The organism is Arthrobacter oryzae (genome assembly GCF_030718995.1).
Taxonomy (GTDB): domain Bacteria; phylum Actinomycetota; class Actinomycetes; order Actinomycetales; family Micrococcaceae; genus Arthrobacter; species Arthrobacter oryzae_C.
The window spans coordinates 1,927,508-1,983,535 of the sequence record NZ_CP132204.1; the positions used below are offsets into that span (position 1 = coordinate 1,927,508).

Annotated in this window: 52 protein-coding genes and 1 tRNA gene (2 of these 53 only partly in view); 32 read left to right on the top strand and 21 right to left on the bottom strand. The window is 66.6% G+C overall.

Going from position 1 to position 56,028, the window contains the following annotated elements; genetic code table 11:
* From Q8Z05_RS08930 to dhaM, 6 genes are all read left to right on the top strand, one after another.
* Positions 1 to 1,079, top strand: partial view of an ATP-dependent Clp protease ATP-binding subunit gene (locus Q8Z05_RS08930; protein ID WP_305943109.1) — the 3' end only. It extends 1,414 nt beyond the left edge of the window; only the last 1,079 of its 2,493 coding nucleotides appear in the window; the start codon falls outside the window, past its left edge; the stop codon is at positions 1,077 to 1,079.
* A 176-nt stretch (positions 1,080 to 1,255) separates the two neighbouring features.
* Positions 1,256 to 3,391, top strand: a complete 2,136-nt coding sequence (locus Q8Z05_RS08935; RefSeq protein ID WP_305943110.1) for an alpha/beta fold hydrolase — start codon at positions 1,256 to 1,258, stop codon at positions 3,389 to 3,391.
* 24 nt (positions 3,392 to 3,415) lie between these two features.
* On the top strand, positions 3,416 to 3,934 hold the full coding sequence (locus tag Q8Z05_RS08940; RefSeq protein WP_371745950.1) for an amino-acid N-acetyltransferase: 519 nt from the start codon (positions 3,416 to 3,418) through the stop codon (positions 3,932 to 3,934).
* A 489-nt stretch (positions 3,935 to 4,423) separates the two neighbouring features.
* Positions 4,424 to 5,425: a dihydroxyacetone kinase subunit DhaK gene (gene dhaK / locus Q8Z05_RS08945; protein ID WP_305943112.1), complete on the top strand. Its 1,002-nt coding sequence runs from the start codon at positions 4,424 to 4,426 to the stop codon at positions 5,423 to 5,425.
* Between the two features lie 2 nt (positions 5,426 to 5,427).
* A complete protein-coding gene (dhaL, locus tag Q8Z05_RS08950) occupies positions 5,428 to 6,060 on the top strand; it encodes a dihydroxyacetone kinase subunit DhaL (protein ID WP_305943515.1) in 633 nt (210 codons plus the stop codon).
* Positions 6,057 to 6,731, top strand: coding sequence for a dihydroxyacetone kinase phosphoryl donor subunit DhaM (gene dhaM, locus Q8Z05_RS08955; RefSeq protein ID WP_305943113.1), 675 nt, complete (start codon positions 6,057 to 6,059; stop codon positions 6,729 to 6,731). Before dhaL ends, dhaM begins: the two co-directional genes overlap by 4 nt.
* Here dhaM and Q8Z05_RS08960 read toward each other — a convergent pair.
* Complete coding sequence (locus Q8Z05_RS08960) at positions 6,728 to 7,225, bottom strand: hypothetical protein (RefSeq protein WP_305943114.1); 498 nt, start codon at positions 7,223 to 7,225, stop codon at positions 6,728 to 6,730. The two genes, dhaM and Q8Z05_RS08960, sit on opposite strands and share 4 nt — an antisense overlap.
* A gap of 77 nt (positions 7,226 to 7,302) precedes the next feature.
* The gene (locus Q8Z05_RS08965) at positions 7,303 to 8,121 is read right to left on the bottom strand and encodes an A/G-specific adenine glycosylase (RefSeq protein ID WP_305943516.1); all 819 of its coding nucleotides are present in this window, start codon (positions 8,119 to 8,121) and stop codon (positions 7,303 to 7,305) included.
* Positions 8,122 to 8,376: 255 nt separating this feature from the next.
* On the opposite strand from Q8Z05_RS08965, the gene Q8Z05_RS08970 reads away from it, so the two are divergent.
* Positions 8,377 to 9,057 (top strand): hypothetical protein, encoded by a 681-nt coding sequence (locus tag Q8Z05_RS08970; protein ID WP_305943115.1) that lies wholly within the window; start codon positions 8,377 to 8,379, stop codon positions 9,055 to 9,057.
* A gap of 8 nt (positions 9,058 to 9,065) precedes the next feature.
* Here Q8Z05_RS08970 and disA read toward each other — a convergent pair whose 3' ends face one another.
* Complete coding sequence (gene disA, locus Q8Z05_RS08975; RefSeq protein ID WP_305943116.1) at positions 9,066 to 10,142, bottom strand: DNA integrity scanning diadenylate cyclase DisA; 1,077 nt, start codon at positions 10,140 to 10,142, stop codon at positions 9,066 to 9,068.
* Between the two features lie 337 nt (positions 10,143 to 10,479).
* Between disA and Q8Z05_RS08980 the strand changes: the two genes are divergently transcribed.
* Positions 10,480 to 12,093 carry a peptide chain release factor 3 gene (locus Q8Z05_RS08980; RefSeq protein ID WP_305943117.1) on the top strand — a complete coding sequence of 538 codons (1,614 nt, stop codon included), beginning with the start codon at positions 10,480 to 10,482 and terminating at the stop codon, positions 12,091 to 12,093.
* Here the strand turns inward: Q8Z05_RS08980 and Q8Z05_RS08985 are convergent, their stop codons facing one another.
* The gene (locus Q8Z05_RS08985; RefSeq protein ID WP_305943118.1) at positions 12,094 to 13,296 is read right to left on the bottom strand and encodes a PucR family transcriptional regulator; all 1,203 of its coding nucleotides are present in this window, start codon (positions 13,294 to 13,296) and stop codon (positions 12,094 to 12,096) included.
* A 99-nt stretch (positions 13,297 to 13,395) separates the two neighbouring features.
* Between Q8Z05_RS08985 and Q8Z05_RS08990 the strand changes: the two genes are divergently transcribed.
* Entirely contained in the window at positions 13,396 to 14,535 is a 1,140-nt protein-coding gene (locus Q8Z05_RS08990) for a ferredoxin reductase (RefSeq protein WP_305943119.1), read from the top strand.
* A gap of 13 nt (positions 14,536 to 14,548) precedes the next feature.
* Positions 14,549 to 15,727 (top strand): fatty acid desaturase family protein, encoded by a 1,179-nt coding sequence (locus tag Q8Z05_RS08995; protein WP_305943120.1) that lies wholly within the window; start codon positions 14,549 to 14,551, stop codon positions 15,725 to 15,727.
* A gap of 78 nt (positions 15,728 to 15,805) precedes the next feature.
* Here the strand turns inward: Q8Z05_RS08995 and Q8Z05_RS09000 are convergent, their stop codons facing one another.
* Positions 15,806 to 16,447: a class I SAM-dependent methyltransferase gene (locus Q8Z05_RS09000; protein ID WP_305943121.1), complete on the bottom strand. Its 642-nt coding sequence runs from the start codon at positions 16,445 to 16,447 to the stop codon at positions 15,806 to 15,808.
* A gap of 180 nt (positions 16,448 to 16,627) precedes the next feature.
* Between Q8Z05_RS09000 and Q8Z05_RS09005 the strand changes: the two genes are divergently transcribed.
* Together Q8Z05_RS09005 and Q8Z05_RS09010 are read left to right on the top strand one after the other, a co-directional pair.
* Positions 16,628 to 17,077, top strand: a complete 450-nt coding sequence (locus tag Q8Z05_RS09005) for a universal stress protein (protein ID WP_305943122.1) — start codon at positions 16,628 to 16,630, stop codon at positions 17,075 to 17,077.
* 48 nt (positions 17,078 to 17,125) lie between these two features.
* Positions 17,126 to 17,557: a hypothetical protein gene (locus Q8Z05_RS09010; RefSeq protein WP_305943123.1), complete on the top strand. Its 432-nt coding sequence runs from the start codon at positions 17,126 to 17,128 to the stop codon at positions 17,555 to 17,557.
* An 81-nt stretch (positions 17,558 to 17,638) separates the two neighbouring features.
* On the opposite strand, the gene Q8Z05_RS09015 is transcribed toward Q8Z05_RS09010, so the two are convergent.
* Together Q8Z05_RS09015 and Q8Z05_RS09020 are read right to left on the bottom strand one after the other, a co-directional pair.
* Positions 17,639 to 17,980: a heavy-metal-associated domain-containing protein gene (locus Q8Z05_RS09015; RefSeq protein ID WP_305943124.1), complete on the bottom strand. Its 342-nt coding sequence runs from the start codon at positions 17,978 to 17,980 to the stop codon at positions 17,639 to 17,641.
* 193 nt (positions 17,981 to 18,173) lie between these two features.
* Positions 18,174 to 18,344 (bottom strand): hypothetical protein, encoded by a 171-nt coding sequence (locus tag Q8Z05_RS09020; RefSeq protein ID WP_305943125.1) that lies wholly within the window; start codon positions 18,342 to 18,344, stop codon positions 18,174 to 18,176.
* Between Q8Z05_RS09020 and Q8Z05_RS21465 the strand changes: the two genes are divergently transcribed.
* The 7 genes from Q8Z05_RS21465 to Q8Z05_RS09050 all read left to right on the top strand — a co-directional run bounded on the left by Q8Z05_RS21465 (position 18,277) and on the right by Q8Z05_RS09050 (position 25,810).
* Positions 18,277 to 18,450, top strand: coding sequence for a DUF2933 domain-containing protein (locus Q8Z05_RS21465; protein WP_371745973.1), 174 nt, complete (start codon positions 18,277 to 18,279; stop codon positions 18,448 to 18,450). The two genes, Q8Z05_RS09020 and Q8Z05_RS21465, sit on opposite strands and share 68 nt — an antisense overlap.
* Complete coding sequence (locus tag Q8Z05_RS09025) at positions 18,368 to 19,111, top strand: methyltransferase family protein (RefSeq protein ID WP_305943126.1); 744 nt, start codon at positions 18,368 to 18,370, stop codon at positions 19,109 to 19,111. The genes Q8Z05_RS21465 and Q8Z05_RS09025 overlap by 83 nt, the downstream gene beginning before the upstream one ends.
* Before the next feature lie 19 nt (positions 19,112 to 19,130).
* Complete coding sequence (locus Q8Z05_RS09030) at positions 19,131 to 20,237, top strand: ABC transporter permease (RefSeq protein ID WP_305943127.1); 1,107 nt, start codon at positions 19,131 to 19,133, stop codon at positions 20,235 to 20,237.
* Entirely contained in the window at positions 20,234 to 20,962 is a 729-nt protein-coding gene (locus Q8Z05_RS09035) for an ABC transporter ATP-binding protein (RefSeq protein ID WP_305943128.1), read from the top strand. The genes Q8Z05_RS09030 and Q8Z05_RS09035 overlap by 4 nt, the downstream gene beginning before the upstream one ends.
* The gene (locus Q8Z05_RS09040) at positions 20,959 to 21,636 is read left to right on the top strand and encodes a TIGR00730 family Rossman fold protein (RefSeq protein WP_305943129.1); all 678 of its coding nucleotides are present in this window, start codon (positions 20,959 to 20,961) and stop codon (positions 21,634 to 21,636) included. Before Q8Z05_RS09035 ends, Q8Z05_RS09040 begins: the two co-directional genes overlap by 4 nt.
* Positions 21,637 to 22,014: 378 nt before the next feature.
* Complete coding sequence (locus tag Q8Z05_RS09045; RefSeq protein ID WP_305943130.1) at positions 22,015 to 24,438, top strand: heavy metal translocating P-type ATPase; 2,424 nt, start codon at positions 22,015 to 22,017, stop codon at positions 24,436 to 24,438.
* 10 nt (positions 24,439 to 24,448) lie between these two features.
* On the top strand, positions 24,449 to 25,810 hold the full coding sequence (locus Q8Z05_RS09050) for a phenylacetate--CoA ligase family protein (RefSeq protein WP_305943131.1): 1,362 nt from the start codon (positions 24,449 to 24,451) through the stop codon (positions 25,808 to 25,810).
* Positions 25,811 to 25,819: 9 nt separating this feature from the next.
* Here the strand turns inward: Q8Z05_RS09050 and Q8Z05_RS09055 are convergent, their stop codons facing one another.
* Together Q8Z05_RS09055 and Q8Z05_RS09060 are read right to left on the bottom strand one after the other, a co-directional pair.
* Positions 25,820 to 27,313: a multicopper oxidase family protein gene (locus Q8Z05_RS09055; protein WP_305943517.1), complete on the bottom strand. Its 1,494-nt coding sequence runs from the start codon at positions 27,311 to 27,313 to the stop codon at positions 25,820 to 25,822.
* Positions 27,314 to 27,429: 116 nt separating this feature from the next.
* Positions 27,430 to 27,708 (bottom strand): SHOCT domain-containing protein, encoded by a 279-nt coding sequence (locus Q8Z05_RS09060; RefSeq protein WP_305943132.1) that lies wholly within the window; start codon positions 27,706 to 27,708, stop codon positions 27,430 to 27,432.
* A 195-nt stretch (positions 27,709 to 27,903) separates the two neighbouring features.
* Here Q8Z05_RS09060 and Q8Z05_RS09065 point away from each other — a divergent pair, with 195 nt between their 5' ends.
* Positions 27,904 to 28,665 carry an SDR family NAD(P)-dependent oxidoreductase gene (locus tag Q8Z05_RS09065; protein WP_305943133.1) on the top strand — a complete coding sequence of 254 codons (762 nt, stop codon included), beginning with the start codon at positions 27,904 to 27,906 and terminating at the stop codon, positions 28,663 to 28,665.
* 20 nt (positions 28,666 to 28,685) lie between these two features.
* Here Q8Z05_RS09065 and radA read toward each other — a convergent pair whose 3' ends face one another.
* A complete protein-coding gene (gene radA, locus Q8Z05_RS09070) occupies positions 28,686 to 30,059 on the bottom strand; it encodes a DNA repair protein RadA (protein WP_305943134.1) in 1,374 nt (457 codons plus the stop codon).
* 102 nt (positions 30,060 to 30,161) lie between these two features.
* The gene (locus Q8Z05_RS09075; protein ID WP_305943135.1) at positions 30,162 to 31,289 is read right to left on the bottom strand and encodes an FUSC family protein; all 1,128 of its coding nucleotides are present in this window, start codon (positions 31,287 to 31,289) and stop codon (positions 30,162 to 30,164) included.
* 237 nt (positions 31,290 to 31,526) lie between these two features.
* On the opposite strand from Q8Z05_RS09075, the gene pstS reads away from it, so the two are divergent.
* From pstS to pstB, 4 genes are all read left to right on the top strand, one after another.
* Positions 31,527 to 32,648 carry a phosphate ABC transporter substrate-binding protein PstS gene (pstS, locus tag Q8Z05_RS09080; protein ID WP_305943136.1) on the top strand — a complete coding sequence of 374 codons (1,122 nt, stop codon included), beginning with the start codon at positions 31,527 to 31,529 and terminating at the stop codon, positions 32,646 to 32,648.
* A 196-nt stretch (positions 32,649 to 32,844) separates the two neighbouring features.
* Positions 32,845 to 33,777: a phosphate ABC transporter permease subunit PstC gene (gene pstC / locus Q8Z05_RS09085; RefSeq protein WP_305943137.1), complete on the top strand. Its 933-nt coding sequence runs from the start codon at positions 32,845 to 32,847 to the stop codon at positions 33,775 to 33,777.
* Positions 33,778 to 34,887, top strand: coding sequence for a phosphate ABC transporter permease PstA (gene pstA, locus Q8Z05_RS09090; RefSeq protein WP_305943138.1), 1,110 nt, complete (start codon positions 33,778 to 33,780; stop codon positions 34,885 to 34,887).
* A gap of 45 nt (positions 34,888 to 34,932) precedes the next feature.
* Positions 34,933 to 35,712: a phosphate ABC transporter ATP-binding protein PstB gene (gene pstB / locus Q8Z05_RS09095; RefSeq protein ID WP_011690076.1), complete on the top strand. Its 780-nt coding sequence runs from the start codon at positions 34,933 to 34,935 to the stop codon at positions 35,710 to 35,712.
* Between the two features lie 81 nt (positions 35,713 to 35,793).
* Here pstB and Q8Z05_RS09100 read toward each other — a convergent pair whose 3' ends face one another.
* The 3 genes from Q8Z05_RS09100 to Q8Z05_RS09110 form a co-directional block, all read right to left on the bottom strand.
* The gene (locus Q8Z05_RS09100; protein WP_305943139.1) at positions 35,794 to 36,810 is read right to left on the bottom strand and encodes an inorganic phosphate transporter; all 1,017 of its coding nucleotides are present in this window, start codon (positions 36,808 to 36,810) and stop codon (positions 35,794 to 35,796) included.
* 1 nt (position 36,811) lies between these two features.
* The gene (locus tag Q8Z05_RS09105; RefSeq protein WP_305943140.1) at positions 36,812 to 37,429 is read right to left on the bottom strand and encodes a DUF47 domain-containing protein; all 618 of its coding nucleotides are present in this window, start codon (positions 37,427 to 37,429) and stop codon (positions 36,812 to 36,814) included.
* A 292-nt stretch (positions 37,430 to 37,721) separates the two neighbouring features.
* Positions 37,722 to 38,381, bottom strand: a complete 660-nt coding sequence (locus Q8Z05_RS09110) for a hypothetical protein (protein ID WP_305943141.1) — start codon at positions 38,379 to 38,381, stop codon at positions 37,722 to 37,724.
* A gap of 240 nt (positions 38,382 to 38,621) precedes the next feature.
* On the opposite strand from Q8Z05_RS09110, the gene Q8Z05_RS09115 reads away from it, so the two are divergent.
* A tRNA-Lys gene (locus Q8Z05_RS09115) sits at positions 38,622 to 38,694 on the top strand.
* Positions 38,695 to 38,790: 96 nt separating this feature from the next.
* On the opposite strand, the gene Q8Z05_RS09120 is transcribed toward Q8Z05_RS09115, so the two are convergent.
* Positions 38,791 to 39,594, bottom strand: a complete 804-nt coding sequence (locus Q8Z05_RS09120) for a dioxygenase family protein (protein ID WP_305943142.1) — start codon at positions 39,592 to 39,594, stop codon at positions 38,791 to 38,793.
* Between the two features lie 217 nt (positions 39,595 to 39,811).
* On the opposite strand from Q8Z05_RS09120, the gene Q8Z05_RS09125 reads away from it, so the two are divergent.
* Both Q8Z05_RS09125 and Q8Z05_RS09130 read left to right on the top strand, forming a co-directional pair.
* Positions 39,812 to 41,470, top strand: a complete 1,659-nt coding sequence (locus tag Q8Z05_RS09125) for a substrate-binding domain-containing protein (protein ID WP_305943143.1) — start codon at positions 39,812 to 39,814, stop codon at positions 41,468 to 41,470.
* 4 nt (positions 41,471 to 41,474) lie between these two features.
* Positions 41,475 to 42,503, top strand: a complete 1,029-nt coding sequence (locus tag Q8Z05_RS09130; RefSeq protein WP_305943144.1) for a LacI family DNA-binding transcriptional regulator — start codon at positions 41,475 to 41,477, stop codon at positions 42,501 to 42,503.
* A gap of 40 nt (positions 42,504 to 42,543) precedes the next feature.
* Here the strand turns inward: Q8Z05_RS09130 and mmsB are convergent, their stop codons facing one another.
* The 3 genes from mmsB to chvE form a co-directional block, all read right to left on the bottom strand.
* A complete protein-coding gene (gene mmsB / locus Q8Z05_RS09135) occupies positions 42,544 to 43,836 on the bottom strand; it encodes a multiple monosaccharide ABC transporter permease (RefSeq protein WP_305943145.1) in 1,293 nt (430 codons plus the stop codon).
* A gap of 6 nt (positions 43,837 to 43,842) precedes the next feature.
* Positions 43,843 to 45,372 (bottom strand): multiple monosaccharide ABC transporter ATP-binding protein, encoded by a 1,530-nt coding sequence (gene mmsA, locus Q8Z05_RS09140; protein ID WP_305943146.1) that lies wholly within the window; start codon positions 45,370 to 45,372, stop codon positions 43,843 to 43,845.
* 99 nt (positions 45,373 to 45,471) lie between these two features.
* Entirely contained in the window at positions 45,472 to 46,596 is a 1,125-nt protein-coding gene (gene chvE, locus Q8Z05_RS09145; protein WP_305943147.1) for a multiple monosaccharide ABC transporter substrate-binding protein, read from the bottom strand.
* A 349-nt stretch (positions 46,597 to 46,945) separates the two neighbouring features.
* On the opposite strand from chvE, the gene araB reads away from it, so the two are divergent.
* The 3 genes from araB to araA are packed head-to-tail and all read left to right on the top strand — an operon-like array spanning position 46,946 to position 50,902.
* Positions 46,946 to 48,655: a ribulokinase gene (gene araB, locus Q8Z05_RS09150; RefSeq protein ID WP_305943148.1), complete on the top strand. Its 1,710-nt coding sequence runs from the start codon at positions 46,946 to 46,948 to the stop codon at positions 48,653 to 48,655.
* The gene (locus Q8Z05_RS09155; protein WP_305943149.1) at positions 48,652 to 49,332 is read left to right on the top strand and encodes an L-ribulose-5-phosphate 4-epimerase; all 681 of its coding nucleotides are present in this window, start codon (positions 48,652 to 48,654) and stop codon (positions 49,330 to 49,332) included. Before araB ends, Q8Z05_RS09155 begins: the two co-directional genes overlap by 4 nt.
* A 34-nt stretch (positions 49,333 to 49,366) precedes the next feature.
* Positions 49,367 to 50,902: an L-arabinose isomerase gene (gene araA, locus Q8Z05_RS09160; RefSeq protein ID WP_305943150.1), complete on the top strand. Its 1,536-nt coding sequence runs from the start codon at positions 49,367 to 49,369 to the stop codon at positions 50,900 to 50,902.
* Between the two features lie 21 nt (positions 50,903 to 50,923).
* Here araA and Q8Z05_RS09165 read toward each other — a convergent pair whose 3' ends face one another.
* Positions 50,924 to 52,021, bottom strand: a complete 1,098-nt coding sequence (locus Q8Z05_RS09165; RefSeq protein WP_305943151.1) for a S1C family serine protease — start codon at positions 52,019 to 52,021, stop codon at positions 50,924 to 50,926.
* 127 nt (positions 52,022 to 52,148) lie between these two features.
* Between Q8Z05_RS09165 and arfA the strand changes: the two genes are divergently transcribed.
* Positions 52,149 to 53,696 carry an arabinosylfuranosidase ArfA gene (gene arfA, locus Q8Z05_RS09170; RefSeq protein ID WP_305943152.1) on the top strand — a complete coding sequence of 516 codons (1,548 nt, stop codon included), beginning with the start codon at positions 52,149 to 52,151 and terminating at the stop codon, positions 53,694 to 53,696.
* Positions 53,697 to 53,744: 48 nt separating this feature from the next.
* Here the strand turns inward: arfA and Q8Z05_RS09175 are convergent, their stop codons facing one another.
* Positions 53,745 to 54,737: a family 43 glycosylhydrolase gene (locus Q8Z05_RS09175; protein WP_305943153.1), complete on the bottom strand. Its 993-nt coding sequence runs from the start codon at positions 54,735 to 54,737 to the stop codon at positions 53,745 to 53,747.
* Positions 54,738 to 54,887: 150 nt separating this feature from the next.
* On the opposite strand from Q8Z05_RS09175, the gene Q8Z05_RS09180 reads away from it, so the two are divergent.
* Positions 54,888 to 55,892, top strand: a complete 1,005-nt coding sequence (locus Q8Z05_RS09180) for a LacI family DNA-binding transcriptional regulator (RefSeq protein WP_305943154.1) — start codon at positions 54,888 to 54,890, stop codon at positions 55,890 to 55,892.
* Here Q8Z05_RS09180 and Q8Z05_RS09185 read toward each other — a convergent pair.
* Positions 55,866 to 56,028, bottom strand: partial view of a fumarylacetoacetate hydrolase family protein gene (locus Q8Z05_RS09185; RefSeq protein ID WP_305943518.1) — the end only. Its footprint extends 1,022 nt past the window's final position; 163 of the gene's 1,185 nt are visible here — the last part of the coding sequence; the start codon falls outside the window, past its right edge; the stop codon is at positions 55,866 to 55,868. The two genes, Q8Z05_RS09180 and Q8Z05_RS09185, sit on opposite strands and share 27 nt — an antisense overlap.

Here is a 56,028-nt window from a genome sequence, read left to right on the forward strand (position 1 = left end):
TGGATGACATCTCCGAGGTTGATGAGGATCTCATCGCCGAGGTGCTGGCAAACTCCACCGGCATTCCGGTCTTCAAGCTGACCGAGGAGGAGTCCTCGCGCCTGCTGAAGATGGAAGACGAACTGCACAAGCGCGTCGTTGGCCAGAACGAGGCCATCAAGGCCCTGTCCCAGGCCATCCGGCGCACCCGTGCAGGCCTGAAGGACCCGAAGCGTCCGGGCGGCTCGTTCATCTTCGCCGGCCCCACCGGCGTCGGCAAGACCGAGCTCGCCAAGGCCCTCGCGGAGTTCCTGTTCGGTGAAGAGGACGCCCTCATCACCCTGGACATGTCCGAATACTCCGAGAAGCACACGGTGTCGCGCCTCTTCGGTGCGCCTCCGGGCTACGTCGGCTACGAAGAAGGCGGGCAGCTGACTGAGAAGGTTCGCCGCCGTCCGTTCTCCGTGGTGCTGTTCGATGAAGTGGAGAAGGCCCACGCGGACCTCTTCAACTCACTGCTGCAGATCCTGGAAGACGGCCGCCTGACCGACTCCCAGGGCCGCGTGGTGGACTTCAAGAACACCGTGATCATCATGACCACCAACCTTGGTACGCGGGACATTTCCAAGAGCGTTGCCACGGGCTTCCAGTCCGGCACGGACACGCAGACCGGGTACAACCGGATGCGCGCCCGGGTCACTGAAGAGCTCAAGCAGCACTTCCGCCCCGAGTTCCTGAACCGTGTTGACGACGTTGTGGTGTTCCCGCAGCTGACCCAGGACGAGATCATCGAGATCGTGGACCTGTTCGTGAGCCGCCTGGAGAAGCGCCTCAAGGACAAGGACATGGGCATCGAGCTCACCAAGGCCGCCAAGGTGCTCCTGGCCACCCGCGGCTACGATCCCGCCATGGGTGCGCGGCCGCTGCGCCGCACCATCCAGCGCGAGATCGAGGACCAGTTGTCCGAAAAGATCCTCTTCGGTGAGATCCACGCGGGCGACATCGTGGTGGTGGATGTGGACGGCGAAGGTGACGACGCCAAGTTCACCTTCGCAGGAAACGCCAAGCCGCGCATCCCGGAAATCGCTCCGAGCGTCTAAGCATTACCGCCAAGGCCCCGCCCACTCTGCAAAGAGCGGGCGGGGCCTTGGCGTTCCCGCTCGTAGCCCCCCAAGTGCGCCCGCCCGTCGCCGGAGGTTGGGCGGATTCTGAAAGTACTGTTCCACTAGTAGTGAACGTGCTGTGATCCGGACCACAGCCGGTGTTGAATCTGTTCATGGCTTCTGAGGACTCAGCGATCCTGAGTGAACAACCCGCGACCCCTTTCCACGAGATTGACCATTACCTGGCCATCCCCCGGGTGGGTGGGCTGGCTTTGAGCCCGGACGGAAAACGGCTGGTGACCACTGTCGCCACGCTGAACGCCAAGGGCACCGAGTATGTGACGGCGCTCTGGGAACTTGATCCGGCGGGGGAGAAGCATGCCCGCCGGATCACCCGCAGCGCCAAGGGCGAGGCCGGAGCGGCCTTTTCCTCAACGGGGGATCTCTACTTCACGTCGGCACGCCCCGATCCTGAGAGCCCGGAGGACGAGCCCGTCAGCGCCCTCTGGCAGCTGCCGTCCGACGGCGGCGAAGCGCGCGTAGTGCTCTCGCGCGCCGGCGGGGTCAGCCACGTGATGGCAGCCATGGACGCCGGTGCCACGTTCGTCACCGCATCCGTGCTGGCGGGCTCCCCGGACGAGGAAGCGGACGAGGCGCGGCGGAAGAGCCGCAAGGACAACAAGGTGTCCGCCATCCTCCACAGCGGCTATCCGGTGCGCTACTGGGACGCCGACCTGGGCCCGGACCAGCCACGGATTTTTGCTGTGGAGCCGGGGGAGGACCAGGAACCCGGCAAGCCGGCGACGGTGGATGCTGCCGCACCGCTGAAGCTCCGGAACCTGACCCCGGGCGTGGCAGGCATGCTGCGCAACGCAGATTCGGTGGTCAGTCCCGACGGCAGGACGATCTACACCAGCTTCGACAAGCCGCTGGCCAAGGCCGATTCACGGTCGGTCCTGGTGGCCATTGACGTGGCCACTGCCACGCACCGGATCCTGCTGGACAGCGAAGGCATGAGCTACTTCGCGGGGCCGGTGAGCCCGGACAGCCGCACTCTCGTGGTGATGAGCGAATCGGACACCACTCCGCACCAGGCTCCGCAGGTCAAGCTCCACCTTCTGGACGTCGGGACGCTGGACGCCGGTGCCCCGGGGGAGCCGGAAGCGAACCTACGGCCGCTGGCCCGCGACTGGGACCGCTGGGCCAGCAAGGCCGCATGGCTGCCGGACGGCTCCGCCCTCCTGGTGACAGCCGACGACGACGGCGCGTCGCCGGTTTTCCGGATCACTGTTCCGGAGCCTGCCGCCGAAGCGATTGTCACCCGGGTGACGCGTGACGCGGCGGCCTACACCGACGTCGTGGTTTCGCCTGACGGGCTGAGTGCGTACGCGCTCCGGAGCTCCTACGAATTTCCGCCCGAGGCGGTTCGGATCGACCTGGCGAGCGGTGACGTCACCCGACTGCCGGCACCTGCTGAACGCCCCCGTATCCAGGGCTCCCTGGAGCGCATCCACGCGTCAGCCGCCGATGGCACCCGGGTTCCCGCCTATCTGGCCCTGCCGGACGGCGCCTCCGCGCAGGACCCGGCGCCGCTGCTCCTGTGGATCCACGGCGGCCCCCTGGGCTCGTGGAACGCCTGGACCTGGCGCTGGAACCCCTGGCTGCTGGCGGCCAAAGGGTACGCCGTGCTCCTGCCCGATCCTGCCCTGTCCACCGGCTACGGCCAGGCCCACATCCAGCGGGGCTGGGGAGAGTGGGGCAAGGCGCCCTACGCGGACCTTATGGCAATCACGGACGTGGCGGTGGAACGCCCGGACATCGATGCTTCGCGGACAGCGGCCATGGGCGGCTCGTTCGGCGGTTACATGGCCAACTGGGTGGCGGGCCAGACCGACCGTTTCGACGCAATCGTCACCCACGCCAGCCTGTGGGCCCTGGACCAGTTCGGCCCCACTACGGATGCGTCACAGTACTGGCTGAAGGAAATGACGGCCGAGATGGCCCTGGACAACTCGCCGCACCTGCACGTGGAGAAGATCAGCACGCCCATGCTGGTGATCCACGGCGACAAGGACTACCGCGTGCCCATAGGCGAGGGCTTGCGGCTCTGGTACGAACTGCTGTCCAAATCGCAGCTGGCGGCCGACGACGCCGGCCGGACGCCGCACCGGTTCCTCTACTACCCCGACGAGAACCACTGGATCCTGCAGCCGCAGCATGCCAAGGTCTGGTACAGCGTCGTCGAGCACTTCCTCGCGAAGAATGTGCTGGACCAGGGCGTGCCTTTGCCTGCCGACCTGGGCTTGTGAGGCCGGGGGTGGGGCGGTCGTAAGATGGGGGCTGTGACTGAGACCTTCCGTATCCGCCCCGCCCGCACCAGCGACGTAGCTGCCATCAAGCGCCTGGTGGCGCCGCTCGCGGACAAGAGGATCCTGATGGCCAAGGAAACTGTGGCGTACTACGAAAGCCTGCAGGAGTTCAGGATCGCGGAGTCGGCCGACGGCGAGGTGATCGGCTGCGGCGCCCTGCACGTCATGTGGGAGGACCTGGCGGAAGTACGCACCCTCGCGGCCTCCGACGCGTGGCGTGGTAAGGGTGTGGGCCACGTGCTGGTGGAAAGCCTCCTTGAAGAGGCCAAGGCACTGGGTGTCTCGCGTGTGTTCTGCCTGACCTTCGAAGTGGATTTCTTCAAGAAGCACGGCTTCGACGTCATGGCCGACCAGACAGCCGTGGACCCGGTGGTCTATTCCGAGTTGCTGCGCTCGCATGACGAAGGTGTGGCGGAATTCCTGGACCTCGCACGGGTCAAGCCGAACACCTTGGGCAACACCCGCATGATCAAGGCCCTCTAGGCAGCTTTCGCCACGCTTCCGCGCTCGCCGATTATGTCCTACTTTCTGAGGCTTCCCTTATATCGAATCGATGTATAAAATTAAAGGGCTTGCCAGCTAAGACACGGATCCCGAAACCACCTCTAAGGACAGAAATGCGCGAACTCGCCATTTTTCCGGATTTTTCGGCGTTTCAGATGGATATGCCTGCGGTTCTTACCCGCAGCGATCCGCTCAGCCGGCCCTCCGAGGCGTCGGCATTCCACATAGGGGCCGCCGCGTGGCCGGACTTGGTCCCGGCCTCCTGGGGGAAACGCTGAGCCCGACCCGGGGACACAAGCTTGGAGAGCGAAAGGGACAGTCAATTGGGGGCTGTCCCTTTTCGTTTGCCCTTTTTTGCCCGGCGTTGCCGGGGGCACTAGCCCCTCGACTTGATACGGCGCTACCGTTGCCCGGGCCGCGGTAGTAGGGTCAAGACAAAGCCGCCAGGACACTCCAGGGAGCCCTCCAATGAAGAAGCTGATCAATGATCCCCGCGCTGTAGTGGACGAGTCCGTGGAAGGCTTCGGCCTGGCCCATGCGGACCTCGTGAACATCAGTGCCGAGCCCAAATTCATTACCCGCAAAGATGCCCCGGTGGCGGGGAAGGTGGGCCTTGTCAGCGGCGGCGGGAGCGGCCACGAACCGCTCCACGGAGGATTCGTCGGACTGGGCATGCTCGACGCCGCCGTACCCGGGGCCGTCTTCACCTCACCCACGCCCGACCAGATCATTCCGGCGACCCTCGCGGTGAACTCCGGCGCCGGAGTCGTGCATATCGTCAAGAACTACACCGGCGACGTCCTGAATTTCGAAACGGCCGCCGAAATGGCGGAAGCCGAAGGCGTCCAGGTCCGCACCGTCCTGGTCAACGACGACGTCGCTGTGGAGGACTCGCTCTACACTGCCGGCCGGCGCGGCGTGGGCGGCACGGTCCTGGTGGAGAAGATCGCCGGCGCGGCCGCGGAACGCGGGGACGGCCTGGACGCGGTCGCCGCCATCGGAGACCGGGTGAACCAGAACGTCCGCAGCATGGGCGTCGCCTTGACTGCCTGCACCGTCCCGCACGCCGGGACGCCCAGTTTTGACCTGGAGGAGAACGAAATCGAAATCGGCATCGGCATCCACGGTGAGCCCGGGCGGCACCGGATCCCCATGGAAAACGCCGACGGCATCACCGACCGCCTTCTGGAGCCCATCCTGTCCGACCTCGGCATTGCCTCCGGCGACAAGGTGCTCCTGTTCGTGAACGGCATGGGCGGGACGCCCCAAAGCGAGCTCTACATCGTGTACCGCCGCGCCGCCCAGGTGCTCGCGGAGAAGGGTGTCACGGTGGAGCGCTCCCTGGTGGGCAACTACATCACGTCCCTGGAGATGCAAGGCTGCTCCATCACGGTGCTGCGGCTCGACGACGAACTCACCGGCCTTTGGGATGCCCCGGTCCACACTGCCGCGCTGCGATGGGGCATCTGACCATGGGGCTGGACGTTGACTGGGCCGTTCGCTGGCTGACCCTTTCCGCGCAGGCCATGGCGGACCACCGGGTGGAACTGATTGAACTGGACCGTGCCATCGGGGATTCGGACCACGGAGAAAACATGGACCGCGGCTTCAAGGCCGTGATGGAAAAGCTCGCCGAGGCTCCCCCTGCCACGCCGGGAGCGGCCCTGAAGCTCACCGCCATGGCGTTGATGTCCAAGGTGGGAGGTGCCGCCGGCCCCCTCTACGGCACGGCGTTCCTGCGTGCTTCCACCTCACTGGGCGATACAACGGACATCGATCCTGCCGCGCTGGCCGCTGCCATCCAGGCCGCCCGCGACGGCGTGGTGGCCCGGGGCAAGGCCGAATCCGGCGATAAAACCATGGTGGACGCCTGGACGCCCGCCGTCGATGCCGCCGCGGCGCAGGCCGCCGAAGGCGACGGGAACGTCGTCAAAGTCCTCCTCGCGGCAGCGGAGGCCGCCGAGGCCGGTGCCGTCGCCACTGATCCGCTGATCGCCCGCAAGGGGCGCGCCAGCTACCTGGGGGAGCGCAGCGCCGGCCACCGCGACCCCGGTGCCGTCTCCACCGCCCTCATCCTGCGGGCCGCGGCCGGGGCAGCTGAATGACGGTCCGCCTCGTCGTGGTGTCCCATAGCGAAAAAATCGCCGACGGCGCCGTGGAGCTGGCCGCCCAAATGGCACCCGACGTCGTGATCCTCCCGGCGGGCGGTACCGATGACGGCCGGATCGGGACCAGCCTCGAAAAGGTCATGGCGGCCCTGGAACAGGCGGCCGGCGGCGACGGCGTGGTGGTGCTGACGGACCTCGGCTCCGCCGTGATGACGGCCGAATCGGCTGTTGAATTCCTGCCGGATCCGGACACGGTCCTCTTGGCCGATGCGCCCCTGGTCGAGGGTCTGGTGGCGGCAGCTGTTGCGGCGCAGTCGGGGGCGGACGCAACGAGGGTGAAGCAGGCGGCCGAAGCGGTCCGCCGTGCTCCGGCGCCGGAGGTGCCGGCGGAAGCGGAGATGTCCGGGCCGCCCCAGGCCGCGGGTGATTTTGCGCTGGTCAACCAAGCGGGCATGCACGCCCGTCCCGCCGCGAAGATTGCCGGGGGACTGGCGGGCATGGACGCGGACGTGACAGTCAACGGGGTGGACGGGGCGTCCATGACGGGCCTGATGACCTTGGGTGCGGGCAAGGGGTCAGTCCTCCATGTGGAGGCCTGGGGGCCGGACGCCAGCAAGGCTGTGAAGTACGTCGGCGGCCTGGTGGAAGCTGGGTTCGGCGAGCCCTAGCTGGCCGGCCTGAGCCCGTCTTCATCCAGCAGGACGCCGGCTGTGATGAACTGTCCGCACTGCTCGCCATAGGGGTACTCCGCCCGTGGCAGGAAAGTCAGCGTGCGCTCCGGCAGCGGAGTCCCCGCCGTGGAGGTGCCCGTGGCCGTGGCATCAATGCGGGATTCGGTCAGGACATCCATCATCAGCATACCCGTGAGGGTGCCGTCAGGCGAGGACGTTGCGGAACATACGCCGTCGGGGCCAGCGGAGGGTTCGCAACCCAGGTCCACTGCGGTGCTGCCGGGCATCAGGTCGAGGTCGGCTTCCCGGCACGTGCCGTCCTGGCAGGCCTTCAGGTGGATGGCCTTGACGTGTGGCGCGTAGCTGGCCGCCACGGTCAGGGCCACCACGGGTGCCTGCGCGATGGCCGGGCAAGGCACTGCCTCGGGCAGGCACGCGGAGGGGAGGATCGACGTCGTGACCGCTGCCAGAAGCACTCCCAAGCTGCGCATGCTTCAGCGTAGATCCGCCGGTGCCGGCCACACCAGCACAGGGTGATTCCAGTTCCGGAACGAATGCGTAACGAACCTCAGGCGGGGAGCCGCAGGCCGGCAGGGTGCAGCTCGGCGAGGCCGTCGCTGACCAGCCCCGCCAAGGCCCGTTCCAGCTGTTCCGGGGCGGAATTCAGCCGGTGCAGCGCGGCAAGCGGGACGCCGATGCCGCTGGCTTCGAAGCCCAGGTCCGCAGCGGGCTGGTGGAACATCTCCGGCGCCACCGGCGCGTCCGCCAGGCGGAGGACGGCCATCACGGCGCCGCGGACCTGCCGGTCGGTGCCGTGCCAGGACTGCCCTTTCGGGGTGTACGACGGCGGCGGCTCGCCAGCCGCCAGCCACGCACAGGCGCCGCGCACCGGGCAGTCACCGCACTTCGGTGCCCTTGCCGTGCAGACCAGGGCTCCCAGCTCCATCACCGCCGCGTTCCAGCGGACCGAAAGCCCGACGTCGGCCGGCAGAAGTTCGGCGGCCAGCCGCATTTCCGCCGCCGTGAGCGATTGCGCCGGCAGGGCCGCACCCGAAAAGAGCCGCGCGTGGACGCGGCGGATGTTGGTGTCCACAACGGTCTCTCGGCGGCCGAAGGCGAACGCCGCTACCGCTGCGGCCGTGTAGCTGCCCACTCCGGGAAGCTCCAGCAGGGCGTCGTACGTTCCCGGCACCTCGCCGTCGTGCTTCTCGACGACGGCGGCGGCTGCCGCGTGCAGGCGCAGTGCCCGCCGCGGATAGCCGAGCCTGCCCCAGTGCCGGACTGCCTCGCCGGACGCTTCGGCGGCGAGGTGCGCGGGCGTGGGCCAGCGGCGGAGCCAGTCCTCCCACACGGGCAGGACACGGACCACGGGTGTCTGTTGCAGCATGATTTCGCTGACCAGGACACCCCAAGGCGTGCAGTCAGGGTCGCGCCAGGGCAGCTCCCTTGCGGTGTCAGCGAACCAGCGGTCAAGGGCTTCGTGGAGCGGTGCGAGCGGCGGCAGCACGGGGCGACTCGCCGGGGGCGTGGCAGTGGGTGCGGCTAAGGCGTCGATGCAAATACTGTAGTGGATACTGGCCAGGGGTCCGCCTTCCCGGCGTGGTGGTGCGCCAATGTGCCCGGCGTTCTCTAGCCTAGAAGGATGGTCAGGCAAGGCACTTCAGGAAAGAACGGTTCGAAACCGAAGGGCACCCCCGGCCGGAAGGCGGGGCGGCCTCCGCTGAAGGCTGTCTACCGCCGTCGCAGGCTGTTCGTTGGCCTGGTTCTGCTCCTGGTTGCCTCGGTGGCGCTGGGAGGTTTTGCTGCCGTGTCCGGCGCCATGCGTTCCTCCGAGCAGGCCTCCTCCACGGAGCGGAACGGTTCGGAAGCGCAGTCCGCCAAGCCCGACGCCGAGCCGTCCGCGTCTGCCACGCCCAGCACCCCGGCGACGCCAACGTGCGACCAGGGCCTGGTCACTGTCTCCGCGTCCACGGACAAGGCTGCCTACGCGGCGGGCGAGACCCCGCTGCTCAGCCTGAAGGTCACGAACGGCGGAAAAGTGGCGTGCGAGGTGAACCTGGGCACGTCGCAGATGGAGTACACGGTGACCAGCGGCTCCGACCGGATCTTCTCCTCGGTTGACTGCCAGGCGGAGAGCAGTGACCTGGTGAAGACCATTGCTCCGGGCCAGAGCGAGACTGCCAACTTCCCGTGGCAGCGCAACCGCAGCGTGCCCGGCTGCGGCGCGGTGTCCGCGAAGCCCGGCGCAGGCGGAGCGTATTACATGTTCGTGGCGAGGCTCGGAACGAAGTCCAGCACCAAGGCCGTTTTCCAGCTTCTCTGAGAAGGCGTTTAGAGGAACCGGTCCAGCAGGCTTGCCTCGGCCATGCGGCTCAGTCCCTCGCGGACCGTGCGGGCCCGCTGGTCGCCGATGCCATCCACGGTCATGAGGTCGTCGATGGTGGCCGCCATCAGGTACTGGAGGCCGCCGAAGTGGTCAACGAGCCTGTCCGCAACGGCCTTGGGCACGGCCTTCAGGCCGGACAGGAGACGGTACCCGCGTGGCTGCACCACGGCGTCGAGCGTGTCCACGCCGCCCGCGAAGCCGATGATTCCGGCGATCCTGCTGAGGTCGATCAGCTCGGTGGGGCCCAGATTGAGCAGGGCGTTGACGGCGCCGTCGATGTCCTCCGGGGACGCGTTCGGACCGGCGTAATCGCGGATGATCACGTCGCTGCCGGGTCCGCGGCCCACCGTGAGCTCGTCCAGTTGCAGGGAGAGCAGGCGTCCGTCCTCTCCCAGTTCGAGTACGTACTGGGAGATCTCCTCGGAGATCCGGCGCACCATCTCCTGGCGTTGAAGGGTCACGGCGACGTCGCGGACGGTCACCATGGCTTCGATTTCCAGGGCGGAGAGGGAACTGGTGACCTGGTCCAGGCGGGACCTGTACCGTTCCAGGGTGGCAAGCGCCTGGTTGGCGCGGGCAAGGACCTTTTCCGAGCCTTCCAGGACGTGCCGCAGCCCGTTCACGTACAGCGCGATGATCTGCATGGACTGGCTGACCGAAATCACGGGAACACCGGTCTGGATGGCGACGCGTTCCGCCGTGCGGTGCCTGGTACCGGATTCCTGCGTTTCGATGCTCGAGTCCGGAACCAGCTGCACGGCGGCCCGGAGGATGTTGCCGGCGTCCTTGTCGCAGATGATGGCACCGTCCATTTTGGCCAGCTCGCGAAGGCGGGTGGGGGAGAAGTCGATCCCGATATCGAACCCGCCGGAGCAGATGGACTCGATGGTGCGGTCCGAGCCGAGGACGATCAGCGCGCCGGTGCGTCCGCGGAGGATGCGTTCCAGGCCGTCGCGCAGAGCGGTGCCTGGAGCCACTCTGCCCAGAGTCGCCTTAAGCGAATCTTCAGGGCTCCGAGCCATAGGTTGTCCCTTCAAAGGTGCAAGCCGGTGCCTGCGGGTATGCCGGTTTTACGATGCCGCCGGCAGGATCAAAAGTACTCATTTTCCCACTGGCTCCATACTAGGGGCAAAGAACCGCATTAACCGCACGGACAAGCCTCAAAGTGGCCCGTCTGGCGCTCACGAACGGTGGTCCGGAAAGGCGGTGGACGACGACGGCGGGAAACGGCACTTGGGCTTCCCACCGGCTGCCCCTGCCGCCCTGCGATAAACTGGAAACCTTGGCTGCACAGTTCACGTGTGACGGCCCCCACGTTCAAATCCCCACCAGACCCTAAGTCGCAGCGAAAGTAGCACCGTGTCCCAAGAAGTCCTCAGCCCCGCCCGAGTCCACGAGATTCACAAGCAGGCGGCCCGGCGTCGGACCTTCGCGGTCATTTCCCACCCTGACGCCGGCAAATCGACGCTTACCGAAGCCCTGGCCCTGCACGCCAAGGTGATCGGCACTGCCGGCGCCTCCAGCGGCAAGGCCAACCGTAAGGAAACGGTCTCGGACTGGATGCAGATGGAGAAGGACCGCGGCATCTCCATCAGCTCCGCTGCCCTGCAGTTCGCCTACCGGGACACCGTGATCAACCTCCTGGACACCCCCGGCCACGCGGACTTCTCCGAGGACACCTACCGCGTCCTGGCCGCCGTGGACTGCGCCGTGATGCTTGTTGATGCCGCCAAGGGCCTCGAGACGCAGACCATGAAGCTGTTCGAGGTCTGCAAGCAGCGCAACCTGCCCATCATCACCGTGATCAACAAGTGGGACCGTCCGGGCCTGGATGCCCTGGCACTCATGGACGAAATCACCGAGCGGACGGGACTCCAGCCCATGCCGCTGACCTGGGCCGTGGGCATCTCCGGCGACTTCCGCGGCGTGTGGGACCTCCGTAACGACCGCTTCGCCCGGTTCCAGCGCAACAACGCCGGTGCCAACATCGCGCTCACCGAGTACTTCACCCCGGAAGAGGCCGCAGCCAACCAAGGTGACGACTGGTCCAACGCCGTGGACGAAGCCGGGCTGGTCATCGAATCCAACCTCGAGTTCGACGTCGACGCCTTCCACGCCGGCAAAGCAACCCCCATCCTTTTCAGTTCGGCCGCCCTCAACTTCGGCGTCAAGGAAATCCTGGACGCCCTCGTGGACTTCGCCCCGCCGGCGGCGCCGCGTCCCGACGTTGACGGCGACCCCCGCCCGGTGGACGCCCCGTTCGCGGGCTTCGTCTTCAAGGTCCAGGCCGGCATGAACAAGGCCCACCGCGACCACGTTGCGTTCATCCGCGTGTGCTCCGGCGTCTTCGAGCGCGGCATGGTGGTCACGCAGACGCGCACCGGGAAGTCGTTCGCCACCAAGTACGCGCAGCAGGTGTTCGGCCGTGAGCGCGAGGTCATTGACGAAGCGTTCCCCGGCGACGTCGTCGGACTGGTGAACGCCTCGTCCCTCCGAGTGGGCGACAGCCTGTTCCTGGACGAACCCGTGGAGTTCCCCGCGATCCCGCTGTTCGCGCCGGAACACTTCCAGGTGGCACGTTCCAAGGACCCCAGCCGCTTCAAGCAGTTCCGCCGCGGCATCGAGCAGCTTGAACACGAGGGCGTCATCCAGGTGCTCCGCTCCGACATCCGCGGTGACCAGGCGCCGGTGCTCGCCGCCGTCGGTCCCATGCAGTTCGAAGTGGTGGAGGACCGCATGGCGCACGACTTCAGCGCACCCATGCGCCTGGAGCGCCTCCCGTACTCGATGGCAAGGATTTCGACGGCGGACGCCATGCCCGCGCTGGCCAACGTGCCGGGCGCCGAGGTGCTGCTGCGCTCCGATGGCGAATACCTTGCCCTGTTCAACGATGTCTGGGCGCTGCGACGGATCGAGAAGAACCACCCGGACCTCACCCTGGTGCCGATCGGAACCCACAACCCTGCGAAGTAGCTAGCGCCGCCCCGCATGCAAGGCCAGCTCCAGCTCGAACCGGGCCCGGGGGTCTTCCAGCGCGTCACCGAAGAGTTCACGCAGCTGCGCCGCCCGGTAACCCACGGTCTGCGGATGGATGCCGAGCTCGGCGGCCACCGGAGCCCGCTGGCCCCAATGCCGCAGCCAGGAGAGGAGGGTTTCCGCCAGCCTTTCCCGCTGGGCCGGCCGAAGCCCTTCCAGGGGTTCAAGCCTGCGCTCCGCCAGTTCCGCGATGGCCGAGGGCTCGGAGCCCAGGATGATCTGCGCCAGGTGGTCGTCGGCCCAGATGGGCGGGTCCTCGGGGTCTTCCCTAGGCGGCAGCACCGAGGCGGCCAGCACGGCCAGCCGCAGCGAGTCGGGCACTTTTTCCCAGCTGCCCGCGGGCCCCACGGCAGCGGACCGGCCCTTCAACACCTTCTCCAACGCGGCCCGGGCAGAGTCGGATTTCCGCGCGGGAACAAGGGCCACGGCGTCTGTTTCGCGTTCCACCACCAGCGTCCCCGGACCCAGCTGCAGCCGGAGCCCGGCGGACCGGTCCAGCGGAAGCGTCACCACCACGAGCCTCGCCGGCAGCGACCAGTCGGCCATGGACGCGGCCTGCCGCAGGGCCGCCTCGTCCGCCTGGCCCATCAGCAGCAGTTCCAGCAGCTCGGTCCGGCGCCGGTCCACCGCCCCCGCGCGTTCGGACTGTTCAAAGGCGTAGGCCTCGGCGCTGACGGCGGACAGCTCGTCGATGTAGGCCAGGATCGATTCGCCCAGGTCCACCACAACGCTCTGGCCCAGGTCCTTCTCCATCGAGATCCTGGACATCTCCCGGAAGGTCACGCGGGCGCCCATGCGGTAGGCGCTCAGCAGCGCGTCCATGCTCCGGCCCTGGCGGAATTCGCCGCTGCCGAGGCCCGCCACAAGCTCCCGGCTTTCCTCGGAAAGTGCGGGCAGCCTGGTGCCGGGCAGCTGGAGGAACCGCTCCAGTGCCGCAGCCACCCCGCGCCTCAGGCCGCGCCCGAAGCGGCCTTCGATGGGCCTGGCATAGGCCGGAACCAGCTGCGGGACTGCATCGATGATGGCCTCCACAATGCCGGGCATCCTGGGGCGCAGCAGGTCGCTGACTTCCCGGGGCAAGGCGAGCCACGGCGGATCATACGCGGGGGTTGCGGGACTCTTCGAGGCGGGAGGGTTCATGAGAGACTTCCATAAGTTGTTTCGGGGGAACAGTTTGGAACGTTCGATCGTATGCCTTGGGAGAAGAAATATGCCTCGATCCAACATAAGGTTAATAACATGATCCGGCTCCGTAAGCTGGCGCGCGCCGCATCTGTACTGACCACCCCGCTAGCTCCAGAAGACATTCTGTCGCTGTTCAATCCTGTGTTCTCCGCCCGCCAGTTGCGCGGCGTGGTCACCAGGGTGGTCGCCGAGACGGCCGATTCCGCCACCATTTTCTTCCGCCCAGGCCGTGGCTGGAAGGCGCACCAGGCTGGCCAGTGGGCCCGCATCGGCGTCGAACTCGACGGCGTGCGGCACTGGCGTTCCTATTCACTGAGCGCACCCGCCGGCCAGGATCCCGCCATCACGGTGACCGACGTCGGCGCCGTTTCCGGTGTCCTGGTCCGCGACACGCGGCCCGGTGATGTGCTGTTCCTGGCCCCGCCGCAGGGCGATTTCGTCCTCCCCGAGCACCCGAGGCCGCTGCTGATGCTCACTGCTGGCAGCGGCATCACCCCCGTCATGTCCATGGTGCGCACGCTGGTGCCGCACCGTCCGGACGCGGACGTCGTGCTGATCCATTCAGCCCGGACCCCGGCGGACAGCATCTTCCGGGAAGAGCTGTCGGAGCTTGCCGATCAGTTCCCCAACTTCAAGGTCACGCACTGGTTCACCGGCGAACGCGGCCGGGTGGACTTTTCCTCCGCCGCCGTGCTGGACGAGCTCTGCCCGGACTGGCGCCACCGCGCTGCCTATGCCTGCGGGCCGGAGGGCTTCCTGGACGACGCCGAAGCGCTGTGGTCCGCGGAAGCCGCCGCTGCGGCGGCTGAAGGGTCCGCCACTGACGGTTCCGCCGCCGGCGGAGAATCCCATCAGCCGGAGGGGCCGTTTGCTGCCGACCCGATCAACCTCATCATCGAACGGTTCACCACCAGCCTGGCCGCCGGGGCCGGGCACGACGGCGGACTGGTCACCTTTGAGGCCTCCGACCGCGAGGTGGAGGCGGACGGCAGCACCCCCCTCCTGGACGTCGGCGAAGACGCCGGCGTGCTGATGCCCAGCGGCTGCCGGATGGGCATCTGCCACAGCTGCCTCACCCCCCTGCGGGCCGGGCATGTCCGCGACCTCCGCACCGGCGAAGTCCATGGCGAGCCGGGCCAACTAATCCAGACGTGTGTATCGGCAGCAGCCGGACCCGTTAACCTCGACATTTGAGGAGCACCACCGCATGGCAATAGTTACCAACCACGAAGCCGAGACCACGGAAGACGCCGTTGTGCCCGCTGCGAAGGCGCGGCGCGGGGCGCTGGCCACCTCCGGCAGCCCCCTGGTCCGTCCGCCGGCCGCGGCGCACCTCTCCGACGAGCAGGTGGCTGAGCTGGGCCGCGAACTTGATGCCATCAAGGACGACATCCTGGCCAAGCGCGGAGCCTCCGACGCCGCCTACATCCGCCGCATGATCAAGATCCAGCGCGGCCTGGAGATCTCCGGCCGTGCGACGCTCCTGGTGAGCCGGAACAAGGGCGCCTGGGTTGCCGGCACCACGCTGCTGAGCCTGGCCAAGATCCTGGAAAACATGGAGATCGGGCACAACGTGCTGCACGGCCAGTGGGACTGGATGCGGGACCCGGACATCCACTCCACCACCTGGGAGTGGGACTTCGTTACTCCGGCCCGCGCCTGGCAGCACACGCACAACGACCTGCACCACCGCTGGACCAACGTGGTGGGCAAGGACAACGACGTCGGATACAACCTCCTGCGCATGGACCCCCAGCAGGAGTGGAAGCCGTTCAACCTGGGCAACCCGCTTTACAACGCCCTGCTGGCCCCGATCTTCGAGTGGGGCATCGCAATCTACGATCTCGAGCTGCAGGACTTCAAGGAGGGCAACAAGTCCAAGGAGGCCCTCACCAAGGACCTCAAGGCCCTCGGTGTGAAAGCCCTCAAGCAGTTCACCAAGGATTACGCCGCAACCCCGGCCGTCGCAATGCTGACCGGCTCCGGCAAGCAGGCGCTCTACGGCACCCTGACCGCGAATGCGATCCGCAATGTCTGGGCCCACGCGGTGATCTTCTGTGGTCACTTCCCCGAGGGGACGGACACCTTCACCGAGGAAATGGTGGAAGGCGAGACCCGCGGTGACTGGTACGTGCGGCAGATGATCGGTTCGGCCAACATCTCCGGTTCCAAGTTCATGCACCTCATGACGGGCAACCTGTCGCACCAGATCGAGCACCACCTCTTCCCGGACATCCCGTCCAACCGCTACGCCGAGGTGGCGCCGAAGGTGCAGGAGATCTGCAAGCGGTACGGCCTGCCGTACACCACCGGTCCGATGTGGAAGCAGGTCGGCTCCACCTGGGCCAAGGTCTTCAAGCTGGCACTGCCGCCCAAAAAGGCCTGATGCCTGGGTCCACAACGGGCTCGATTAATTGACGAAAGGGACGCCTGCCATCGCGGCAGGCGTCCCTTTTTGTGAGAGCTATTCAGGGGGCTTTGCGGCCGAGCCAAGGATGTGGGCTACCCGCGGATTGCCGGGGAGGGCCGAGAATCCGAAGCGCTCCACGGTCTGCAGGGTGAGGCCCGCTGACGCGATCCCGGCGGCGGTATCGCGGTTCGGGTGGCATCCGCCGGCCAGCCGGCTCCACAGGGGAGTGAGCAGGTCCTCCAGGACGGCGAGCATGAAGTGCTCGGATCGGACATGTTCATAAAACAGCAGCAAACCGCCGGGCCGCAGGACCCGTATGGTCTCTGCCAGGACGGCTGACTGGTCCGCCACGCTGCACAGGACCAGGCTGGAGACCACCACGTCCACCGATTCGTCTGCCGCCGGCAGTGACTCCGCCACGCCGTCGTGAACTGTGATGGGGACCCGTGCCTTGCCGGCCTCGGCAAGCGCCAGCGCCCGGAGCGTCGGGTCCGGTTCGAGCGCCAGCACGCTGGTGACGGTGGCGGGGTAGTAGGGAAAGGTGGCCCCGTAGCCCGCCCCGATTTCGACGACGGCACCATGAGCGGCCCCGACGAGGCGCCGGCGGTGGTCGGCCGCCCCGCGTGCGTCCATGCGCGGGCCGACGCGGGCGAAGTATGGACCGAAGGATGAACTTCGCGGGCTGGTTTCCGGCATCGGTGCCTCCTTGGTTCAGCGTGGCTGGCCGGTCTTGCTACCACTATCCTGCATCGGATCCTGGTCCGGCCCCGTCTGGCGCAAGTGACGGGCCCGGGATCTTCGACCCTTGCGGCAAAAATCATGCGGGGAACACACTGAGAGCAACACTGGTGAAGAACCTGACGAAGGGCGGCAGCGATGGGCGGCGACGGAGGATTCAGGGTCCTGGCCGGGGTGGACGGTTCGGCTCCGTCGCGTCTCGCCCTGGAGTGGGCAGTCACGGAGGCGCGGTTGCGCCACGGCCAGGTCCGGGTGGTGACAGCGTGGGAGTTTCCGCCAGTCACCGTCGGGACCGAAGGTCTGGTCCGGGACCCGGACGTCTTCCCACAGACGGCCCGCCGCCTCCAGAACGAGGCCCTGAAGCGTGTGGACAGCGAGGGCCTGACGGTGACCGGTGAGGTTGTCCAGGGCAACGCGGCTGCCATGCTCCTGCGCGCTGCCGAGAATGCGGACCTGCTGGTTCTGGGTTCCCGCGGTCTCGGCGGATTCACCGGGTTGCTGCTCGGCTCCGTGTCCACGCAGGTCATTCACCACTCTCCGTGTCCCGTGCTGGTTGTCCGGACCCGGTCCCGGACCGGCGACGAATGAGGAGGCCGTCGCCCCGCCGTGGCCGACTCCACGGCGAAAGCAGCGACCGTGACCAGTGACCACTCCCATGCGCATCCGCCGGCCGGCTCCCAGGGGAAGACGGTTCCGGGGCGGACCTTTCGAGGCAGGCTCCACGCGCTGTGGCACACGGTGGTCGGCGCGGTGGGGCTGGTCATGGGGCTCCTGCCGCACGTCCTGCATCACATCGGGCTGCTCGCCGGAACCGCGCTGGCGGCGGGATCCGGCGGGACTGCGCTGTTCGGGGTGCTGGGGCTCCTGGCGTCCATTCCCATGCTCGTCCGCCTGTATCGGCGGTTTGGCAGCTGGATCGCACCGGCGTTGGGGCTGCTGGTCTTCGCCGCCATGTTCTCCCTGTCCGCGTTTGTCATCGGTCCGGCGATCAGCGGTACTGGAGGGGATGTGACCCCTGGTCCGGAACCCACCGTGGACCATACCGGCAGTCACACCGGAGGCCACTGACCAGCCGGGTGGTCACTGACCACCGGCGCGGTCCGGGAGGCCGGAGCCCTTCGCCGGGGCCAGCGGCTGTGCAGGGGTAGGCTACTTCGCGCCGGCCAGGACATAGCCGGAGGAGCGCACGGCCTCAGCCAGCGCCGCCCGGTCCGCGGCGCCGGTGATGCTCAGCCGCGAGGTTCCGCCCGGGACCAGGTCCACCGTTGCTGACTTAACCCCGGACACGCCGGACACGGCCTTTTCAACGGTCCGGACACAGTGTCCGCAGGTCAGCCCCTCCAGGGCATACTGCGCGCCGGAAGCCTGAACTGCCGGCTTTACTGCGGCGGGAACCGCGTTCTGCGTGTCGGCGGGCGAGCAGCAGCTGCAGCCCTGCTGGGCCGTGGAGGCCAGGGGGAGCTGGGTTCGTGTTTCGGGTGTTCCGCACATGTCAGTTTTCCTTTGAAGCGAGGGATAAGAAAGAGCTGTTGCGGTTGAACGGCTGTAACGGCCCGGGCCTGGACAAACCACGTCACTGGCAACACTCCAAGGATACCCCCAGGGGGTATCGTTGGCAAGAGTCCGCAGGGTTTAGCAGTGCGGGCCGTATGGCTCTACCTCTCCGGTGACGCGGGGCGGAAACTCAGGGTATGAGCAGCCTGTCCGGCCCGCAGCAGTTCCCGCCCCGGCGGCCGTCCCGGTCCTGGACGCAGGCCTTGCTCACCGTCTTCATTGCCGCAGCTTCCGTGTACTTGATCTCGAACCATTGGCTGCACATCCTCGATGCCTTGCCGTACCTGGGGGTGGTGCTCATGATGGGCATGCACCTGTTCATGCATGGCGTTCACCGGGGGCACGAGGGGCATGGGGGCGCCGGTGGGCTCCCCGGTGGCGGACAAGGGGCCGGGCGTGTCCACTGATTACGGGTACAACCTGTGGTGGCTGGTGGTCATCAATTCTGCCGTGTTCATCATCTTCGCCTTCAGTTTCGTCAGGCCCAGGACGAAACTGGACTGGCGGGCGCTGGGCGGGTTTTCCGCTTTCATCGTGGCTCTGTTTACCGAGATGTATGGCTTCCCGCTGACGATCTACCTGCTTTCGGGGTGGCTGGGGAACCGGATACCGGGCCTGGATCTCCTGAGCCACAACTCAGGGCATTTGTGGCAGGACCTGACAGGCTGGCAGGGGGATCCGCACCTGAGTCCGCTGCACTTGGTCAGCAACGTGCTGATCGCGGCAGGGTTTATCCTGCTCTATCGGTCCTGGCAGGTCCTCTTCGCGGCCCAGCGGGACCACCGCCTGGCGAGCACGGGTCCCTACGGCACGGTGCGGCATCCGCAGTACGTGGGTTTCCTGACCATCATGGCCGGGTTCCTGCTGCAGTGGCCCACGCTGCTGACCCTGCTGATGTTCCCGGTCCTGGTCTTCGTCTACCTGCGCCTTGCCCGGAAGGAGGAGCGCCTCATGGACGCCGATTTCGGCGAAACAAATGCCGCCTACCGGCGCCAGGTCCCCGGATTCATCCCCCGGTTCGGACGCCGCCCTGCCGGTACCGCGCAAAGACCGCACGAGGGTCCGTGATGACCGGGGAGATGGCACCATGCTGTTCCTGGCGGTGAAGAACCTGGTCCAGGAAAAGACCCGGCTGCTGATCAGCGTCGGCGGGGTCGCGTTCAGTGTGTTGCTGATCATGAGCATCCAGGGTTTGTACCAGGGCTGGAGCAACAAGATCGGCGAGTACATCCGCACCGTCCCGGCCGACTACTGGATCACCCAGACCGGTGCGACTGACATGTTCCACACCCCCTCCGTACTGCCCTTGACGGTCCGGGATGTCCTCAAGAGCGTTCCGGGGGTCGCCAGCGCCAAACCGTTCAGCGGCCGCCGTGTCGCCTTCGCGCACAATGGCAAGGACGTCAACCTCTACGTCATCGCCGATGACGTAGAGAACAGCGTCGGGGCTCCCGCGCGGGTGGTTGAGGGGAAAGCGGTCCCGGACAAGGGCGAGATCATTATCGACCGGGTGGTCGGACGCAGCGAGAACATCAGAATCGGTGACACCATCCCTGTCGCCGGCAGGACACTGAAGGTCGCTGGCTATTCCGAGGGCGGGTACATCCTCAGCTTCTCCTTCGCGTTCGCAACCAAGGAAGACGCCGAGAGCATCCTCCAGCTTCCGGGAGCCACCAACTTCTTCCTCGTCACTCTCAAAGACGGCAGCGACGGAAAGGACGTGGCGTCCAGGATCGAAGCGGACCCGGCCGTGGATGCGATCACCAAGGACAGGTTCGTGGAGAACAACACGAACATCGTCCGCGACACGTTCCTGCCCATCATCCTGGTCCTGCTGTTCATCGGGATCGCCGTGGGCATGACCGTCATCGGCCTGACCATCTTCACCTCAACCATTGAAAAAGCGCGTGAATACGGGGTCCTGAAGGCCATCGGGGTGAGCAATCGCCAGCTCTACACCGTCGTGGTGGAACAGGCGATCACCGCCGCCGTGCTCGGGTATGTCGTCGGGGCCGGCATGGCCCTGGCAGTCAGCGCCGCCGCCGGAAACTATGTCCCGGAATTCATCACGGAGATCCGCTGGTTCGATGCCGCCTGGATTTTCGCCGTCACCGTGGCCATGGCTGTGGTGTCCTCGCTGCTGCCGGTCCGCCGGCTTGCCCGCATCGACCCGGCGGAGGTGTTCCGCGCATGAGGGTCGTCTCGGTCGAAGACGTATCCAAGACCTTCGGGGCCGGGCACACCGCGGTGACCGCCGTGAACCACGTATCCCTCAGCATTGATGCCGGAGACATTGTGCTGGTGATGGGGCCCTCGGGGTCCGGAAAAACAACCCTGTTGTCCATGATTGGCACCCTGATGTCCCCCACGACGGGCCGGATCCTCATCTCCGGGCAGGACACGGCGGCTCTTGGACCGGCACAGCTGTCCCGGCTGCGGCTGCGGGAATTCGGTTTCGTCTTCCAGACCTTCAACCTTCTTTCGGCACTGACCGCGGAGGAAAACGTCATGATGCCCTTGCTCACGGCCGGAGTACCCCGCAAGCACGCCCGGGCCAAAGCCCGGATGGCGTTGGAGCAGCTCCAGCTCGGGCACCGGCTGCGGAACCTGCCACGGGACCTCTCCGGCGGGGAGAAGCAACGCGTGGCAATCGCCCGGTCCCTGGCCAACGACCCCCGGCTGATCCTTGCCGACGAACCCACGGCCAACCTGGACGCGACGACCGGCCAGGACGTGACCCTGCTCCTGTGTGAAACGGCCTGCCGGGAAAACCGGGCGGTGATCATTGTCAGCCATGACCAAAGACTGCGGACCGCCGCCAAGCGGGTCATCACCATCGAGGACGGACGACTCACAGGTGAAGAACCCGGGGAACACAACAGCTACTGCCGCATGCACCCCGAAGCTGGTCCGTCATGAAGATGACTGATGAAGAACTGCTCAAAGTGCTGGCCGACCCGGCCGAAGACCCTGCCCGGATGGAACGGATCAGCACCGAAATCCAGGCCGGGTTCCAGCTGCTCTCGGGCCGGGTCGGCAAGGCAGTCGCTGTCTTCGGATCCGCACGCCCCGGACCGGACGATCCCCGTTATGCGGAAGCCCGGTCGCTGGGGTCACGGTTTGCAGCCGCGGGGTTCGCGGTCATCACCGGAGGAGGCCCGGGCCTGATGGAAGCGGCCAACCGCGGCGCCGCGGAAGCCGGCGGCACCTCCGTGGGCCTCGGCATCGAACTGGGTCACCAGCAAAGACTGAACTCCTATGTCGATGTGTCCATGACCTTCCGTTACTTCTTCGCCCGGAAACTGATGTTCGTCCGGTACGCCTCGGCCTTTGTCGTCCTTCCCGGCGGATTCGGCACCCTGGATGAACTCTTTGAAGCCCTGACACTCGTCCAGACCGGAAAAATCCACGAATTCCCCGTGGTACTGATCGGAACCGGGCACTGGTCCGGGCTCATGGCCTGGATCCGCGACCGGCTCCAGGACCAGGGATTCATCGCCCCGGACGACATCCGGCTGCTGCGCTGCACCGATGACATCGACGAAGCCGTCGAACTGATCCAGCAATGCCACCTGCGCCAGCTCGGTCCCTGATCCCGGACGCGCGATGAACGGACCGCCTGCGGGAGAGGGGCTTTCCTTGCCTGGTTCTCAGTGGCCGTGCACTCCCGTCTGCCGCCTGGTCCTGGCCTCCCTCTGGCTTGTGCTCCGCCGACCCCGTCCCCGGACCGGGAAGAGCGGGGGACCAAAGACTCTGACGCCGCGCACCGCGCGGGACGATAGTGAACGCAGAGGCGCTGGTACATCCGTGCGCAAAAAGGAAGCGGCGATACTTGACGCATACCCCCAGGGGGTATACGTTCGGAATAACCGGAAAACGACGTCGCGGGCGAGAGCCGCTACGCAGTGAAGGTCCGACAGCGGGTGAATCGCCCGTTGCCCTCCTCGGACACCCTTGCGAAAGGACGCACCATGACTGCCGGCCAGAAGCCCGCCGACGGAGCAGTGACTACGCCCCTGCGGAACACGGTTGTGGAAGTGCGGGGCCTCCACTGGGCAACCTCCAAGGCGGTGGTGGAACACGTGCTGCTGCAGCGGCCCGGAGTCACCGCCGTCGACGCAAACCCGGTCGCCCAGACTGCCACCGTGAGCTTTGACCCGTCCGTGACCTCCGTGGAGCAGATCTCGGGCTGGATCCGGGACTGCGGGTACCACTGCCGCGGGGAATCGGTCCCCGACCATGTCTGCTACCCGATGGACCAAACAATGCATCCGGCGGAACACGAGCACCCGGCAATGCACGCCGGTCATGCTGAGAAGCCCCGGACCCCGCAGGACATGATGGGCCACGGCGGGCACCATGCCGGAATGTCGATGGATGACATGGTCAAGGACATGCGCAACCGGTTCCTGGTCGCCGCGGTCCTGTCCGTCGGCGTGACGCTATGGTCCCCGATGGGCCGGGACATGTTCGGTTTCACCGCTCCGACGCCGTTCGGGCTCCGTGACGACGTGATGGCCCTGATCCTGTCCCTGCCGGTCATCTTCTACTCTGCCTGGATTTTCTTCGACGGCGCCTACCGGGCGCTGAAGGCCCGCACCCTGGACATGATGGTCCTGGTCGCTATCGCCGTGGGCACCGGGTGGCTTTACAGTGTCTGGGTCACCTTCACCGGCGGCGGTGAAGTGTTCTACGAAGCCGCCACCGTCCTTGCCGCGTTCGTGCTCCTGGGCCACTGGTTCGAGATGCGCGCACGCGGCGGGGCGAACGAGGCCATCCGCACGCTGCTCGAGCTGGCCCCGCCGGTCGCAGTCGTGATCCGCGACGGGGACACTGTCGAGATCCCCACCTCGGAGGTCCAGACCGGGGACCTGCTGCTGATCCGGCCGGGGTCGAAAATCCCCGTTGACGGGGAAGTCGAGGACGGCCAGTCGGAAGTCGATGAGTCCATGGTCACGGGTGAGAGTCTTCCGGTGACCAAAACCATTGGCTCGGAGGTAATCGGTGCGTCCATCAACACCATCGGCACCATGCGGGTCCGGGCCACCAAGGTCGGCGCCGACACCGCCCTGGCGCAGATCGTGGCCCTCGTCCAGGAGGCCCAGAACTCCAAGGCACCCGGCCAGCGGCTGGCTGACAGGGCCGCGTTCTGGCTGGTCCTGGTCGCCCTGATCGGCGGGACGGTGACGTTCGCCGCCTGGCTCGCCCTCGGCGCCGGCATCCAGACCGCCCTGCTGTTCGCCATCACCGTCGTTGTGATCACCTGCCCTGACGCGCTGGGCCTGGCCACCCCGACGGCCATCATGGTGGGCACCGGACTCGGTGCCAAACGCGGCGTCCTGTTCAAGAACGCCACCGCCCTGGAGGTATCCGCGCGGATCGACACCGTCGTGATGGACAAGACCGGCACCCTGACCAAGGGCGAACCGGAAGTGACCGACGTCGTCGTTGAGGGAATAGGCGAAGGCGAACTTCTGGCGCTGGTCGCCGCGGTGGAGCAGGAATCCGAACACCCGCTCGCTGCGGCCGTCGTCCGGTATGCGCGGGAGCACGGCGCACCGGCCGTGGCTGCCTCGGATTTCCTCAATGTTCCGGGCCACGGTGCCGGCGCCACCGTGGATGGACACCGGGTGCTGGTGGGTAACCGCAAGCTCATGGCCGACGAAGGAATCGACCTTGGACCGCTGGCCGCAGTGCGCGACAGGCTTGCCGCCACCGGACGGACCGCCGTGCTCGTCGCCGTGGACGGAAGGGCTGCGGCCGTGATCGCCTTGGCGGACGCCGCAAGGGAAACAGCCGCCGCCGCCATAGCTGCCCTGCACGAGGCCGGGATCGAAGTGGTCATGCTCACCGGGGACAACGAAGCAACCGCCCAACGGATCGCCGGCCAGCTGGGCATCGATACCGTGATCGCCGAAGTGCTGCCCGGCGATAAATCAGCGAAGATCGCCGAGCTGCAACAGCGCGGAAAGGTGGCCATGGTCGGCGACGGCGTCAACGACGCACCGGCCCTGGCCCAGGCCGACCTTGGCATCGCGATCGGCGCGGGCACCGATGTGGCCATTGAAACGGCCGACGTCGTCCTGATGCGGTCGGACCCGCTGGATGTGCCAATAGCCCTGCGGATCGGCAAAGGCACCCTGCGGAAGATGCGCCAGAACCTGGGCTGGGCCGTCGGGTACAACGCGATTGCGCTCCCCATCGCTGCCGGAGTCTTCGCCTTCGCCGGGATCGTCCTCAGCCCGGAGATCGCGGCGCTGTCGATGTCCGGTTCCAGCTTCCTGGTCGCCGTCAACGCCCTCCTGCTCAAGAGGCTCCGGCTGCCGCGTCCGGAAACGCCAGAGGCCACCACGGCGCGCGCTTCCCGGCCGCTTGCCCCGGCCGGGACCCGCTAGGCTCCCCGCCATGGACCTCCGCCTTGTCGCCCGCGTGCTGTTCCTGCGGGCCGCCTGGCGGAGACGGGACCACTGGGACGCCGCCCGGATCGCCGCCCACCAGGAACGCGCCCTCCGGGACCTTCGCCGTGCAGCGTACGCAGGATCGGAGTTCTACCGGCGACATCACGCCGGCCTGCACGGCGCACCCCTGGACCAACTGCCGTCCGTGACGAAAGCGCAACTGATGGACCACTTCGACGAGGCCGTCACCACACCGGAGCTGAGGCTGGCGGATCTGGAGAACCATCTGCGGGCACTGACGGAGCGCGGGGGAGACCCGGGGGCGCCGTGGAAGGGCCGGTGGTGGGCCGCGGCAACGGCCGGGACCACGGGCCGGCGCGGAACGTTCGTCTGGAACCGTTCCGAATGGGGGACTGTCCTGGCGTCCTACGCCCGCGCGAACGACTGGGCCGGGATCTCCGCCGGGCTCACCCGGCCCCTGAAAATGGCCCTGGTCAGCTCCCTCGTTCCCACGCACCAGTCCGCCGTCGTCGGCGCATCCCTGCGCTCCGGAATCGTCCCTACCCTCCGCCTGGACGTCACCGCACCCATGGAAGAGACGGTTGCCGCCCTGGACCGCTTCCAGCCCAGGATCCTGGTGGGCTATGCCTCAGCACTCAAACCCCTCGCGGCGGAGCAGCGCGCCGGGCGGCTGCACATCTCCCCGCAGGGCGTGATGTCCGCCTCCGAGGTGCTCAGCCCGCACACCGCCTCGGAACTGGAGGCAGCATGGGGAAGCGCCCCCTTCGATGTTTACGCCGCCACCGAAACGGCCGGGATCGCCTCCCCCTGCACCTACCGGAACCGCCACGTCTACGAGGACCTGCTGATCATCGAACCGGTGGATCAGGCCGGGGAGCCCGTGCCCGCCGGGACAACCGGGGCCAGGCTCCTGGTCACTGTCCTGTTTTCGCGCACCCTTCCACTGATCCGTTACGAAATGTCAGACACCGTGCGGCTGGACGGACGGGGTTGCCCCTGCGGACGACCGTTCGCCCTTCTGGAGGGCATCGAGGGCCGCATCGAGGACATCCTGCAGCTGCCAGGCAAACACGGACCGGCCAGCGTCCATCCGATCGTGTTCCACCACGTACTCGATGAGGCCGGGAGCGCTGGGTGGCAGGTCATCCAGGCGCCCGCCGGGCTGCAGGTCCTCCTGGCAGGCCTCGCACCGGGAGCTTCCGCTGAAGGAGTGCGGGAAGCCGTGGCAGGCGCGCTCAATGAAGCCGGTGTTGTGGGAACCCGGGTGGATGTGCACGTGGTGGAACACCTCGAACGGACAGCCCTGGGCAAAGCGCCGTTCGTCAGGTCATTGGTCCGCCCGCAGTAGGCGACGCGCTCAACGGACTTCGATCACGCCCATCATGCCAAGATCCTCGTGGTCCAGGATGTGGCAGTGGTACACGGAACGGCCGGCGAAGTCGCGGAAGGCGACCCGGACTTTCACCCGCCCCTGTGCGGGAACGTTGACCACATCGCGCCACTCCGGCTGTGGCAGAGCCTGGCCGCCCTCCTCAACCACTTGCATCGGCCAGACGTGCAGGTGGAACGGGTGGTCCATGGGGCCCGGGTTGGTCAGCGTCCATTCCTCCACCGTGCCCGCCGTGACGGTGGTGTCCGTTCGCGCCGCATTGAACTCGCGGCCGTTGATGGTGAACCCCATCATGCCGCCGCCCATGCCCATACCCATGCCCATGCCGGAGGAGAGTGTGAGCTGCCGGCGCGCCGCCACGGGCGCCGTCCTGAGGTCGTCCGGTTCCGGGAAAGCGGGCAGCGGATGCTGCGACGGCGGCAGCGGGGAACCCGTAGGGGAGGGGGAGGGGCCGCTGCTCCCGGTCACCCGCAGCGTTGCCAGCGCCGCGCCCGCCGTGTCCGGCCGGCCCGATTGCCTGGGGCCGCGTCCCTGGCCCATCATGCCGGCCATGCTGCCCCGGTCATAGTACGCGGCGCGCAGGATGGAGTCCCCGGCGGCGGTGGTGACCAGCAGGTCTGCCCGGTTGCCGGGCACCAGGAACAGTTCCTCCACGGCCGACGGCGCGGGGTAGCGGCCCGAGTCCATTCCCAGCAGCTGAACCTGCTGCCCGTCGAGCCGCAACGAAAGATAGCGGGCCACGCAGGCGTTGATGATGCGCCACCGCTCGCGTTGGCCGGGCCTTGCGGTGAACTCCGGATTGCTCTGTCCGTTGACCAGGATGAGCTCACCTTCCCTGCCCAGCATCCGTTCCATCTGCGAGACAGGGACAACGCTCCCGCCGCTGTCCAGGGTGGTGTCCGAAATGACCAGGACTCGTTCGGTGCTGACCGGAAGCGGCTCGGGGTCCTCCACAATGATCGCGCCGTAGAGGCCCGCGAAAATCTGGTCCGCCACCATGCCGTGGTGGTGGGGGTGGTACCAGTACACACCCGGAGGGTGGTCCGCGGGGATCCGGTACTCGTAGTCAAAGGCAGCGCCCGGATTCACCACGACGAACACGTTGTCCCCGGCGCCCTCCGGTGAGACATGCAGGCCGTGCACGTGCAGGTTTGTTGGCTGGTCCAAACTGTTGGACAGCCGGACGCTCAGCACGTCGCCGGGCTGCACACGGAGAGTGGGCCCGGGGATGCCGCCGTTATAGCCCAGTGCCCGTGCCTGCCGCCCGGCGAGCTGGAGCTGGCCGGCGCGGGCTTCAAGCCGGACTTCCAGGCGGCCTCCGGCGCTGCGCATCTCGGACGGCTGCGACAGTTCCACGCCGGCCTCGGGTGCCAGACGGGACGAGGGCCGTGAGGCCAGCGACCACCACAGCCCTGCCCCGCCCACTGCCGTGCCGGCGGCGCCGAGGCCGCCCAGGAGCAGCGCGCTGCGCCTGCTGACGGGCCGGCGGACCTTGGGATGCGGGCTTGGCGGCGGGCCGGGCTGGCGGAAAGGCTGCGGGCCAGATGACGGGCTTGATAGGGGATTTGCCGGAGGCACTAGGGTTCCTCGCCGAGTACCCTGACCTGCTCGCGATACTGGTCGGCGCTCAGTTCCCCTTTGGCGAACCGTTCGTCGAGGATCTGCCGGGCCCGGCTACGGCCCGGCCAGTGGCCCCCGGGTCCCGGCTGGCCGGGAGGAGGGAAGCCGCCCTGATATCCTCCGCGGCCGCCGGAGAACACGCGCACGGCAACCAGCACCAGCAGGGCTATGCCCAGCAACATCAGCACTCCCCACAGCCACATCCAGCCCATGTCCAGACCGTAACCCCACATCATGGCTGCCTCCTTCGCGGCATGCTTTACCTACCCCAACAGTGCGCCCGCTTTCCGGACTCCACTAGGGTCCTTAGTCGCTTGTGCACGCCCGTCTTCGGGGCGGAACCTGTAACAACAGCCGCGTACCGCCCGGGCACAGAGTTGGCGATACAGATGTCGCGCCCCTTGCGGGCCATATTCGTCGAGGAGAAGGCCATGCAGCCAGCCGCGTACCCGTCCCGCTTCGCCGGGAAAACTGTCATCGTCACCGGCGCGGGTTCCGGAATCGGACTGGCAACCGCAACCCGGCTGGCACACGAAGGCGCGAGAGTCATCGCCACTGACGTCGTGGAGCAGCGGCTGGCGGACCTTGCCGCCGGCCTGGCGGACTTCGACGTCGTCACGGTCGACGGCGACGTTGCCGCGGCAGAGACCACAGCCGCGATAGTGGCTGCCGCCGCGGGCCGGGTGGACGGACTGGCCAACGTCGCGGGGATTATGGACGCCTTCCTCCCGCCCGCCGAGGTGGACGATGCCACGTGGGACAGGGTGTTCAGCGTCAACCTGACCGGTCCCATGCGGCTCACCCGCGCAGTATTGCCGCTGATGCTGGCGGCCGGCGCGGGCAGCATCGTGAATGTCGCTTCCGAAGCTTCCTTCCGGGCGTCCGCTTCCGGTGTGGCCTACACGTCGTCCAAGCATGCGCTGGTTGGTTTTACCAAGAGCGTGGCCTTCTTCTACGGGCCCCAGGGAATCCGGGCCAACGCCGTGGCGCCCGGCGCTGTTGCCACCAATATTGAGGCTCCCTGGAAGTCGGACTTCGCGGCCGGGAGGATCGGCCCCATCCTCCAGGCCACTGTGGGCTCGGTGGCGCAGCCCGCCCAGCTCGCCGCAGCCATCACCTGGCTGCTCAGCGAGGATTCAGCCAACGTGAACGGTGCAATCCTGCCCAGTGACGGCGGCTGGTCCACCATCTGACACCTCGGCCCGCGGTCAGCTCAGCTGATAAGCAGGCTCAAGGCTTCGGCCAGGTGCCCCACTTCCCGGACGGAGAAACCTGCCGGAACGGGTCCCGGCCCGTTGGGGCTGGACGGAACCACGGCGTGCGTGAAACCGAGCCGGTGGGCTTCCTGGATGCGCTGGTTGATGCCGGGGACCGGCCGGACTTCACCGGCCAGCCCCACTTCGCCGAACGCGATCAGCCGGATGGGCAGCGGCTTTTTCGCCTTGGCCGAGGCAACGGCGAGGGCCACGGCAAGGTCCGTCGCCGGCTCGCTGAGCTTCACGCCGCCCACGGTTGCCACGTAGGAATCGTCCTTTTGCAGCATGCAGCCGGCGCGCTGCTGGAGCACGGCCAGCAGCATGGCCACCCGGGAGCTGTCCAGGCCGCTGGTGGCGCGGCGCGGCTGGGAGCTGGCGCTCTCGGCCAGCAGCGACTGCACCTCGGCCAGCAGCGGGCGGCGCCCCTCAAGGGTCACCGTGATGCAGGTGCCGGACACCGGCTCCTTGGTGCGGGACACAAACAGTCCGCTGGGATCGGCGAGGCCGACGATGCCGTCCTCGTTAAGGTCGAAGCAGCCGACGTCGTCCGTGGGCCCGTAGCGGTTTTTGACGGCCCGCAGCAGTCGCAACCGGGAGTGGCGCTCGCCTTCGAACTGGCAGACCACGTCCACCAGGTGCTCCAGGAGGCGCGGGCCGGCAATGGAGCCGTCCTTGGTCACGTGGCCCACCAGCAGGGTGGTCATGTTGCGGCGCTTGGCCGCGGCGATGAGGGAGGCGGCCACCTCCCGCACTTGCGAGACGCCGCCGGCGCTGCCTTCGACATCCGCGCTGCTGAGCGTCTGGACGGAGTCCACCACCAGCAGCCGCGGTTCCAGCTTCTCTACCTGCCCGAGCGCCTGGCCCAGGTCCGTTTCGGCAGACAGGTAGAGGGATTCGGCAACGGCATCGATCCGGTCGGCACGCAGCTTCACCTGGGCAGCGGATTCCTCTCCCGTGATGTACAGGACATCCTGGGCGGTGCGGGCGAACTTGGCGGCGACGTCGAGGAGCAGCGTGGACTTGCCCACACCGGGTTCACCGGCCAGCAGGATCACTGCGCCAGGAACCAGCCCGCCGCCCAGCACGCGGTCCAGTTCGTCCACACCGGTGGGCAGGAAAGCCGCGGTGGTGGCGTCGACGTCGGCAATCCGGCGGGCGGGCTCCAGAACTGTGGTGGCCGCCGTCGTACGCGCAACGGCGGCGCCCGTTTCTTCAACGGTGCCCCAGGCCTGGCACTCGCCGCACCGGCCCACCCACTTGACGGTGGTCCAGCCGCATTCGGCGCATTTGTAGGCCGGGGCTTTGGACGCCCGGGAAGTCTTTGTTGCCATGGGTTCCACCCTAGCGGCGGGGCCGGACATTCCCGCCCGCACCCTAACCTCGCAAGCCCGCTGAGGGCGCCCGGCGGCCGTGGGCCCACCGGCCCGCCCAGGTTACAGGGCAGGCAGCACGTCCCGGGCCTCGCGAGAATCCATCCCCGTCGCTTCCAGCAGGTCCACCATGAGCGGCCGGAACAGCATCACCACGGTTTCGCCCTCCAGCCGCTCCACTTCCAGCAGCTTGGGGTGCAGCCGCAGCGCGATTTCACTCAGGTCCTGCCGGGCGGTGCGCAGGTGCGCGCGCCGGGCGCCGTCGTGCGTTTCCGCCAGGCCGAGGGAGAGCTCATCGATCGCGGCAGCGGTCTCCTGCAGCACCCCGGCAATGTTGTCAGTGGCTTCGTCGGACAGCGCGGCGTGGTTGATGGCGCTGGTCAGCCGGCGCGCAAAGACCCTGCTGTTGCGCAGTGCCAGGTCGATGAAGTCCAGCGACTCCTTGAGCCGGTCCAGCTCGTCCCTGTGCCGGCGGTAGGCCGGTGCAAGGGTGGCCACCTCGCCGGAGGCACGCAGGGTGTGGCGCATTGCGTCCACCAGCGGCTGGCAGTTCCGGCCGCGAATCAGCGCGTGCCACGCCTGCGTGGAGTCGCTGTTGGTGAGGGCCGTGGCGCATTCCCGCAGCACCTCGGCCAGTTCGTGGAGCAGCTTTTGGACATCCTTGCGGGGCTCGCGGCGCGGATCCTTCGGCACCAGGATGGTCACCAGCAGGGCGAACAGGCCGCCCACAATGGCGTCGATGCTCCGCGTGAACGGCCCTCCGGCCGGCGCCGGCAGCAGCACCACCAGCAGCGACTGGAGCCCCAGCTGCGTGGTGAAGATGTTGCCGCTGTCCAGGAAGCGGGCCAGCAGGATGGAAATCAGGAGTACGACGGCGGCCACCCAGATATCGCCGCCCAGCCAGTGGCGGAGCAGGTCACCCACCGCAATGCCTATGGTGCAGCCCAGCCCGACTTCCACCACCCGCCGCAGCCGCGGCTCCCGGGAAAAGCCCAAGGCGATCAGCGAGGACGTCGCGGCGAACAGCGGACCCGAATGCCCCAGCACGTGCTCGGCGAACGCGTACGCGCCTACGGCGCAGCCGGTCATCTGGATGGCCGGGAACAACGAGTTGCGGCTGCGGATCAGCCCGGTGCGGATACGGCCACGCAGGAAACGCCCGCCTGCTGAGAGTCCTGCTGGAATGGCCATGGGTTCAAGTCTATTCACTGGGCGTTGCACTACGACTGACAATGTGATGTGCGCAATGCTGACGCTGCATATGTAAGCCGATGTCCCGCCGTCGTTAACCTTCCGTTCACTTTGGTCCACATATCCCGTTACCTAAGGCCCCTAACTTCGATAAAGGTACAAAAAGTACACAACTTCTTTTGTTCGGACGTCTCCGGTCCGGCACGCATCAGAAAATCCCTGGAAGGGGTACATCTAGTGAAGGCACTCCGCTTCGGCCGCCACGCGGCTATCGCTGTCATCGCAGCCGGCGCACTCGCGCTCACCGCCTGTGGTTCCGACAACGCCACCAACACGGCCCAGTCCGGTGCCCCGTCCGCCACGGGAGCCAACGTCACCGGCACGCTGACCGGCATCGGTTCCTCTGCCCAGGGCGCAGCCATGGACGTCTGGAAGACCAACTTCGCCTCCGCAAACCAGGGCGCCAACGTCCAGTACTCGCCCGACGGTTCCGGCGCAGGCCGCAAGGCCCTCCTCGACGGCTCCGCGCAGTTCGGCGGCTCCGATGCCTTCCTGAAGGACGAGGAGTACGCATCGTCCAAGGAAGCCTGCGGCCCCGAAGGTGCCCTCAACATCCCGGTCTACATCTCCCCGATCGCCATTGCCTTCAACATTCCGGACGTCAAGGAACTGAAGCTGGACGCCGCCACCGTGGCCAAGATCTTCCGTGGCGAGATCGCCAACTGGAACGATCCCGCCATCGCGGCCATGAACCCCGATGTGAAGCTGCCGGACCTCAAAGTCACTCCGGTGAACCGCTCCGATGACTCCGGCACCACCAGCAACTTCACGGATTACCTGGCCGCTGCCGCTCCCGAGGTCTGGACCGACAAGTCCTCAGGCGTCTGGCCCGCATCGCTGAAGGGCGAGAACGCCAAGGGGACCTCCGGCGTGGTCAAGACTGTCACCGACACCCCGGGTGCCGTCACGTACGCCGATGACTCGGCTGTCAGCGGCAAGCTGGGCATCGCCCAGATCAAGGTCGGCGAGACCTTCACCAAGATCTCCGCCGAAGCTGCCGCCAAGGCAGTGGATGCCGGCAAGCCTGTTGAAGGCCGCGGCGCCAGCGACCTCTCCATCAAGCTGGACCGCAAGACCGCCATCGAAGGTGCCTACCCGGTTGTCCTGGTGTCCTTCCACGTGGTCTGCTCCACCTACGCCACCCAGGAAACCGTTGACCTGGTGAAGGCCTTCGAGACCTACGTAGTGTCCGACGCCGGCCAGCAGGCCGCAGCAGACGCCGCCAAGTCGGCTCCCCTCTCCAAGGAACTCCAGGAGAAGGCCGCCAAGGCCATCGAGACCATCAAGGTCAAGTCCTAGGGAATTCGCTGCACAGCAAGGCATAGTGGAAACACGAGCCTGAACCAGGTTCCCTGTCCCGGGCAGGGCGGTCACAGACCGTCGCGTCCGGGGCAGGGAACCTAGGTGTTTGTCCGAAGTAAAGCCAGTTTCACCGCTGCCTGCCGAAAAAATCCGGCCGAAGCAGTCGGTTCTATCCGAACCCAGAGGATCGTTTGTGACCACCACCTCCCTGACACAGTCCCGGGGCGCAGGGCGCGCCGGAGACAAGGTCTTTTCCGGAGCCGCCCTGGCCGCAGGATGCCTGATCCTTGCCGTGCTCTTCGGCGTTGCCCTGTTCCTGGTAGTCCAGGCGATCCCGGCCCTGGTGGCTTCGCCGGACAAGATCCAGGGCGGCGAAGGCTTCTTTGCCTACATCTGGCCGATCGTCATCGGCACCCTGATCGCCGCCCTTATTGCCCTCGTGATCGCCACCCCCGTATCCATCGGTGTTGCGCTCTTCATCTCGCACTTCGCACCGCGCGGCCTCGCCTCCGGCCTGGGTTACGTGATTGACCTGCTGGCCGCCATCCCGTCAGTGGTGTACGGCGCCTGGGGTGCCGCCTTCCTGGCCAAGGAAATCTCCCCGGCCTACGACTGGCTGGCCAAGAACATGGGCTGGCTGCCTATCTTCCAGGGCCCCGCGTCGGCCACCGGTAAAACCATCCTCACCGCCGGCATCGTGCTGGCCGTGATGGTCCTTCCCATCATCACGTCCCTGAGCCGCGAAATCTTCCTGCAGACCCCCAAGCTGCATGAGGAAGCCGCGCTGGCCCTCGGTGCCACCCGCTGGGAAATGATCAAGATGGCCGTCCTTCCGTTCGGCCGCCCGGGCATCGTCAGCGCCGTCATGCTGGGCCTGGGCCGCGCCCTCGGCGAGACCATGGCCGTGGCCCTGGTGCTGTCCTCCGGCGCCCTCACCGCCAGCCTGATCCAGTCCGGCAACCAGACCATCGCCGCAGAAATCGCCCTGAACTTCCCTGAGGCCGGCGGCCTGAAGGTGAACACGCTGATCGCGGCGGGCCTGGTCCTGTTCGTCATCACGCTGGGCGTCAACATGATTGCCCGCTGGATCATCAGCCGGCACAAAGAATTCTCGGGAGCCAACTAAATGACCTCCACCCTCACCCCGGTCCGCAAGCGTTCCGCCCTCACCAAGGGACAGCTGCCGAAGTTTGCGCCCTACGTTGTCCTCGCCGTGGCGCTGGTGGTCGGCGCCGCCATCATGGCCGTGATCGGCTTCAACGCGTTCGGTTGGGGCATCGTCTCCGCCATCCTGTTCACGGCCGGCCTCGTCGGCTGGAGTGCCGCCGTCGAAGGGGGCCGCAAGGCCAAGGACAAACTCGCCACGTGCCTGGTGATGGGCTCCTTCCTGGTGGCCCTGCTCCCGCTGATTTCGGTGATCTGGACGGTCCTGGTCAACGGACTGCCCGGCCTCCTGGACCCCGGCTTCCTCAACACCTCCATGAACGGTGTCACCGGCGCCTTCGACAACAAGAGTGTCGAGGAGGGCGCGCCCGTCCTGGGCGGCATCTACCACGCCCTTCTCGGCACCATCCAGATCACCCTGCTGGCCACCCTCATCTCTGTTCCGGTGGGCCTGCTGACTGCGGTGTACCTGGTGGAATACGGCGAGGACCGCCCGCTGGCCCGGGCCATTACGTTCTTCGTGGACGTCATGACAGGCATCCCCTCGATCGTCGCGGGCCTCTTCGCCGCCGCGTTCTTCTTCGCCGTCGTGGGCCCCGGCACCAAAACGGGGGCCGTGGCCGCCGTCGCGCTTTCCGTCCTGATGATCCCGGTGGTGGTGCGCTCCAGTGAGGAAATGCTCAAGATTGTGCCCAACGAGCTCCGCGAGGCAGCGTACGCCCTGGGCGTTCGCAAATGGCGGACCATCCTCAAGGTGGTTATCCCGACGGCGATCTCCGGCATCGCCTCCGGCGTCACCTTGGCGATCGCCCGCGTGATCGGCGAGACCGCTCCGATCCTGGTCACCGCAGGCTTCGCCACGAGCATCAACAACAACGTCTTCAGCGGCTGGATGGCCTCGCTGCCCACGTTCATCTACACCCAGATCCTGAACCCCACCTCGCCGTCAAACCCGGACCCCTCCTCGCAGCGGGCCTGGGGTGCCGCGCTGGTGCTCATCATCCTGGTCATGCTGCTGAATCTCGGCGCACGCCTGATCGCCAGGACCTTCGCACCCAAGACCGGCCGCTAGTTCGCCGGTAATATTCAATTCGTATCCAGCAAGTGAAGGAATACCATGTCTAAGCGCATCGACGTCAAGGATTTGAACGTCTACTACGGCAAGTTCCTGGCCGTTGAGGACGTCAACATCAACATCGAGGCCAAGTCCGTCACGGCATTCATCGGCCCGTCCGGCTGTGGCAAGTCCACGTTCCTGCGGACGCTGAACCGCATGCATGAAGTGATTCCGGGCGCCCGGGTTGAAGGCGAAGTGCTGCTGGACGGGGACAACCTCTACGGCCCCGGCGTGGACCCTGTGACCGTCCGTTCGCAGATCGGCATGGTGTTCCAGCGGCCCAACCCGTTCCCCACCATGTCCATCCGGGACAACGTCCTGGCCGGCGTGAAGCTGAACAACCAGAAGATCTCCAAGGGTGAGGCAGATGCCCTGGTGGAACGGTCCCTGCAGGGCGCCAACCTGTGGAACGAAGTTAAGGACCGCCTGGCCAAGCCCGGGTCCGGCCTTTCCGGCGGCCAGCAGCAGCGCCTGTGCATTGCGCGCGCCATCGCCGTGGAACCGCAGGTCATCCTGATGGACGAGCCCTGCTCGGCGCTGGACCCCATCTCCACGCTGGCCATTGAGGACCTCATCAACGACCTCAAGGACCAGTACACGGTGGTCATCGTCACGCACAACATGCAGCAGGCCGCACGCGTCTCGGACCGCACCGCGTTCTTCAACATCGCCGGTACCGGCAAGCCGGGCAAGCTGATCGAGGTGGGCGACACCCACACCATCTTCAGCAACCCCACCCAGAAGGCCACGGAAGACTACGTCTCCGGCCGCTTCGGATAAGCGCTGCTTCCCTTCATCGGTTGCTCCGTAACCGCCCTTTTGGAACGTCAAAACGGCAGTTGCGGAGCAACCGATGGTGCGTTAAAGGTCCGCGAGGGGCGAGAGTGAGAGCTCCAGCACGAAGGCCGCCGCCGCCGTCACCACGGGGGTGAGGACCCAGAACGCGAGGATCCTGAGCACCAGCCTGCGGTTGGTCACCGGGAAGCCCTGGTTGCTGCCGGCACCCAGCACGGCCGCCGTCACCGTGTGCGTGGTGGAAACCGGCCAGTGCAGCCCGATTGCCCCGAGCAGCAGGATGACAGAGCTGTAGAGCTGGGCCACGAAGCCCCGCAGGGGATCGATTCGCGTGAGCTTGTAGCCGATGGTGTAGGAGATGCGCCAGCCTCCGGCCAGCGTTCCGGCCGTCAGCATCGCCGCGGTGAGCAGCGGCACCCAGCCGGGCATGGCGCCGCCGTCGGACAGCCCCGCGGCCAGGAGCGCCAGCAGCAGCACCGCGCCGGTCCGCTGCCCGTCCTGCAGGCCGTGGCCGAACGCCACCGCCCCCGCGGCGATGGACTGCGTACGGCGCGAACGGCTGTTCACCACGCCGGGCGGCGTGTAGCGTGCCGCCCAGGTGGCCGGCCACACCAGCAGGTACGCGCCCGCGAACGCGATGATGGGGGACACCAGGAGGGGCAGCACCACCTGGAACAACAGGGAGTTGTTCACGCCGCCCACGGCGTTGCCGCCCACCAGCACGCTGGCCAGGCCGGCGCCGGCCAGCCCGCCCACCAGGGCGTGGGTGGAGGACGACGGAATGCCGCGCCACCAGGTGTAAATGCCCCAGACGACGGCGCTGAGCAGGCCGGCCGCCAGGATGGTCAGGCCGTTCTCACCCCGGGGAAGCGAAATCCAGGTCCTGCTCACCTCCAGCGCCAGGAACCCGCTCAGTGCGGCTCCGACGAAGTTGAACAGGGCCGCCAGCAGAACAGCCACCGTTGGCGTGAGAGCCCGCGTCCGCACGGCCAGGGCCACGGACGTTGAGGCGTCCCTGAAGCCGTTCAGGAAGGCAAACCCGGCGGCGAACAGCACCACCACGGCGAAGAAGAACACGGTCACGTCAGGATTCCTTGACGATGATGCTGCCTACCTGGGTGGCGATGCGCCGCATGTCCTTGGTGACTTCGACGAGCTGGTTGGCGACGTCGCGGTTGCGGGCGTACTGGGCGGACTTCATGTCCTTGAGCATGTCCGCGACCCATACCCGGTGGGTCCGTTCAGCGCGCTTGGTCAGGCGGAGGATCTCGATCCAGTAGTCCTCCAGGTCATCCAGGTTGTTCAGCTGCCGCATCGCGTCGACGGTGAGCTCTGCCTGCCTGCTGATGATCTCCAGCTGGTCCGCGGCGCGCTTGGGGAGGCGTTCGAGCTTGTACAGGGCCACGAGCTCTGCGGCCGCGTCCAGCTTCTCCATGGCCTCGTTGAGGTAGCGGGAGAGCGCGTACATGTCCTCGCGCGGCAGCGGATTCACGAAGCTGGTGCGCATGTGGGTCAGCAGCGCGAACTGCAGTTCGGCCGATTTGGCCTCATGGTCGTGCATGTCTTCGACCAGGCGGTTGTGTTCCGTGGCGGGGACGCCGAGGATTTCGGCGAGGGTTCCGGTGGCTAGGACGATCTGGCGGGCCATCTGCGAGAGCAGGTGCAGTCCCGCTGGCTCCTGGGGAAAGAGGCGGAGCTTCACCTTCGGATTCCGCGATGGGTAGGGTCCGGCAGGGAATGTGGCCGCAGGGCCATGTGACTAGACGTTGACCCGCACATGGGGATTACTTTACCGGCAGATGCACACGGGCATAAAAGTGGTGCCGAACCGGATACGCCTCTCGGCGGTAGGCCGCTCTAGGCGGCTAAATGTTGAAGCCCGGGGGTTTCGCGGTTCGGCACCGGTTTCAGTTTTCTACTTTGGCTGAACCAAGTCAACATTGACAGCCGGGCCGCTCCGTGCGTCACACTGGCGGACTTGCGCAGCGGACGCGTCAGTCCAGCTCGCCGAGCCGCCAGGCGTTTGCTGCGTGCTCAAGGTCCTCCGCGGTCTTCACCAGGAGATGGGAGTTGCGCGTGAGTTTGCTGGCGTGGGTTTCGTTGCTGTGTTCGGCGCCGTCGGCCAGGGTGGCCTGGCCCAGGGCCACCACCCGGCAGAAGGCGGCGGAACGTTCCAGCGCGACGTCGAACTCGCCGTCGAACGCGCCGGAGAGGATGGCATCCGCCATCGACTTCATTTCATCCGCTCCCGGCGGCTCGGCAGCGCCCGCCACCACGTTGGAAACCTGGGCTGTGTCCTTGCCGGCCTTGAAGTAGACGGAGATGCGTTCGGGGTCCTGGATGGTGGCGGCACGCAGGGCGTACAGCCGCCAGAGGGCGCCGGGCAGGGACCGTGCCGGGCTTTCGGCCCACATTTCGGCGATGGCTTCCAGGCCTTGCTCATCCGCGAGTTTGACGAGGCGCTTGGTGACCTTGGGATCGTCGCTGTCACGGCCGTGGCGCACCAGCGCCTGCGCCGCCAGGTGCGCGGCCTCCGACACCCGGGCAGGGTCTGCGCCGCCCGCGAACGGCTCAAAGTCGATGGGCGCAAAAGGCTTGGGCTTGTGATGCCGGTTTGCGCCGCCGTAGGCCTTGGGTCCTGCTTGCTCGCTCATGCCCCCACGCTACTCCTGTGCTGTTCTGTTATCGAGCTTGCCGCCGGGCGGCTTTAGGAGTAGTGAGGCATGCTGCGAATGCCATCGTGACTGTTTGGGCTCGTGCTTAACGCACGACGGCGCCCCGCGCCGTTGTGCAAAACCTGCCCTTGGCGTGCGGTACAGTATTTAACGTCCAGAAATGGACTGGACTGATGGTCCGATTGCGTTCGATTGCAGCGCAGCCGCGGGCGTCAGCTGGGGCCTTTAGCTCAGTTGGTAGAGCATCGGACTTTTAATCCGTGGGTCGTGGGTTCGATCCCCACAGGGCCCACTCTTTTAGCGAAGAGTGGAAAACCTCCGGCTTCCTGGCAACAGGGGGCCGGAGGTTTTTTGTTGCCCGGAACCGGTCCGGGGGTTCCAGTCCGGGCTACTTGCCGGTGAGTGTCCACGACCGCTTGGACAGGCCGAACCAGAAGCCGTCGATGGCCGTCTTTGCCTTCAGGTCACCGGATTCGTAGGCAGCACCCAGGGCCACGTAGAGCGGCGCCCAGTGCTCGCTGCGGGGGTGCGCCTCACGCGCCGCCGGGGCCTTCTTGAGGAAGTCCAGGATGGAGTCGACATCGCCGGCGGCCATGGTTTCCTCGGCCCAGTGATCGAATTCGCTGGAAACGGAAGGTGGTGCGGTGTCCGGTCCGGCGGCCGGGTTGAACCAGCGCAGGTTGTGCGTGGTGAAGCCCGAGCCCACGATGAGCGTGCCGCGGTCCCGCAGTGGTGCCAGCGTCTTGCCCAGGTTGAACAGGCCCTGCGGATCAAGGGTGGGCATGGACATCTGGAGCACCGGGATGTCTGCCTCCGGGAACATTTCCACGAGCGGAACGTAGGCGCCGTGGTCGAGGCCGCGCTCCTCGTCGCGTTCCACGTGGTGGCCGTGCGTGGACACCAGCTTCTCCACTTCGGTGGCCAGTTCCCCGGCCTGCGGCGCGTCGTACGTCACGTCGTAGTACTTCTGCGGGAAGCCCCAGAAGTCGTACACGAGGCCCGGCTTGTTAACCGTGGCGCTGAGGGTCACCGGGGCATTTTCCCAGTGGGCGGACACCATCAGGATGTCCTTGGGTTTGCCGAAAGTGCCCGACCAGGCGCTGAGCTCGCTGGTCCAGCGGGCGTCGTCAGCCAGGGGAGGGGCGCCGTGGCTGAGGAACAGTACGGGCGGGCGGTCGAGTGTCTGCGTCATGTAGCAATCCTACGAGGATTTAGTTGAAACTTCAACCATCATTTTCCGGGCGCCAAGCCCGACTCCCTGCCCGCGCGCATAACGATGTGATGCCGGACACTCGTTTACGTATACTGGAACGGTTTTGCAGCCAGACTTGGGGCGTCCCCTTTGCCAGGGAATAGTGGCCGGCAAACACCACCGCCCACCAGGAACCCCAGCAGTTAGGTATGCGCCCATGTCAGGTCGCCGAGCAGCAGACCGCCAGCGCCACAGCCGATTGCCCCGCAAGTCGCCGTTCTTCTGGCCCCGGATCATGATGATCATTGGCGTACTGGTGGCCATTGCCGTAGCCGCTGCGGCCGTCCTCTGGATCACGGGAAGCAAGTCGCCTCTTGCGGCGAAGCCGTGCGACGTGCCCGCCGAAGTGCGCGTCGGTGCCGATGCCACCATTGCCCCGGCTCTGGAGAGCGCGGCCGCAAGGGTCCCCGCTGAGGCATGCATCAAGTACACGGTCGAAACCCGGACCCAGCCCGAGCTTGCCGCCATAGTGACCGCGGGCAAGGACGCCCCGGACCTGTGGGTGTCCGACTCCGCTGTCCGGGTCCAGCGCGTTGTGGCCGCTGCGCCCCCGGAGATCACCGTGCCGTCCCTGGCCTCCACCCCCGGGGTGATTGTGGGGCGGCAGGGCGAGGTGCCCGGCTTCGCCACGTGGATCAGCGCGCTGCAGGCTCCCGGTGTGCGCTTCAGCGACCCGCTGGTAACAGGAAGCGGGGAGGTGGCGTTGCTTGGCGCACTTTCCGAGGTTGAAGCCGGCCGTGCGGAGGCGAAAACGCTGCAGGCCGCGACAGTCCAGCTGGCACAGAGTGAGAGTCGCCGGACGGGGGAGAAGCTCACCGATGACAAGCAGCTCGAGGCGGTGGCCGCGGGCGGCGGATTCGCCATCGTCACCGAACAGGCCTGGCTGTCCTTCGCGCAGACCGCCGCCGGTGCCAAACTGTCGGCGTCGATGCCGCACACAGGTTCCGTCTCGCTGGACTACCCCGTGGCCCTGACCGCCACAGGCAAGGCGCGCGGCACTGCCGCCGCTGACGCTGCCAAGGCGCTGGCAGCTGCGATGGCCACCGAGGACGGGGCGAAGGCGCTCGCGGACAGCGGGCTGCGTCCCGTGGACGGCAGCCGGACACCGGACCAGAAGGGCGTGGGCAGTGTCGCGGCGCTCAAGCCCGCGTCGGCGGAAACCGTGCAGCGCACACTGAAGGGCTGGTCCCTGCAAGCCATTCCTTTCAGGTCCCTGGTGGTGATGGACGTCTCCGGCTCCATGAACTTCCAGGCCGGTGGGCAGACCCGCATGCAGCTCACGCAACAGGCGGCGATTGCGGGCAGCAAGCTGTTTCCCAACACTGCTGCCCTGGGCATGTGGGCGTTTTCCATCGGCCTGGGCGGCGGCAGCCAGGACTACGTTGAGCTCGACCCCATCAGGAGGATGGACCAGGTGGTGGACGGTGTCACCCAGCGGGACCGGCTGGTGGCTGACATCTCCGGCCTCGACCAGCGGGCCGGCGGTGCCACGGGACTGTACGACACGACCCTCGCTGCATACCGCACCGTTAAGGCGAACTACGATGCCCGCGCCGTCAATAGCGTGATCCTGTTTACGGACGGGGCCAACGAGGATCCGGATTCCCTCAGCCTCGAGGAGCTGCTCGAGGCCCTGGAACGGGAACGGGACCCCGCCAAGCCCGTGGTGATCGTCAGCATCGGCATCACCGAGGATGCGGACGCCGAAACCCTCCGCAAGATTTCCGAAGCCACGGGCGGCACCAGCTATGTTGCGAGGAATCCGCAGGACATCCCGAGTGTGTTCGTGGATGCGCTGCAGGCTCGAGCACAATAGCTGTATGGCCAACAGCAGCGAGCGGCGCCTTCCGCGACTCGAAGATGTGGCGGAGCGTGCCGGTGTCTCGCACCAGACGGTGTCCCGCGTCATCAACAACCACCCCAATGTGAGCAAGTCCACCAGGGAACGTGTTGAAGCTGCCATCGCCGAACTCGGCTACCGGCGGAACACGGCCGCGCGCAGCCTGGTCACGCGACGTTCCCACACCATCGGCGTCCTGGCCAGCGAGCTGTCCCAGTACGGGCCCGCCAACACCCTGCTCGGGGTGGAGCAGGCCGCCCGCGACGCAGGATATTTCGTGAGCATCGCGGCCATCCGCGAGGTCGGAGCGGAAGCGATATCCGATGCCGCGCGCCACTTCATGGACCAGGGCGTCGACGGGATCGTGGCGCTGGTTCCGCACACGGACACGCTGCAGGCCCTGCAAAAGCTGAACCTGGACGTTCCCGTGGTGGTGGTGGGTTCCAGCGGCGAAGGCCGGTTCAGCGGCGCCATGGTGGACCAGAAACTGGGTGCGCGGCTCGCCGTCGGGCATTTGATCGAACAGGGCCACCGGCGCATCGGCCACATCTCGGGTCCGCAGGACTGGATCGATGGCGCGGCGCGGGCCGAAGGCTGGCGGGCGGCGCTGGCAGAGGCCGGATTGAATGATGAGCTCTTTGTCGAGGGCGACTGGAGCGCAGGCAGCGGCTACAGCATCGGGCAGAAACTCGCCGTCGAACGGGCCGCGACGGCGGTCTTCGTGGGCAACGACCAGATGGCGCTGGGGCTGCTGCGGGCCTTCGGCGAAGCAGGCGTGCGGGTGCCGCAGGACGTCTCCGTGGTGGGATTCGATGACCAGCCGGAAGCCGGCTATTTCACGCCGCCGCTCACCACGGTCCGCCAGGACTTCGAGGAACTTGGCCGCCGCTGCGTGGACCTGATGCTGCGGCTGCTTGAGGACGGCGCCGCGGCGGGCACCACTGTGGTGGACCCGCAGATGGTGGTGCGGAAGAGCACCGCACCACCATCTGACGCCATCGTCCCCTAACAGGGGACGGGGCGGGTACTGGAACGACGACGGCGCGCGGCTACCGTGCGGAGCTTGCCGGCGCCGCCTCCGGCTGAACCGGGGCCTTGGCAGGCTCTGCCGCCGCCGGCGGAGTTCCCTTCCATTTGAACCGCTTGCCGATGGCTGAACCAGACCCGCTGGCGCTGCGGTTCTTGTTGAAGATGTCGAAGCCGACGGCAAGCAGCAGCACCAGGCCCTTGATCAGCTGCTGGTAGTCCGTGCCGAGTCCGAGGATGGACATGCCGTTGTTGAGGACGCCCATGATGAGCCCGCCGATCATGGCCCCGGCCACGGTCCCGATACCGCCCTGTACCGCTGCGCCGCCGATGAAGGCTGCGGCGATGGAGTCGAGTTCGAAGCCGGTTCCACCAGCCGGCTGCGCTGAGTTCAGGCGCGCAGTGAACACCAGGCCGGCCAACGCAGCGAGGACACCCATGTTCACGAACAGCCGGAACGTCACGGCCTTGGTCTTGATGCCTGACAGTTCCGCCGCGTGCAGGTTTCCGCCGATGGCGTAGGTGTGCCGGCCGAAGATGCTGTTGTTCATGAGGGCTGAGTAGACAATCACCAGGACGGCCAGCACGATCAGGACGATCGGGGTTCCCCGGTAGCTCGCCAGCAGGAAAGTAATGGCCAGCATCAGCACTGCGATGAAAGCGGTCTTCGTGGCAAACCAGGCCATCGGTTCGTTTTCCAGGTCGAACTTGCGGCGGACCCGGCGTTCCTTGAGGGCCTGGAAGAGGATGGCGGCCGTTCCGCCGACGCCGAGGATAACCGTCAGCCATTCCAGCACGGAGGTTCCGCCCGAAATGTCCGGCAGGAAACCGCCGCCGAGGGCGCGCATTTCGTTGGGGAACGGCGTGATCTGCTGGTTCTTGAGGGTGATGAGTGTCAGGCCGCGGAAGATCAGCATGCCGGCGAGGGTCACGATGAACGCCGGGATGCCGACGTAGGCGATCCAATACCCCTGCCAGGCGCCAACCAGGGCACCGACGAGGAGGCACGCCGGGATGGCGATCCACCACGCCCAGCCCCAGTGGACAATCATGACGCCGGACACGGCGCCGATGAAGCCGGCGATTGAGCCGACGGACAGGTCAATGTGGCCGGCGATGATGACCATCACCATGCCGATGGCCAGAATCAGGATGTAGCTGTTCTGGACCACCAGGTTGGTGACGTTCTGCGGCTGCAGGAGGATGCCGTCGGTGAGGACCTGGAACAGGATGACGATCAGGATCAGGGCGACGAAGATGCCGACCTGGCGGAGGCGGCTTGCCAGGAAGCCGAGGGATTCTCGTAGGGCAGACATGGGTCGTTATTCCTTCTCTAGGGTCATGTAGTGCATCAGGGTTTCCTGGGATGCCTCGGCGATGGGCAGCTCACCGGTGATGTGCCCGGCTGACAGTGTGTAGATCCGGTCGCAGATGCCCAGGAGCTCAGGCAGTTCGGAGGAGATCACGATGACGGCCTTTCCCTCGGCTGCCAGCGCAGCGATGATCGTGTAGATCTCAAACTTGGCACCGACGTCGATGCCCCTGGTCGGTTCGTCGAGAATCAGGACGTCGGGGTCGGAGAACATCCATTTGCTCAGGACCACCTTCTGCTGGTTGCCGCCGGAGAGCTTTCCGGTGATGGCGGCGACGGAGGGAGCCTTGATGTTCATGCTCTTCCGGTAGCGGTTGGCCACCTTCGTTTCCTCGTTGCCGTCCACCCAGCCGCGTTTAGCGAGCTTGCCGAGGGCCGCCATGGAGATGTTGCGCTTGATGTCCTCGATCAGGTTCAGGCCGTAGTGCTTGCGGTCCTCGGTGGCGTAGGCAATGCCGTGGCGGATGGCGTCGGGGACGGTGGAGGTGTCGATTTCCTCGCCGTACTTGAACACTTTGCCCGAGACTGCGCGGCCGTAGGTCCTGCCGAACACGCTCATGGCCAGTTCTGTGCGTCCGGCGCCCATGAGCCCGGCAAGTCCCACCACCTCGCCCTTCCGGACGTTCAGGCTGGCGTTGCGGACCACCATGCGGGAGTGGTCCTGCGGGTGCCGCACGGACCAGTCCTCAATGCGGAGGACCTCCTCGCCAATGACGGGAGAGCGGTCCGGGTAGAGGCTTTCGAGGTCCCGGCCCACCATGCCGCGGATGATCCGTTCCTGGGTGATCTGGCCCTCGTTCAGCCGCAGGGTCTCGATCGATTTGCCGTCCCGGATGATGGTCACGGCGTCGGCCACCTTGCGGATTTCGTTGAGCTTGTGGCTGATGATGATGCTGGTGACGCCCTGGTTTTTCAGGTGCAGGATGAGGTCCAGCAGGTGGTCGGAGTCTTCATCGTTGAGGGCCGCCGTCGGCTCGTCAAGGATGAGCAGTTTGACCTCCTTCGACAGCGCCTTGGCGATCTCCACCAGCTGTTGTTTTCCGACGCTGATGTGCTGGATCGGCGTCACCGGGTTCTCACTAAGGCCCACCCTGGCGAGCAGCTTGGCTGCCTCCAGGTTGGTTTTGCGCCAGTCCACCCAGCCGCGCGTGGCCAGTTCGTTCCCCAGGAAGATGTTCTCCGCGATGGACAGGTAGGGGCTGAGGGCCAGTTCCTGGTGGATGATGACGATGCCGCGCTTCTCGCTGTCGCTGATGGTCGCGAAGTCGCAGGGTTCGTTCTCGAAGAGGATGTCGCCGTCGAACGTGTTGTGCGGGTACACGCCGGACAGCACTTTCATCAGGGTCGATTTGCCGGCGCCGTTTTCGCCGCAGATGGCATGGACTTCGCCGCGGTTGACGTCAAGGGTGACGTCCTGGAGGGCTTTGACGCCGGGGAAGGTCTTGGTGATTCCCCGCATTTGGAGGATGGGTGCGTTCATGGTCATTTCCCGCTGACTGGTTGGAGCCGGGCGCCTGCGTGTGCAGGGCCCCTGGAAGGTGCGGCCGGGCGGCAGGCCCGGCCGCACCCCTCACGGTGCTTATTTGACGTCGGCGTCGGTGTAGTAGCCGGAGTCGATCAGCTCCTGCTTGTAGTTGTCTTTCGTGATGATGACGGACTCCAGGAGGTAGGCCGGAACCACCTTCACCTTGTTGTCGTAGGTCTTGGTGTCGTTCGTTTCCGGCTCCTGGCCCTTGAGGACAGCGTCGACCATCTTCACGGCCTGCGCGCCGAGCTTGCGGGTGTCCTTGAAGATGGTGGAGTACTGCTCGCCGGCAATGATGGACTTCACCGAACCCTTTTCAGCGTCCTGTCCGGTAACGATCGGCAGGCTGCCCTTGGAGTACCCGCCGGTGCTGGTCAGTGCGGAGATGATGCCGATGGAGAGGCCGTCGTACGGTGACAGGACGCCGTCGAGCTTGGTGCCGGAGCTGTAAGCGGCGGTGAGGATGTCTTCCATCCGCTTCTGGGCAACCGGTGCCTGCCAGCGAAGGATTGCCGCCTGCTCGAACTTGGTCTGACCGCTGGGCACCTTCAGGGTGCCGGCATCCAAAAACGGCTTCAGGGTGTCCATTGCCCCGGTCCAGAAGAAGTTGGCGTTGTTGTCGTCGGGGCTTCCCGCGAACAGTTCGACATTGAACGGGCCCTTGCCGTCCACCTTCTTGCCGGCTGCGTCGAGCAGGCCCAGCCCGGTCAGCAGCGAGGTGGCCTGCTGGACGCCCACGGTGTAGTTGTCGAACGTCGTGTAGTAGTCCACATTCGGGGTTCCATTGATGAGGCGGTCGTAGGCGATGACCTTGACGTTCTGCTCCTTGGCTTTTGCCAGGACGTCCGTGAGCGTGGTGCCGTCAATGGCGGCGATGATCAGGGCCTTGGCGCCCTTGGTCAGCATGTTTTCAATCTGGGACACCTGGGTGGGGATGTCATCATTGGCGAACTGCAGGTCGGTCTTGTACCCGAGATCCTTCAGGGACTTCTCCACGTTCCCGCCGTCGGCAATCCACCGTTCGGACGTCTGCGTGGGCATGGAGATTCCCACCAATGAGCCCGCTGCATCCGCACTGCCGGTGGCAGTCGCGCTGCCCGGCCGGGAGCCGCAGCCGGTGGCCCCGACGGTCAGGGCAAGGGCGACTGCAACGACGCCCAGGAGTTTCTTGATTCTCACGGTTTCTCCTTCCACGGCGCGGATGCGCCGCGAACTGGTTTCTGAAGCGGAAAGCGAAATGCTCCTCGCCATAATGTCAGCCACCTCAGTCCCCTCGCCCAACCGCAGGGCGCAGGCCGACTTCATTGTGACCAATGTTCACGCCAAACAGCTCTGTTAGCGCTAACAACTTACCTAAGGTTAGGCCCCAATTTCCTGTGAAGCAAATCACAATCTGATTACCGCGGCGAGGGCGCGATGGGCGTCCACCATTTCCCCCGCAGTCGCGGAGGCACGCTTGACGCCGCACTTGTTAGCGCTCACAATTGATTCAGCCCGCGCAGTTGCGGGCTGGTTACTGGAGGACTTCATGGACGTCACAGCAGACGGCAAAGAAAACTACGTTATTGGCGTGGACTACGGCACGCTGTCCGGGCGGGCCGTGGTGGTCCGCGTCCGGGACGGCAAGGAGCTGGGCAGCGGCGTGTTCGAATACCCGCACGCAGTGGTCACTGAATCCCTTCCGGCGGGACTGGCGGGCGACGGCGCCGCGCGGCTTCCCGGGGAATGGGCGCTGCAGGTGCCCAACGACTACCGCGATGTGCTGCGTTACGCTGTTCCGGCCGCGATTGCGGAAGCGGGGATCGACCCCGCAGCCGTGGTGGGCATCGCCACCGACTTCACGGCCTGCACCATGGTCCCGGTCAAGGCCGACGGCACACCCTTGAATGAGGTTCCCGGTTTCGCCAACCGCCCGCACGCCTACGTGAAGCTGTGGCGCCACCATGCCGCCCAGCCGCAGGCGGACCGTATCAACGAGCTGGCCGCGGAGCGCGGCGAAAGCTGGTTGCCGCGGTACGGCGGGCTGATCTCCTCTGAATGGGAGTTCGCCAAGGGACTCCAACTGCTGGAGGAAGACCCGGATGCCTACGCCGTTATGGACCACTGGGTGGAAGCGGCCGACTGGATCGTCTGGCAGCTGTGCGGCAACTACGTCCGCAACGCCTGCACTGCCGGGTACAAAGGCATCTGCCAGGACGGAAAGTACCCGTCCGAGGACTTCCTGGCCGCCCTGAACCCGGAGTTCAAGAATTTTGTCAGCGCCAAGCTGGCGCACACTATCGGACGACTCGGCGATGCGGCCGGCTACCTGACGGCCGAGGCGGCAGCCTGGACGGGCCTGCCGGAAGGCATTGCCGTCGCAGTGGGCAACGTTGACGCCCATGTCACCGCACCGGCCGCGAAGGCCGTGGAGCCCGGGCAGCTGGTGGCCATCATGGGCACCTCCACCTGCCACGTCATGAACGGCGCCGAGCTGCGTGAAGTCCCGGGCATGTGCGGCGTGGTGGACGGGGGAATCGTTGACGGGCTGTGGGGATATGAGGCCGGCCAGAGCGGGGTGGGTGACATCTTCGGCTGGTACACCACGTACGGGGTCCCGCCCGAATACCACAAGGCAGCAGCGGCGGCGGGCCTGGGCATCCATGAATACCTCACCGAACTGGCATCGAAGCAGGCCATTGGCGAGCACGGGCTCATCGCACTGGACTGGCACTCAGGCAACCGCTCGGTGCTGGTGGACCACGAGCTGTCGGGCGTGGTGGTGGGGCAGACCCTGGCCACCAGGCCCGAAGACACCTACCGTGCACTGTTGGAAGCCACGGCCTTCGGCACGCGCACCATCGTGGACGCCTTCCGCGACTCGGGGGTTCCGGTCAAGGAGTTCATCGTGGCCGGCGGCCTGCTGAAGAACAAGCTGCTCATGCAGATCTACGCGGATGTCACCGGGCTGCAGTTGTCCACCATCGGCTCCGCCCAGGGACCGGCGCTTGGCTCCGCCATCCATGCCGCCGTCGCCGCAGGAGCGTACTCGGATATCCGGGCCGCTGCCGCTGCCATGGGGTCAGAGCCCGGCGGCGTTTATATTCCCATTCCGGAAAACGTTGCCGCCTACGAGGATCTCTTCAAGGAATACCGAACGCTGCACGATTACTTTGGCCGTGGCACCAACAGCGTGATGCACCGGCTCAAGGCCATCCAGCGCGCGGCCAGGCCGTCGTTGGCGGAGGTGTCCGCATGAGCAACCTTCTGGAACGCATCGCCCGGGTCCGCCGTGAGGTCTGTGAACTGCACGCGGAACTCACCCGGTATGAACTGGTGGTGTGGACTGCCGGCAACGTGTCCGCCCGTGTTCCCGGCCACGACCTGATGGTCATCAAACCGTCCGGAATCTCCTATGCGGACCTCACGCCTGAGAGCATGGTTGTCACCGACCTCCATGGCAGCCCCGCCGACGGGGAGTGGGGCAATCCGCCGTTCTCGCCGTCGTCGGACACTGCCGCGCACGCATACGTCTACAGGCATATGCCGGAAGTGGGCGGGGTGGTGCACACCCATTCCACCTACGCCACGGCGTGGGCGGCCCGCGGTGAGGCGATCCCGTGCGTGCTGACCATGATGAGCGACGAATTCGGCGGCAGCATTCCCGTCGGCCCGTTCGCACTGATCGGCGACGACTCGATCGGCCAGGGCATCGTGGAAACGCTCCGGAATTCCACCTCACCGGCGGTCCTCATGCAGAACCACGGTCCGTTCACCATCGGCAAGGACGCCCGCTCGGCCGTGAAGGCCGCCGTCATGTGCGAGGAAGTGGCGCGGACCGTGCATATCTCCCGCCAGCTCGGCGAGCCGCTGCCCATCGACCAGGCCAGCATCGAATCCCTTTACGCCCGCTACCAGAACGTCTACGGCCAGTAACGCGGCAACCCGTACCTTCTTCAGGAGAACCCTTATGAGCAACAGCAGCAACACGTCCGCCAACAGAACCTCGCTCGGCCACTATGAGGTCTGGTTCCTCACCGGCAGCCAGCACCTGTACGGCGAGGACGTCCTCAAACAGGTCGCAGCGCAGTCGCAGGAGATTGCCGCCGCACTGAACGGATCCACCGACGTCCCGGTCAAGGTGGTCTGGAAGCCGGTCCTTACCGATTCGGACGCCATCCGCCGCACCGCGCTGGAAGCCAACGCCGACGACTCCGTGATCGGTGTGACGGCCTGGATGCACACCTTCAGCCCGGCCAAGATGTGGATCCAGGGCCTGGACCTGCTCCGGAAACCGCTGCTGCACCTGCACACCCAGGCCAATGTGGAGCTGCCGTGGGCAGACATCGACTTCGACTTCATGAACCTCAACCAGGCCGCGCACGGCGACCGGGAATTCGGCTACATCCAGTCCCGCCTGGGCATTCCCCGCAAAACCGTGGTGGGCCACGTGTCCAACCCGGAGGTTTCCCGGCAGGTGGGCTCGTGGCAGCGCGCGTCGGCCGGCTGGGCCGCCGTCCGGACGCTCAAGCTGACCCGCTTCGGCGACAACATGCGCAACGTGGCCGTCACCGAAGGTGACAAGACCGAGGCCGAGCTGCGCTTCGGCGTCTCGGTGAACACCTGGTCCGTGAACGAGCTCGCCGACGCCGTGCACGGCGCCGCGGAGTCCGACGTCGACGCCCTCGTGGCGGAGTACGAGCGCCTTTACGACGTGGTGCCGGAGCTGAAGGCGGAGGGAGCGCGGCACGAATCGCTGCGCTACAGCGCCAGGATCGAATTGGGCCTGCGCAGCTTCCTTGAGGCCAACGGCTCGGCCGCGTTCACCACCTCGTTCGAGGACCTGGGCGGGCTGCGGCAGCTGCCCGGCATGGCGGTGCAGCGGCTGATGGCAGACGGCTACGGCTTCGGTGCCGAAGGTGACTGGAAGACAGCCATCCTGGTCCGCGCCGCGAAGGTGATGGGCGCCGGCCTGCCCGGCGGTGCCTCGCTGATGGAGGATTACACCTACCACCTCGCTCCGGGACAGGAGAAAATCCTGGGCGCGCACATGCTGGAGGTCTGCCCGTCGCTGACGGCCACGAAGCCGCGCGTGGAGATCCACCCGCTGGGCATCGGCGGCAAGGAGGACCCGGTCCGGATGGTGTTCGACACCGACGCCGGCCCCGGCGTCGTGGTGGCGCTCTCCGACATGCGCGACCGCTTCCGGCTCGTGGCGAACGCCGTGGAGGTGGTGGACCTGGACGAGCCGCTGCCCAACCTGCCGGTGGCCCGGGCCCTGTGGTCTCCCAAGCCGGACTTCGCCACCTCCGCCGCGGCCTGGCTGACCGCCGGCGCAGCGCACCACACGGTGCTGTCCACTGCCGTGGGCATGGACGTGTTCGAGGACTTCGCCGAGATTGCGCAGACCGAACTCCTCACCATCGACGAAGGCACCACCATCAAACAGTTCAAGAAGGAACTGAACTGGAACGCCGCCTACTACAAGCTGGCCGGCGGGCTGTAGGGGCTGCCGCTCGCTGCCCGCTCAGCCCTCCGCGGCGGGGCGGGCAGCCAGCGTGACTTTGGCTTCCTTCGATTCCGTTCCCCTGCGGTAGCCGACGTTCACCGCCTGGTCCGGACTCTTGCCGCGGAGCTCCGCCAGCAGGTCCTCGGGCGAGGCGATCTCCTTGCCGTCCAGCGCGGTCAGCACGTCCCCGGGCCGGATGCCGGCGCGGTCGGCGGGCCCGCCGTCGACCACCGACAGCACCAGGGCGCCGCGGGTGTCCTGGAGTCCGAGCTGTTCGGCGATCTGCGAGGTGATCTCACCCGGACGCAGGCCGATGAAGGCATGGTCCGCTGTGCCGTCCTCGCGCAGCTGTTCGGCCACCCGGACTGCTGTTGCGGCGGGGATGGCGAAGCCCAGCGCCACGGCGCCGGACTGCGGCGGGATGTACGCCTCGCTGATGCCGATCACCTCACCCCGGGAATTGACGACGGCGCCGCCTGAGTTCCCTGGGCTGATGGCGGCATCGGTCTGGATCAGGTCCACCAGGGACTGGCTGCTGGCTGCCGAGCCCGGAATCTCCCGGTGCAGCCCGGAGATGATGCCCGCGGTTGCGGTGTTTTCGAAACCCAGGGGCGAGCCGATCACGACCGCCAGTTCTCCCACCCGGGGAAGGTCGGACTGGAACTTCGCGGCGGGAAGCCCGGTGCGCCTGGTCTCCACGAGGGCCAGGTCCGAAATGGGGTCCGTTGCCCTGACGGTGCCGGCGACGCGCTGGCCGTCGGCAAACGCGACCTCCACGTCGGTGCTGCCCCGCACCACATGCTCATTGGTGAGGATCAGTCCCTCTGCGGCGAAGACCACTCCGCTGCCCACGCCGCCGTCGGTCAGGATGGTGACAACGGACGGCTGGACGTTCTCCACGATGGACGGAATGTCCGCGGACAACTGTGGTGTGCCGGGTTGAGTGCCCGGCTGGGCGGTCAGCTGCGCGGGCTGCGCCGGGGTGCTGGCCTCGGAAGTGGGGCGCGGTCCCGGCGGCGGACTCGATGTGCAGCCTGACAGGGCCAGACCGAGAACCGCTGCCAGTGCGAGGGCCTGTTGCGCCGCACCGCGCGTTCCCACCTTCCGGTTTTTCATCAGGCTGCCTTTCGTTGATCGGTCGACAGGGCCGGCGTGTCCGCGGCCGTCCCTTGACGGCAGCGGCTTCACCCTCAACAATAGATTTCTATAACGTTGTAAAGAACGAGAAAACGAGGATGTTTACGTGGGAACCACCGAACCTGCCGCAGGCAAAATAACTGCCAAAATCACTTTGGACCCCGCCTTCGCCGTGGGCCCCGTCCGCCGCCGCACCTTCGGCGCGTTCGTGGAGCACCTTGGCCGCTGCGTCTACACCGGCATCTTCGAGCCGGGCCATCCCAAGGCTGACGAGGACGGCTTCCGGACCGACGTCCTGGAACTCACCCGCGAACTCGGCGTGTCCACGGTGCGCTATCCGGGCGGCAACTTCGTCTCCGGCTACCGCTGGGAGGACGGCGTTGGCCCGGTGGAGCAGCGGCCCGCGCGCCTGGACCTCGCCTGGCATTCCACGGACCCGAACCATGTGGGCGTGGACGAGTTCGCCAAGTGGTCCGTCAAGGCCGGCGTCGAACCCATGATGGCCGTGAACCTGGGCACCCGCGGGACCCAGGAAGCACTCGACCTGCTGGAGTACTGCAACATCGACGGCGGCACGGCCTTCTCCGACCAGCGCCGGTCCAACGGGGCCGAAAACGGCTACGGCATCAAGATGTGGTGCCTGGGCAACGAGATGGACGGTTTCTGGCAGATCGGCCACAAGAACGCCACGGAATACGGCAGGCTCGCCGCCGATACCGCCCGGGCCATGCGGATGGTGGAGCCGGACCTGGAACTGGTGGCCTGCGGCAGTTCCGCCCCCACCATGGACACGTTCGGCGAGTGGGAGCGCGTGGTCCTCACCGAGACCTATGACCTCGTTGACCTGATCTCGGCCCACCAATACTTCGAGGACTTCGGCGACCTGCAGGAACACCTCTCCTCGGGTCACAGGATGGAGGCGTTCATCAAGGACATCGTGGCCCACATCGACCATGTGAAGTCGGTCAAAAAGTCCGCCAAGCAGGTCAACATCTCCTTCGACGAGTGGAACGTCTGGCACATGAGCCGCGACGAATCCAAGGCACCCGCCGGCAAGGACTGGCCCGTGGCCCCGGTGCTGCTCGAGGACCGCTACACCGTTGCGGACGCCGTGGTGGTGGGCGACCTGCTGATCACGCTGCTCCGCAACACCGACCGCGTCCACTCTGCCAGCCTGGCGCAGCTGGTCAACGTCATTGCCCCGATCATGACCGAGCCCGGCGGCCGCGCCTGGAAGCAGACCACGTTCCACCCGTTCGCCCTGACATCGGAGCACGCCAAGGGCACGGTGCTGCAGCTCGCTGTGGACTCCCCGCTGCTCAGCGGCGGAAAGACGGCGGACTTCGCGGCACTGTCCGCCGTCACCACGTTCGATCCGGACTCCGGCGAGGCGGTGGTGTTTGCCGTGAACCGCTCGGCGACGGACTCGCTCACACTGGATGCCGCCGTCGGCGGGCTGGGACGTGTGAAGGTTGTCGAGGCGGTCACTTACGCCAACAAGGACCCGTACTGGCAGGCGACGGCGGACGATTCCACTTCGGTGCTGCCCGGCGAAAATGTGAGTGTAAAGCTCGACGGCGGCCGGCTCGCCGCCGAGCTCCCTGCGGTGTCCTGGAGCATGATCCGCCTGGCTGTTGACGGCGCCGGCGGCTAGGCCGGAATCCAGCCGGAGCCAGCCCTCCAGCAGCCAGCCCTCCAGCAGCTAGCCCTCAAGCAGTGAGGGGTCCAGGTGAACGGGGGCGTCCAGGTCGCGTGTGCAGACCAGGACGTCCCCTTCCACGTGCAGCCGGGCGGCGTGGATGCTGGTGCGCTGTTCACGGGCCGCCTGGGCCGGATCCGCCATGCCGTTCGCCATTTCCGTGTCCTGCCACTCGGGGTGCGTGAAATAGAAGATGTAGGCGTGGTCACCCTGGGTGACCACATCAGCATGCCGCCCGTAGGTGGCGTCGTCCGCCCCGGTGCCGGGGGAGTCCAGGATGAGGCCGTTGTTTGCCTCCTGCCGGGTCCATGCCAAACCGTCTGCCGAGCGGTGCACGGCCTGGCCGCGCCATTCGTCCACCACCATCCAGTACCAGCCGCCCAGGCGGAACACGTTGGGGCCCTCGTGGGCGGGCAGCCCGATGACTTGGCCCTCGGCCCGCCAGCGGCCGCCGTCGTTCGTTTCCTCCCAGGCTGCCGACCATGTGGTGGAGCCGTCCACCTCGTCCTTGAACCAGAGGCGCGGGCGCCCGTCCGCCACGATGGCGAAGGCAGCGTCGATGACGTTTTCCGAGCCGACGTCCACCCGGTCTTCGAAGGTCCAATGCTCCAGGTCGGTGCTGGTGAAGTGCACCAGCCGGCGCCGGGTCTGCTCCGCCCAGGTGCCCGGAGCGCCCGCGCCCCAGGTCAGGAACATGTGATATTTCCCGTTGTGCCACACCACCTCCGGGGCCCAGTGCGTGTTCAGTGCGGGGGAGTCTTCCGGATCGAGCCCCTCCACCACGCCGCGGTACTGCCAGGTTGAGCCGGCGTCCGCGGAGACGGCGACGCCGATCCTGGTCCCCGTGATCCAGTCCACGCCGCCTGTGGTGAGGGTGGCGCGGCGGGCCGTGTAGAACATCCACCATTCGGAGGTGCCGCGGCGGTGGATCACCGTGGGATCAGCGGCGCCGTCGAACACCGGGCAGCGGAAGAGGGGGGACGGGGGCAGCGGCATGGCGGTTCCTTTGTGAAATGCCGGCCCCAGGCCGGCGCGGATGCGGCAGTCGCAGCTAGCCTATAACGTTGTATATCCGGTGGACAGGGCAAAAGCGGGACGGGTCTGCAACGATGTAGCTGAAAGTGTTGCCGGGGAAGGGAATCACCTGTGGCTGTGACCATGAACGACGTTGCGCGCGCCGCCGGCGTCTCGTTGAAGACGGTGTCGAATGTGCTCAACGACTACGAATTCATCAGGCCTGCCACCAAGCAGAAAGTGCTGGATGCCATTGCGGAACTCGGGTACGAAGCCAACCTGACGGCCCGCAGCCTGCGCTCCGGCAAGACCCGCATGCTGGGGCTCGTGCTGTCCGATCTCTCCATTCCGTACTACGCGGAGCTCGCATCCCGGTTGATGACGGTGGCGGGCAGCCGCGGCTACCGCGTCCTGGTGGAGCAGTCCGGAGCCACGGTTCCGCATGAGCTGAGTGCGCTCCAGGGCCCGTTCCGCCAGTTGACGGACGGCCTGCTGTTCACCCCGCTGGCCCTCGACGCCGGAACCATCGCCGCGCACCGGGGCGCCAAGCCGGTGGTGATGCTGGGGGAGCACATCGCGGATCCGCGGTTCGACCTGGTGACCATGAAGAATGCCGAGGCGGCTGCGGCAATCACCGCCCACCTCCTCGCGGGCGGCCGCCGCCGCATCGCCGTCCTGGGCGCGGCGGCCGGCGACACGGCGGACAGTCCCGGTCTGCGCCTGAACGGCTACCGCGAGGCGCTGGACGCTGCCGGAGTGGCGTTTGATCCCGCCCTGGTGGTGGAGTGCGACTGGCGCCGTGACGGCGGGGCGGCCGGCGTCGTCGGCCTGCTGGACAGCGGAATCCGGTTCGACGCCGTCTTCGGCCTGAACGACGCGATAGCCCTTGGCGCCATGCATGAACTCCTGGTCCGCGGCATTAAGGTGCCGGACGACGTCGCAGTGGCAGGCTTCGATGACATCGACGAAGCCCGTTTCGCGTCGCCGTCCCTCACCACGGTGTCTCCCGGCATGGAGGAAATCGCCGAGCGGTCCGTCAACCTGCTCATCGACCGGATCGAAGGTGCGGAGACAGCCGCCGAGGGCCTCCATGTCGAGGCGGCTTTCGAGCTAAAAGTGCGGGATTCGGCTCCCTAAGTCCTCCTGCACTGCGAGGTAACCGAAGAGCTCACGCAGGCCGAAGTGCCAGGGCGGCAGCTCTTCGGCGGCACCCACGGTATTGACCAGGGCACCGAGGTGGCGGCTGCGGATGGTCACCACGTCCCCCATCTTG

Bases quoted from the DNA above. Each gene is read 5' to 3' on its own strand.
- Q8Z05_RS08935 (WP_305943110.1), top strand. From the start codon at position 1,256: ATGGCTTCTGAGGACTCAGCGATCCTGAGTGAACAACCCGCGACCCCT.
- Q8Z05_RS08940 (WP_371745950.1), top strand. From the start codon at position 3,416: ATGGGGGCTGTGACTGAGACCTTCCGTATCCGCCCCGCCCGCACCAGC.
- dhaK (WP_305943112.1), top strand. From the start codon at position 4,424: ATGAAGAAGCTGATCAATGATCCCCGCGCTGTAGTGGACGAGTCCGTG.
- dhaL (WP_305943515.1), top strand. From the start codon at position 5,428: ATGGGGCTGGACGTTGACTGGGCCGTTCGCTGGCTGACCCTTTCCGCG.
- dhaM (WP_305943113.1), top strand. From the start codon at position 6,057: ATGACGGTCCGCCTCGTCGTGGTGTCCCATAGCGAAAAAATCGCCGAC.
- Q8Z05_RS08960 (WP_305943114.1), bottom strand. From the start codon at position 7,225: ATGCGCAGCTTGGGAGTGCTTCTGGCAGCGGTCACGACGTCGATCCTC.
- Q8Z05_RS08965 (WP_305943516.1), bottom strand. From the start codon at position 8,121: ATGCTGCAACAGACACCCGTGGTCCGTGTCCTGCCCGTGTGGGAGGAC.
- Q8Z05_RS08970 (WP_305943115.1), top strand. From the start codon at position 8,377: ATGGTCAGGCAAGGCACTTCAGGAAAGAACGGTTCGAAACCGAAGGGC.
- disA (WP_305943116.1), bottom strand. From the start codon at position 10,142: ATGGCTCGGAGCCCTGAAGATTCGCTTAAGGCGACTCTGGGCAGAGTG.
- Q8Z05_RS08985 (WP_305943118.1), bottom strand. From the start codon at position 13,296: ATGAACCCTCCCGCCTCGAAGAGTCCCGCAACCCCCGCGTATGATCCG.
- Q8Z05_RS08990 (WP_305943119.1), top strand. From the start codon at position 13,396: ATGATCCGGCTCCGTAAGCTGGCGCGCGCCGCATCTGTACTGACCACC.
- Q8Z05_RS08995 (WP_305943120.1), top strand. From the start codon at position 14,549: ATGGCAATAGTTACCAACCACGAAGCCGAGACCACGGAAGACGCCGTT.
- Q8Z05_RS09000 (WP_305943121.1), bottom strand. From the start codon at position 16,447: ATGCCGGAAACCAGCCCGCGAAGTTCATCCTTCGGTCCATACTTCGCC.
- Q8Z05_RS09005 (WP_305943122.1), top strand. From the start codon at position 16,628: ATGGGCGGCGACGGAGGATTCAGGGTCCTGGCCGGGGTGGACGGTTCG.
- Q8Z05_RS09015 (WP_305943124.1), bottom strand. From the start codon at position 17,980: ATGTGCGGAACACCCGAAACACGAACCCAGCTCCCCCTGGCCTCCACG.
- Q8Z05_RS09020 (WP_305943125.1), bottom strand. From the start codon at position 18,344: ATGAGCACCACCCCCAGGTACGGCAAGGCATCGAGGATGTGCAGCCAA.
- Q8Z05_RS09025 (WP_305943126.1), top strand. From the start codon at position 18,368: ATGGCGTTCACCGGGGGCACGAGGGGCATGGGGGCGCCGGTGGGCTCC.
- Q8Z05_RS09030 (WP_305943127.1), top strand. From the start codon at position 19,131: ATGCTGTTCCTGGCGGTGAAGAACCTGGTCCAGGAAAAGACCCGGCTG.
- Q8Z05_RS09035 (WP_305943128.1), top strand. From the start codon at position 20,234: ATGAGGGTCGTCTCGGTCGAAGACGTATCCAAGACCTTCGGGGCCGGG.
- Q8Z05_RS09040 (WP_305943129.1), top strand. From the start codon at position 20,959: ATGAAGATGACTGATGAAGAACTGCTCAAAGTGCTGGCCGACCCGGCC.
- Q8Z05_RS09045 (WP_305943130.1), top strand. From the start codon at position 22,015: ATGACTGCCGGCCAGAAGCCCGCCGACGGAGCAGTGACTACGCCCCTG.
- Q8Z05_RS09050 (WP_305943131.1), top strand. From the start codon at position 24,449: ATGGACCTCCGCCTTGTCGCCCGCGTGCTGTTCCTGCGGGCCGCCTGG.
- Q8Z05_RS09060 (WP_305943132.1), bottom strand. From the start codon at position 27,708: ATGATGTGGGGTTACGGTCTGGACATGGGCTGGATGTGGCTGTGGGGA.
- Q8Z05_RS09065 (WP_305943133.1), top strand. From the start codon at position 27,904: ATGCAGCCAGCCGCGTACCCGTCCCGCTTCGCCGGGAAAACTGTCATC.
- radA (WP_305943134.1), bottom strand. From the start codon at position 30,059: ATGGCAACAAAGACTTCCCGGGCGTCCAAAGCCCCGGCCTACAAATGC.
- Q8Z05_RS09075 (WP_305943135.1), bottom strand. From the start codon at position 31,289: ATGGCCATTCCAGCAGGACTCTCAGCAGGCGGGCGTTTCCTGCGTGGC.
- pstA (WP_305943138.1), top strand. From the start codon at position 33,778: ATGACCTCCACCCTCACCCCGGTCCGCAAGCGTTCCGCCCTCACCAAG.
- pstB (WP_011690076.1), top strand. From the start codon at position 34,933: ATGTCTAAGCGCATCGACGTCAAGGATTTGAACGTCTACTACGGCAAG.
- Q8Z05_RS09110 (WP_305943141.1), bottom strand. From the start codon at position 38,381: ATGAGCGAGCAAGCAGGACCCAAGGCCTACGGCGGCGCAAACCGGCAT.
- Q8Z05_RS09120 (WP_305943142.1), bottom strand. From the start codon at position 39,594: ATGACGCAGACACTCGACCGCCCGCCCGTACTGTTCCTCAGCCACGGC.
- Q8Z05_RS09125 (WP_305943143.1), top strand. From the start codon at position 39,812: ATGTCAGGTCGCCGAGCAGCAGACCGCCAGCGCCACAGCCGATTGCCC.
- Q8Z05_RS09130 (WP_305943144.1), top strand. From the start codon at position 41,475: ATGGCCAACAGCAGCGAGCGGCGCCTTCCGCGACTCGAAGATGTGGCG.
- mmsB (WP_305943145.1), bottom strand. From the start codon at position 43,836: ATGTCTGCCCTACGAGAATCCCTCGGCTTCCTGGCAAGCCGCCTCCGC.
- mmsA (WP_305943146.1), bottom strand. From the start codon at position 45,372: ATGAACGCACCCATCCTCCAAATGCGGGGAATCACCAAGACCTTCCCC.
- araB (WP_305943148.1), top strand. From the start codon at position 46,946: ATGGACGTCACAGCAGACGGCAAAGAAAACTACGTTATTGGCGTGGAC.
- Q8Z05_RS09155 (WP_305943149.1), top strand. From the start codon at position 48,652: ATGAGCAACCTTCTGGAACGCATCGCCCGGGTCCGCCGTGAGGTCTGT.
- araA (WP_305943150.1), top strand. From the start codon at position 49,367: ATGAGCAACAGCAGCAACACGTCCGCCAACAGAACCTCGCTCGGCCAC.
- Q8Z05_RS09165 (WP_305943151.1), bottom strand. From the start codon at position 52,021: ATGAAAAACCGGAAGGTGGGAACGCGCGGTGCGGCGCAACAGGCCCTC.
- Q8Z05_RS09175 (WP_305943153.1), bottom strand. From the start codon at position 54,737: ATGCCGCTGCCCCCGTCCCCCCTCTTCCGCTGCCCGGTGTTCGACGGC.